Origin of the sequence: Pseudomonas sp. Q11, from assembly GCF_024494355.1 — a bacterium.
GTDB classification, from domain to species: domain Bacteria; phylum Pseudomonadota; class Gammaproteobacteria; order Pseudomonadales; family Pseudomonadaceae; genus Aquipseudomonas; species Aquipseudomonas hefeiensis.
Genome location: NZ_JAKNQY010000001.1, coordinates 229,663 through 285,026 on the forward strand (window position 1 = coordinate 229,663; position 55,364 = coordinate 285,026).

General features: G+C 60.0%; 50 protein-coding genes and 2 pseudogenes (1 of these 52 running past the window's edge). 19 read left to right on the top strand and 33 right to left on the bottom strand.

The window, feature by feature from the left end; all coding sequences use genetic code 11:
- On the bottom strand, positions 1-549 hold the beginning of the coding sequence (locus MA884_RS00990) for a DUF4010 domain-containing protein (RefSeq protein WP_256228525.1). The gene continues 696 nt to the left of window position 1, outside the view; only the first 549 of its 1,245 coding nucleotides appear in the window; it begins with the start codon at positions 547-549; its stop codon lies beyond the left edge, outside the window.
- Between the two features lie 236 nt (positions 550-785).
- Between MA884_RS00990 and MA884_RS00995 the strand changes: the two genes are divergently transcribed.
- The 3 genes from MA884_RS00995 (at position 786) to MA884_RS01005 (ending at position 5,028) form a co-directional block, all read left to right on the top strand.
- Positions 786-1,709 (top strand): universal stress protein, encoded by a 924-nt coding sequence (locus MA884_RS00995; protein ID WP_256228527.1) that lies wholly within the window; start codon positions 786-788, stop codon positions 1,707-1,709.
- Positions 1,710-1,754: 45 nt separating this feature from the next.
- Positions 1,755-4,532 carry a cation-transporting P-type ATPase gene (locus MA884_RS01000; protein WP_256228529.1) on the top strand — a complete coding sequence of 926 codons (2,778 nt, stop codon included), beginning with the start codon at positions 1,755-1,757 and terminating at the stop codon, positions 4,530-4,532.
- Positions 4,533-4,593: 61 nt separating this feature from the next.
- Positions 4,594-5,028: a universal stress protein gene (locus tag MA884_RS01005; protein WP_256228530.1), complete on the top strand. Its 435-nt coding sequence runs from the start codon at positions 4,594-4,596 to the stop codon at positions 5,026-5,028.
- A gap of 109 nt (positions 5,029-5,137) precedes the next feature.
- On the opposite strand, the gene MA884_RS01010 is transcribed toward MA884_RS01005, so the two are convergent.
- Complete coding sequence (locus MA884_RS01010) at positions 5,138-6,463, bottom strand: sigma-54-dependent Fis family transcriptional regulator (protein ID WP_256228531.1); 1,326 nt, start codon at positions 6,461-6,463, stop codon at positions 5,138-5,140.
- Positions 6,464-6,688: 225 nt separating this feature from the next.
- On the opposite strand from MA884_RS01010, the gene MA884_RS01015 reads away from it, so the two are divergent.
- The 5 genes from MA884_RS01015 to MA884_RS01035 are packed head-to-tail and all read left to right on the top strand — an operon-like array spanning position 6,689 to position 11,011.
- Entirely contained in the window at positions 6,689-7,567 is an 879-nt protein-coding gene (locus MA884_RS01015; protein WP_256228532.1) for an MBL fold metallo-hydrolase, read from the top strand.
- Between the two features lie 41 nt (positions 7,568-7,608).
- Positions 7,609-9,279, top strand: coding sequence for a bifunctional protein tyrosine phosphatase family protein/NAD(P)/FAD-dependent oxidoreductase (locus tag MA884_RS01020; RefSeq protein ID WP_256228534.1), 1,671 nt, complete (start codon positions 7,609-7,611; stop codon positions 9,277-9,279).
- A 28-nt stretch (positions 9,280-9,307) separates the two neighbouring features.
- Positions 9,308-10,111, top strand: coding sequence for a sulfite exporter TauE/SafE family protein (locus MA884_RS01025; protein ID WP_256228535.1), 804 nt, complete (start codon positions 9,308-9,310; stop codon positions 10,109-10,111).
- Between the two features lie 43 nt (positions 10,112-10,154).
- Entirely contained in the window at positions 10,155-10,589 is a 435-nt protein-coding gene (locus MA884_RS01030; protein WP_256228537.1) for a YeeE/YedE family protein, read from the top strand.
- Between the two features lie 2 nt (positions 10,590-10,591).
- On the top strand, positions 10,592-11,011 hold the full coding sequence (locus tag MA884_RS01035; protein ID WP_256228538.1) for a DUF6691 family protein: 420 nt from the start codon (positions 10,592-10,594) through the stop codon (positions 11,009-11,011).
- 84 nt (positions 11,012-11,095) lie between these two features.
- Here MA884_RS01035 and MA884_RS01040 read toward each other — a convergent pair whose 3' ends face one another.
- The 12 genes and pseudogenes from MA884_RS01040 to MA884_RS01095 all read right to left on the bottom strand — a co-directional run bounded on the left by MA884_RS01040 (position 11,096) and on the right by MA884_RS01095 (position 21,414).
- Positions 11,096-12,463, bottom strand: a complete 1,368-nt coding sequence (locus MA884_RS01040; RefSeq protein WP_256228539.1) for an ATP-binding protein — start codon at positions 12,461-12,463, stop codon at positions 11,096-11,098.
- On the bottom strand, positions 12,460-13,122 hold the full coding sequence (locus tag MA884_RS01045; RefSeq protein WP_047225655.1) for a response regulator: 663 nt from the start codon (positions 13,120-13,122) through the stop codon (positions 12,460-12,462). Before MA884_RS01045 ends, MA884_RS01040 begins: the two co-directional genes overlap by 4 nt.
- 11 nt (positions 13,123-13,133) lie before the next feature.
- On the bottom strand, positions 13,134-13,778 hold the full coding sequence (locus tag MA884_RS01050; RefSeq protein WP_256228540.1) for a tetratricopeptide repeat protein: 645 nt from the start codon (positions 13,776-13,778) through the stop codon (positions 13,134-13,136).
- Positions 13,775-14,583: pseudogene (locus MA884_RS01055) on the bottom strand (SDR family oxidoreductase). The gene MA884_RS01050 and the pseudogene MA884_RS01055 overlap by 4 nt, the downstream one beginning before the upstream one ends.
- Positions 14,570-15,244: a TenA family transcriptional regulator gene (locus MA884_RS01060; RefSeq protein WP_256228541.1), complete on the bottom strand. Its 675-nt coding sequence runs from the start codon at positions 15,242-15,244 to the stop codon at positions 14,570-14,572. The pseudogene MA884_RS01055 and the gene MA884_RS01060 overlap by 14 nt, the downstream one beginning before the upstream one ends.
- The gene (locus MA884_RS01065) at positions 15,241-16,722 is read right to left on the bottom strand and encodes an AMP-binding protein (RefSeq protein ID WP_256228542.1); all 1,482 of its coding nucleotides are present in this window, start codon (positions 16,720-16,722) and stop codon (positions 15,241-15,243) included. The genes MA884_RS01060 and MA884_RS01065 overlap by 4 nt, the downstream gene beginning before the upstream one ends.
- Entirely contained in the window at positions 16,712-17,389 is a 678-nt protein-coding gene (locus tag MA884_RS01070) for a thermostable hemolysin (protein WP_256228543.1), read from the bottom strand. Before MA884_RS01070 ends, MA884_RS01065 begins: the two co-directional genes overlap by 11 nt.
- Positions 17,390-17,458: 69 nt before the next feature.
- Entirely contained in the window at positions 17,459-18,688 is a 1,230-nt protein-coding gene (gene arsJ / locus MA884_RS01075) for an organoarsenical effux MFS transporter ArsJ (protein WP_256228545.1), read from the bottom strand.
- Between the two features lie 9 nt (positions 18,689-18,697).
- On the bottom strand, positions 18,698-19,702 hold the full coding sequence (locus tag MA884_RS01080; RefSeq protein ID WP_256228546.1) for an ArsJ-associated glyceraldehyde-3-phosphate dehydrogenase: 1,005 nt from the start codon (positions 19,700-19,702) through the stop codon (positions 18,698-18,700).
- Between the two features lie 67 nt (positions 19,703-19,769).
- Positions 19,770-20,486, bottom strand: a complete 717-nt coding sequence (arsH, locus tag MA884_RS01085; protein WP_256228547.1) for an arsenical resistance protein ArsH — start codon at positions 20,484-20,486, stop codon at positions 19,770-19,772.
- 58 nt (positions 20,487-20,544) lie between these two features.
- Complete coding sequence (locus tag MA884_RS01090) at positions 20,545-21,015, bottom strand: arsenate reductase ArsC (RefSeq protein WP_256228548.1); 471 nt, start codon at positions 21,013-21,015, stop codon at positions 20,545-20,547.
- 27 nt (positions 21,016-21,042) lie between these two features.
- Positions 21,043-21,414, bottom strand: coding sequence for a metalloregulator ArsR/SmtB family transcription factor (locus tag MA884_RS01095; protein WP_256228549.1), 372 nt, complete (start codon positions 21,412-21,414; stop codon positions 21,043-21,045).
- A gap of 287 nt (positions 21,415-21,701) precedes the next feature.
- Here MA884_RS01095 and arsB point away from each other — a divergent pair, with 287 nt between their 5' ends.
- From arsB to MA884_RS01120, 5 genes are all read left to right on the top strand, one after another.
- The gene (arsB, locus tag MA884_RS01100; RefSeq protein ID WP_256228550.1) at positions 21,702-22,760 is read left to right on the top strand and encodes an ACR3 family arsenite efflux transporter; all 1,059 of its coding nucleotides are present in this window, start codon (positions 21,702-21,704) and stop codon (positions 22,758-22,760) included.
- Between the two features lie 110 nt (positions 22,761-22,870).
- Complete coding sequence (locus MA884_RS01105; protein ID WP_256228551.1) at positions 22,871-23,218, top strand: helix-turn-helix transcriptional regulator; 348 nt, start codon at positions 22,871-22,873, stop codon at positions 23,216-23,218.
- A 36-nt stretch (positions 23,219-23,254) separates the two neighbouring features.
- The gene (locus tag MA884_RS01110; protein ID WP_256228552.1) at positions 23,255-24,340 is read left to right on the top strand and encodes an NAD(P)/FAD-dependent oxidoreductase; all 1,086 of its coding nucleotides are present in this window, start codon (positions 23,255-23,257) and stop codon (positions 24,338-24,340) included.
- 330 nt (positions 24,341-24,670) lie between these two features.
- A complete protein-coding gene (locus tag MA884_RS01115; protein ID WP_256228553.1) occupies positions 24,671-26,158 on the top strand; it encodes a SulP family inorganic anion transporter in 1,488 nt (495 codons plus the stop codon).
- 11 nt (positions 26,159-26,169) lie between these two features.
- On the top strand, positions 26,170-27,021 hold the full coding sequence (locus tag MA884_RS01120) for a universal stress protein (protein ID WP_256228554.1): 852 nt from the start codon (positions 26,170-26,172) through the stop codon (positions 27,019-27,021).
- Between the two features lie 108 nt (positions 27,022-27,129).
- Here MA884_RS01120 and nhaA read toward each other — a convergent pair whose 3' ends face one another.
- Entirely contained in the window at positions 27,130-28,323 is a 1,194-nt protein-coding gene (gene nhaA, locus MA884_RS01125) for a Na+/H+ antiporter NhaA (RefSeq protein WP_256228555.1), read from the bottom strand.
- Between the two features lie 266 nt (positions 28,324-28,589).
- Here nhaA and MA884_RS01130 point away from each other — a divergent pair, with 266 nt between their 5' ends.
- Positions 28,590-30,305: an amidase gene (locus MA884_RS01130; protein ID WP_256228759.1), complete on the top strand. Its 1,716-nt coding sequence runs from the start codon at positions 28,590-28,592 to the stop codon at positions 30,303-30,305.
- Positions 30,306-30,332: 27 nt separating this feature from the next.
- Here the strand turns inward: MA884_RS01130 and MA884_RS01135 are convergent, their stop codons facing one another.
- Entirely contained in the window at positions 30,333-31,187 is an 855-nt protein-coding gene (locus tag MA884_RS01135; RefSeq protein WP_256228556.1) for a LysR family transcriptional regulator, read from the bottom strand.
- Between the two features lie 75 nt (positions 31,188-31,262).
- On the opposite strand from MA884_RS01135, the gene MA884_RS01140 reads away from it, so the two are divergent.
- Positions 31,263-32,219 (top strand): DMT family transporter, encoded by a 957-nt coding sequence (locus tag MA884_RS01140; protein ID WP_256228557.1) that lies wholly within the window; start codon positions 31,263-31,265, stop codon positions 32,217-32,219.
- Between the two features lie 46 nt (positions 32,220-32,265).
- On the opposite strand, the gene MA884_RS01145 is transcribed toward MA884_RS01140, so the two are convergent.
- Positions 32,266-33,174: a LysR substrate-binding domain-containing protein gene (locus MA884_RS01145; protein WP_256228761.1), complete on the bottom strand. Its 909-nt coding sequence runs from the start codon at positions 33,172-33,174 to the stop codon at positions 32,266-32,268.
- Between the two features lie 92 nt (positions 33,175-33,266).
- On the opposite strand from MA884_RS01145, the gene MA884_RS01150 reads away from it, so the two are divergent.
- Entirely contained in the window at positions 33,267-34,259 is a 993-nt protein-coding gene (locus tag MA884_RS01150; protein ID WP_256228558.1) for a DMT family transporter, read from the top strand.
- A gap of 67 nt (positions 34,260-34,326) precedes the next feature.
- Positions 34,327-34,725, top strand: a complete 399-nt coding sequence (locus MA884_RS01155) for a VOC family protein (protein ID WP_256228559.1) — start codon at positions 34,327-34,329, stop codon at positions 34,723-34,725.
- Positions 34,726-34,801: 76 nt separating this feature from the next.
- On the opposite strand, the gene MA884_RS01160 is transcribed toward MA884_RS01155, so the two are convergent.
- The 11 genes and pseudogenes from MA884_RS01160 to MA884_RS01205 form a co-directional block, all read right to left on the bottom strand.
- A complete protein-coding gene (locus MA884_RS01160; RefSeq protein ID WP_256228562.1) occupies positions 34,802-35,581 on the bottom strand; it encodes an EAL domain-containing protein in 780 nt (259 codons plus the stop codon).
- Positions 35,582-35,676: 95 nt separating this feature from the next.
- Positions 35,677-36,171 carry a methyl-accepting chemotaxis protein gene (locus tag MA884_RS27915; RefSeq protein WP_371134715.1) on the bottom strand — a complete coding sequence of 165 codons (495 nt, stop codon included), beginning with the start codon at positions 36,169-36,171 and terminating at the stop codon, positions 35,677-35,679.
- A gap of 93 nt (positions 36,172-36,264) precedes the next feature.
- Positions 36,265-37,032, bottom strand: a pseudogene (locus MA884_RS27920) (PAS domain-containing protein); the annotation flags it as partial.
- A 168-nt stretch (positions 37,033-37,200) separates the two neighbouring features.
- Positions 37,201-38,493: a sorbosone dehydrogenase family protein gene (locus MA884_RS01170; RefSeq protein WP_256228565.1), complete on the bottom strand. Its 1,293-nt coding sequence runs from the start codon at positions 38,491-38,493 to the stop codon at positions 37,201-37,203.
- Positions 38,490-38,915 carry a DUF2231 domain-containing protein gene (locus MA884_RS01175; protein ID WP_256228567.1) on the bottom strand — a complete coding sequence of 142 codons (426 nt, stop codon included), beginning with the start codon at positions 38,913-38,915 and terminating at the stop codon, positions 38,490-38,492. Before MA884_RS01175 ends, MA884_RS01170 begins: the two co-directional genes overlap by 4 nt.
- Before the next feature lie 158 nt (positions 38,916-39,073).
- Positions 39,074-39,838 carry an amino acid ABC transporter ATP-binding protein gene (locus MA884_RS01180; RefSeq protein WP_305518209.1) on the bottom strand — a complete coding sequence of 255 codons (765 nt, stop codon included), beginning with the start codon at positions 39,836-39,838 and terminating at the stop codon, positions 39,074-39,076.
- A 33-nt stretch (positions 39,839-39,871) separates the two neighbouring features.
- Positions 39,872-40,612 (bottom strand): amino acid ABC transporter ATP-binding protein, encoded by a 741-nt coding sequence (locus MA884_RS01185; RefSeq protein WP_305518211.1) that lies wholly within the window; start codon positions 40,610-40,612, stop codon positions 39,872-39,874.
- Positions 40,609-42,111: an argininosuccinate lyase gene (gene argH / locus MA884_RS01190; protein WP_256228568.1), complete on the bottom strand. Its 1,503-nt coding sequence runs from the start codon at positions 42,109-42,111 to the stop codon at positions 40,609-40,611. The genes MA884_RS01185 and argH overlap by 4 nt, the downstream gene beginning before the upstream one ends.
- The gene (locus tag MA884_RS01195; protein ID WP_256228570.1) at positions 42,081-42,800 is read right to left on the bottom strand and encodes an amino acid ABC transporter permease; all 720 of its coding nucleotides are present in this window, start codon (positions 42,798-42,800) and stop codon (positions 42,081-42,083) included. Before MA884_RS01195 ends, argH begins: the two co-directional genes overlap by 31 nt.
- 7 nt (positions 42,801-42,807) lie before the next feature.
- Positions 42,808-43,470, bottom strand: coding sequence for an amino acid ABC transporter permease (locus MA884_RS01200; RefSeq protein WP_256228571.1), 663 nt, complete (start codon positions 43,468-43,470; stop codon positions 42,808-42,810).
- 13 nt (positions 43,471-43,483) lie between these two features.
- Entirely contained in the window at positions 43,484-44,329 is an 846-nt protein-coding gene (locus MA884_RS01205; RefSeq protein ID WP_256228572.1) for a transporter substrate-binding domain-containing protein, read from the bottom strand.
- A gap of 240 nt (positions 44,330-44,569) precedes the next feature.
- Between MA884_RS01205 and MA884_RS01210 the strand changes: the two genes are divergently transcribed.
- Entirely contained in the window at positions 44,570-45,472 is a 903-nt protein-coding gene (locus tag MA884_RS01210; protein ID WP_256228573.1) for a LysR substrate-binding domain-containing protein, read from the top strand.
- A gap of 76 nt (positions 45,473-45,548) precedes the next feature.
- On the opposite strand, the gene MA884_RS01215 is transcribed toward MA884_RS01210, so the two are convergent.
- The 5 genes from MA884_RS01215 to MA884_RS01235 form a co-directional block, all read right to left on the bottom strand.
- Positions 45,549-47,906: an RND family transporter gene (locus tag MA884_RS01215; RefSeq protein WP_256228765.1), complete on the bottom strand. Its 2,358-nt coding sequence runs from the start codon at positions 47,904-47,906 to the stop codon at positions 45,549-45,551.
- A gap of 120 nt (positions 47,907-48,026) precedes the next feature.
- On the bottom strand, positions 48,027-49,106 hold the full coding sequence (locus MA884_RS01220) for a YCF48-related protein (RefSeq protein ID WP_256228574.1): 1,080 nt from the start codon (positions 49,104-49,106) through the stop codon (positions 48,027-48,029).
- Positions 49,107-49,192: 86 nt separating this feature from the next.
- Entirely contained in the window at positions 49,193-50,554 is a 1,362-nt protein-coding gene (locus MA884_RS01225) for a DUF1329 domain-containing protein (RefSeq protein WP_256228575.1), read from the bottom strand.
- Positions 50,555-50,572: 18 nt separating this feature from the next.
- A complete protein-coding gene (locus tag MA884_RS01230) occupies positions 50,573-52,219 on the bottom strand; it encodes a DUF1302 domain-containing protein (protein ID WP_256228576.1) in 1,647 nt (548 codons plus the stop codon).
- 94 nt (positions 52,220-52,313) lie between these two features.
- On the bottom strand, positions 52,314-53,081 hold the full coding sequence (locus MA884_RS01235) for a coniferyl-alcohol dehydrogenase (RefSeq protein ID WP_256228577.1): 768 nt from the start codon (positions 53,079-53,081) through the stop codon (positions 52,314-52,316).
- A gap of 276 nt (positions 53,082-53,357) precedes the next feature.
- Between MA884_RS01235 and MA884_RS01240 the strand changes: the two genes are divergently transcribed.
- Positions 53,358-55,187: a sigma-54-dependent Fis family transcriptional regulator gene (locus tag MA884_RS01240; protein ID WP_256228578.1), complete on the top strand. Its 1,830-nt coding sequence runs from the start codon at positions 53,358-53,360 to the stop codon at positions 55,185-55,187.
- Positions 55,188-55,364 lie beyond the last annotated feature (177 nt).

Consider the following 55,364-nt stretch of genomic DNA (forward strand, 5'->3'; position numbering starts at 1 on the left):
GCCCACCGCCATCAACATGACCGTCAACATACAGATGGTGCGCAGGTTGATCGCATCGTAAGGTCCGAGAAAACGATCCGGCACCAGCGGCAACACAACCAGCGCGGCGATCAACAGCACCAGCCCGTCGCGCATCTCGGAAGCGGTCAATTGATCCCGGGCAAAATGGTGCAACGCCTGGCGACTGGCGAGCAGGCCGGCCATCACCACGCCAATCGCGATCGCGAGGGCCGGGGCGGTCATGCAGAGCGCCCCCAACGCCAGCGCCGCGAATAACGCCACTTCGCTGGTGATACCGGGGTCCTGGTCGAGGTTTCGCCAATACGCCGCCGTGACCAATGCCCCCAGCGCAAGCGCCACGAATCCCAGCAGCAAAACCCCGCCAGCCTGGACCGTGACGTACCCCAGCAACGAGGTAATGGCAAAGGTCCGCAGACCGGCGAAGTCGCGCCGGGCGCCCTCGCCCTTGCGTCGCTCGCGTTCGAGCCCGATCAACAGACCGATTCCGAGCGCAGCGGCGGCATTGGCAAAGCCCAGGGTTTCGCTCATAGCCTCGGTTCTATACTGAGTGTTCCGGTTGTACCTGAGTCCAGGGTAGCCCCTGGGAGGGTTTCATGATCAAACATAGCGCTATTGCCAGGCGCCGTGCGCATTGATGCCACGCTTCTGGCGTGAGCTTGATGTAAATCAAGTGACCGATGCCCGATACGATCATGATCAAACCCTGACTCCACGCGGCGTGAAGGCCGTCGGGTACCCATACGTCCATGCTCGGGAGGTTTGTCATGTCCACGCAATCACGCTTGATGTTGGTCGTCTCGCCGCTGATGGAACACAGTCCGGCTTTCGACCGGGCAGCGGCGCTGGCCAAGGCCGAAGGCGCCGCGCTGCATATCGTTGCCTTCGATTACCTCGAAGGCCTGGCGACCGCCAACCTGGTCAATGAGCAAGCCCTGGAGCAGATGCGCCTGGGTTACGTTGAACGCCATCGCCACTGGCTGGAGGAGCAGGCCCGGCCACTGCGCAAGCTGGGCATCGAAGTTACGACCGAAGTGGCATGGGTCGAGCGCCCGCTGCAGGAGATTCTGGTCCATCTCAAGGAGCAGCCGATGGATGCCCTGATCAAGACGGTAGAGCATGAATCCTGGTTCTCGCGCCTGATGTTCACCCCACTGGATGTGCATCTGCTTCGCGAGAGCGAAGTACCGCTGCATTTCGTCAACAAGGTCACTCACGCCCGTCCGCGCAAAATTCTGGCGGCCATTGACCCCTTTCATCTCGACGGCCGCTACGAAGGCCTCAACGACCGGATCCTGAGCGAAGCCAACAAACTGGCCGCTTCCTGCGATGCGAGCCTGGAAGTCATCTACGCTTATGACTTGTCGTCCATCACCGCCTCCGAATACGGTTTCGGCAGCGGCTCGATGTTCTTTTCCTCCACCCTGGCCCGACAACTCTTCGAATCCCAGGGCGAAGCCTTCGATACGCTGGCCGAGCGCAACGGCATCGCGCCGGACCAACGACGCATGATCATGGGCGACCCGGCCAAGGTGCTGGCCAGCTACGCGGCATCCCATGAGATTGATGTCATTGTCATGGGTCGCGTGCGCTACACAGGCCTGGACAAGCTGATCGGTAGCACCGTGGAAGGCCTGCTGTACAAGATGCCGTGCAGCTTGTGGGTGATTGCGCCGCAGCAGGTCGGTTGAAGGCATGAACGCCAACAGTGTAATGAGCACAGGGAAAGCTGCCTGATGAACCGACCGAGCCACGCATCAACCGGGCAGGATCCGATTCCCACAGATGCCGAGGCTTGGTACACGCTGCCTGCGCAGCAAGTGCTCACGCGGCTGGAGGTCGATGAGCGAACCGGGCTGAACGACACCGAAGTTCAAGCCCGGCTTACGCGCACAGGCTTCAATCGCCTGCCGGAATCGGCCCGGCGACCCGCGTGGCTACGTTTTATGTTGCAGTTCCACAACATCCTGATTTATGTGCTGCTGGGCTCTGCGGTGATCACCGCGTTGCTGCAACACCTGTGGGATACGGTGGTCATCCTGGCGGTGGTGGTGGCTAACGCCATTATTGGCTACGTCCAGGAAGGCAAAGCGGAAAAAGCCATGGACGCGATCCGGCAGATGCTCGCGCCCCGCGCCGCCGTGATTCGTGCCGGTGAACGTTTGAGCATCGCGGGTGAAGCGCTGGTACCCGGCGATATCGTCTTGTTGGAGGCCGGCGATAAAGTCCCCGCGGACCTTCGCTTGCTGCACGCCAACAGGCTGCAGATTCAGGAAGCCATCCTGACCGGTGAATCCGCCGCCGTGGAAAAGCGCGTTGAGCCGGTGCGCATGGGAGCTGCCCTGGGGGATCGTGCCTGCATGGCCTTCAGCGGAACCCTGGTGACCTGTGGGCAGGCCACCGGGGTCGTGGTCGCGACCGCAACTGCCGCAGAGATCGGGCGCATCAGCAATCTGTTGTCGGAAGTCGAGACACTGACCACGCCATTGGTCCAGCAAATGAACGTCTTCGCGCGCTGGCTGACAATATTGATTCTGTTAGTGGGCGCTCTGTTACTGGTTTACGGTCATTTTGTCGGCCATTACGCCTTCAACGAGATCTTCATGGTGGTGGTGGGCATGTCGGTCGCCGCCATACCCGAAGGACTGCCCGCCGTACTGACCATTACCCTGGCGGTCGGGGTTCGCGCGATGGCCCATCGCAACGCCATCGTGCGCCGCTTGCCCGCCATCGAAACCCTGGGCTCGGTTTCGGTCATCTGCACGGACAAGACCGGCACCCTCACCCGCAACGAAATGATGGTCGCGTCGGTGGTCACCTGTGATCTCACGTTCACGGTCGACGGCGCCGGTTATCAACCGTCGGGAAACATGAACCTGGCCGACCAGTTGATCGACACCTCCAACCACCCCACGTTAGCCGAACTGGGACGCGCCGCCTCGCTCTGCAATGACGCGGTGTTGAAGCAACACAAAGCCACATGGAAGGTCGAGGGCGATCCCATGGAAGGCGCACTGCTGGCGTTTTCCGTGAAGGCCGGGATCGATGGCGAAGAAGAGCGACGCACTTGGCCCCGCACCGATGCCATTCCGTTTGACGCCAAACACCGCTTCATGGCGACGCTGCATCACAACCATGAGCGACAAGCCTCAATCTATGTAAAAGGCGCGCCGGAGCAGATCCTGGCCATGTGCGCGCAGCAGCGTGGCAGTAGCGGCGCCACGGAGCCGCTCAATCCTGACTACTGGCACCAACAGGCAAACACCATTGCCAGCAAAGGTCAGCGCGTGCTGGCGTTTGCCAGCCGACCCGTGCCGTCCGAGCACGTCGTGTTGGAATTTGGCGACGTGCAGGGTTCGCTGACGCTGCTTGGCATGACCGGCATGATCGACCCACCTCGCCCTGAAACGATCCAGGCCGTCCAGCAATGCCAGGCCGCCGGCATTGCAGTGAAAATGATCACCGGCGATCACTCCGGCACCGCCGCCGCCATCGGCGCGCAAATCGGCCTGCAAAATCCTGACAAGGTGCTGACGGGCGTCGACCTGGACGCGATGGACGACGGCACGCTCAAAGAGGCGCTCAAAGAGGTAAATATCTTCGCCCGCACCAGCCCCGAACATAAGCTGCGGCTGGTGATGCTGCTGCAGTCGAACGGCATGACCGTGGCCATGACCGGCGACGGGGTCAACGACGCACCAGCGCTCAAACGCGCCGACGCCGGCATCGCCATGGGTGACAAAGGCAGTGAAGCGGCAAAAGAGGCGGCGGACCTGGTACTGGCCGATGACAACTTCGCCTCCATCGTGGCTGCCGTACGTGAAGGCCGGACCGTCTACGACAACATCAAGAAAGTGCTGAGCTGGACGTTGCCCACCAACGCCGGCGAAACCATGACCATCATTGTCGCGCTGCTGTTTGGCTTCACCCTGCCGGTGACACCGATTCAGATCTTGTGGATCAACCTGATTACCGCGATCACGCTGGGTATCGCCCTGGCGTTCGAGCCGACCGAAGAAAACACCATGCGCAGGCCACCACGCTCAAGGCACGAGCCGTTGATAAGCGGTGCGTTGATCTGGCACATGGTGCTGGTTTCGATCCTGTTTCTTTGCGGCGTCTACGGGATTTTTACCTACGCGCTCGACCGGGGCTACCCGGTGGAGTTGGCCCGCACCATCGCTGTCAACACATTGGTAGTGATGGAAATATTCCACCTGTTCTTCATTCGCAATCTTTATGGCACGTCACTGACCTGGAAGGCTGTCAGAGGTACAAAGGTCGTGTGGCTGACCGTCGCGGTGGTAACCTTCGCTCAGTTCGCCATCACCTACGCGCCGCCCCTGCAAAGGGTGTTTGCCACTCAAGCGATTCCCTTTATGGATGGGCTATTGATTATCGCAGTGGGCATCGCGCTCTTTGCGATCATCGAAACTGAAAAACAGATTCGGCTACGGTTAACCGACCCCAAGGGCGCTACGCTCATAGTGGGACAGGACCCGAAGTCACCCTGACGCTGCGGATGGCAAGGTGTTCGACCAGCCGCTGAATGTTACTGAAAGAGGATCCGGAAAAATGCACAAAGTATTGGTTGCTGTCGATGGTTCAGAGCACTCCGAACGTGTCGTGCATTACCTCATTGGACTGATCCAGAACGGCGGACTGCTGGGAGGCAGCGTGGAGGTACATCTGGTGAATGTGCAGTCATTTTTACCTACGCGTATCGCGCAAACCATGAGCAAAGATGAACTCGATCGTTATTACGACGGCAAGAGTGCCGAGGATGCACAAAAGGCAATCGCCCTTCTGAGGCAGCACGGCATCGCGTTCACTTTCCATACGCTACACGGCGACGCAGCCAGCAGAATCGTGGCGTGTTCCAAAACCTTGGGATGCGACAGCATCATCCTGGGTTCGCACGGTAATGGCTTCCTGGAAGGAATTTTCCTGGGGTCTGTCGCGGCCAAAGTGATCCAGCTGTCCAGTATCCCGATTACCTTGGTCAAATAACCAAAAAAGACTTGCAGTTGATGGCGCATCAGGGGGCCTGGAGCATCAGCGTCGCCAGGCGACCATGGTCCATAACACCCAACACATGGGTGTCTGTCATAGCGGCTGATCAAGCCAACCCCTGCTCTTTCAACCGCCGGTACAAAGTACGTTCGCTGATACCCAAGTGCCGGGCCAGCTCACTGCGGGTCCCTTTGAACGCAGACAGGATCTGGGCCAGCGAGTGGTCCTCAGAAACAGCCGGGTTAGCCAGTCGTTGGGCTATCGCAGCGGGGGCCTGGGGTAAATGCACGGAGTGAATGACCCCGTCATCGGCAAACAGGCTAGCTCTTTCCAGCACATTGCGAAGCTCACGGATATTGCCCGGCCAGGAGTATCGCTGCAGTTGCATCAAGGCATCGGCGTCGATGGTCAGCCGGCGCTTGCCCGTACCGGAACGTTGCAATAACGAATTCACCAGCAGCGCGATGTCCTCCACGCGATTGCGCAGAGGCGGTAAATGAATGGGAAATACGCTGATGCGGTAGTACAGGTCTTGCCTGAACTCACCCAGGGCCATCATCTGTTCCAAGGGCTTATGGGTGGCGGCAACCAACCGAAAATCTGCATGCAAGGTTTCCACGCCGCCAACACGGCGATAGGTGCCCGACTCAATCAGCCTGAGCAGTTTCACCTGCATGGCCAAGGGAACGTCGCCGATTTCATCAAGAAACAGCGTACCGCCTTGGGCCGTTTCGACCAGACCCTGCTTGCGCAGGGTGGCACCGGTGAACGCGCCTTTCTCGTGGCCGAACAGTTCGCTCTCGAACAGCGTTTCAGTCAACCCGGAACAGTCCACCACCACAAAGGGCCCGTTGGCCCGCTCGCTGGTTTCATGGACCGCGCGCGCAAACAGCTCCTTCCCCGTACCGGACTCCCCCAACAGCAGCACCGGCAACATGGACGGCGCGACCCGCTGCAGTTCAGACAGTGCACGGTTGAACGCAGGTGAGCTGCCCACCAGGCCCTCGTTGCTGGGCCGCGCCGAGGCGCTGCGTACCAGGGTAAGGCGCTCCACATAAGCGGTGATGTCGCCATGGTCATTGAGGATCGGCCGCAGTTCCACGTCGACATGTTCAGGCCCGCGTGGGGTGTGGTGAATGTGCAGGACCCGATCCGGGCCGCGCATCTCCCTGGCCTTCTTCATCGGGCAGTTCTCCCCCGCCTGATCGCAAGGAACATCGTAATGATGGGAAATCCGATAGCACTTATGACCAATAAACGGTTTATCGGCACTGCCGAACTGGCGCCGATAGGCGGTGTTCGCCGCCAGAATGTTGTAGTCCGGGTCCAGCACGATCATCGGCTGTGGCTCGTGCTCGAGAAACGAAACCAGTGACTGCACCTGATCCGGTGCGGGGATCGAATTGTTCGGGGTCGGCAGGATAGTGCTCATCGAAGTTCCTGTGGATTCATCCGGACGCAGTGACACTGCCACTATGCCAACAAACACTGCCAATGGCAGTTGTTTATTCATGCGCGTGAAAAGCCGGCTTCCAACCTACGAAAATAAACACAGTTAATTCAAAGGGATACTTAGGAATTTTCACTCAATCGGCCCATGGCAAACTTATTGCTATGTCAGTTGAACCTGTCGGCAACAAGATTAAGGAAACCGATCATGACCGCTACACTGAACGTCGAAGGATTTTTTGATCCCGATACTCATACTGTCAGTTATATCGTGCTTGATCAGGCGACCCGCCACTGCGCACTCGTGGACAGCGTACTGGATTACGATCCCAAGTCCGGCCACACCATGACGCGGTCTGCCGACAGGTTGATCGCCAGGGTGGCCGAGCTGGACGCCAAGGTTCAGTGGATTCTTGAAACCCATGTCCACGCCGACCACCTCACGGCAGCGCCATACCTGAAAGAAAAGCTGGGAGGCAAGATCGGCATCGGCAGTCGCATCACCACCGTGCAGCAAGCCTTTGGCACGCTGTTCAATACCGGTGACGACATGGCCCAGGATGGAAGTCAGTTCGATCAACTGTTCGTCAATGAATACACGTTCTCCATCGGCTCGCTGCAATGCCGTGCGATGCATACGCCAGGCCATACACCCGCCTGCATGACGTACGTCGTCAGCGACGCCAGGCAAATGGTGGCATTTGTCGGCGACACCCTGTTCATGCCCGACTACGGTACGGCGCGCTGTGATTTTCCAGGCGGCGATGCCCGCACCCTGTTTCGGTCCATCAACAAGGTGCTGAGCCTGCCGGCCGATACGGTGCTGTACATGTGCCACGACTACCAGCCCGAAGGCCGCGAGGTACTGTTCGCCAGTACCGTTGCCGAGCAGCGCGCCGACAATATCCATGTGCGTAATGGCATCAGTGAAGAAGAGTTCGTGGCCATGCGCACCAAGCGTGACAGCACGTTGGAAATGCCGACGCTGATCCTGCCATCGGTTCAGATCAACATGCGCGCAGGACACTTCCCCGAGCCTGAATCGAATGGCACACGCTATTTGAAGATTCCGCTCAACGTGCTCTGACGTCCCCTCCCCTATAAGAAAATCCCATCACGGAGACCACCATGGACATCCGCCACCTTGCGCCAGGCTTAGCGGTATCAGAGCAGATTTTTTCCCATCAATTGACGGAACTGAAAAACACCGGCTTTCGCGCCATTGTCTGTAATCGCCCGGACGGCGAAGGCGGCGATCAACCCTTGTTTGCCGAAATCAAGCGCGCGGCTGAGGCGATGGGCATTGAAGCTCACTATCTTCCCGCGGAATCGGGCAAGGTCACCGACGAACAAGGCGTTGCCTTCGGCCTGCTATTTGAATCGCTGCCAAAACCGGTGTTGGCGTATTGCCGCTCGGGCATGCGCTCGACAACCCTGTGGGCGCTGTCACAAGCGAGCCTGCTGCCACTGCCGCAGATCGTCGAAACAGCCAAAGATGCCGGGTTTGACATGAAAGGCGTTATCCGCCGGATTGCGAACAAGGGGCAGACCCCGATCGAAGTGGCCGAGGCCGAACATGTCGTGGTCATTATCGGCGGCGGCGCAGCGGGCATTGCGGCGGCATCCAGTTTATTGGCCAGGGAACCGGGGCTCGACATCGCCATCATTGACCCGGCAGATGTGCATTATTACCAGCCAGGCTGGACGTTGGTCGGTTGCGGTGTCTTTGATGCCCCCCGGACCGCCCACACGATGGGCTCGACCATTCCTCGCGGTGTGCACTGGATCAAAGCTGCCGTGGCCGCTTTTGAACCCGAGCGAAATGCGCTCATTCTCGATGGGTGCAGAGTCGTCAAGTATCAACAACTGATCGTATGCCCTGGCCTGAAACTCAACTGGAATGCCATTGAAGGTCTGCCGCAGACATTGGGTCGCAACGGCGTCACATCAAACTATCTGTATCATCTCGCCCCCTATACCTGGGAGTGCGTGCAGCAACTGCGCAGTGGCCGGGCCATTTTCACGCAACCACCCATGCCGATCAAATGTGCCGGGGCGCCGCAAAAAGCCATGTATCTCTCTGCCGACCACTGGCGGCGTGAAGGGGTACTCGGCAACATCAAGATCGATTTCTGCAGTGCCGCAGCGGTGCTGTTCGGCGTGCCCGATTATGTTCCGGCCCTGATGGAGTACATCCGCGCCTACGGCATCGACCTGAACTTCGGCAGCACGCTGACGAGCGTTGACGGCCCCACGCGAACCGCCACCTTCAGTTGCGCCAAGCCCGATGGCACACGCCAGCTTGTCACACGCGACTTCGACCTGCTGCATGTGGTGCCCCCACAGATTGCACCGGACTTTATCCGTGTCAGCCCCCTCGCCGATGCCGCTGGCTGGATTGATGTCGACCCCGACACGCTGCGCCATAAAACCTGGGCGAATATTCACGCACTGGGCGACGCCACCAACTCCAGCAACGCCAAAACCGCCGCGGCCGCTCGCAAGCAGGCGCCCGTGGTCGCCCATAACGTGCTGGCGGCCATGGGTAAAACCAAGGGCAACGCCCACTACGACGGTTACGGCTCCTGCCCGCTGACAGTCGAACGGGGCAAGATCGTCCTGGCGGAGTTCACCTATGGCGGCACCGTCGCCCCCAGTTTCCCGTCCTGGCTGATTGACGGTACCCGGCCATCGAGGCTGGCTTGGCTGCTCAAGGAGCGGATTCTCCCTCCGTTGTATTGGAAGGGCATGCTCAAGGGACATGAGTGGCTGGCTAAACCGGAGTTGGCGGATCTATGAAACCAGACCTCAAGGCAAGGAGAGAGGGATGATCATGGTCTTGTTGCTCGGCCTCACCGTGGGTGTGATTCTGGCGCTGACCGGCGCTGGCGGAGGAATCCTGGCGGTTCCCCTGCTGGTCTTCGGCGCCGGCCTGAGCATGGCCGAAGCCGGACCCATCGGCTTGCTGGCGGTGGGTTTGGCCGCGTCCCTGGGTGCGGTGATGGGCCTTAGAAACGGCACCGTACGCTATAAGGCTGCGTTGCTGACCGCAGGCGCGGGGATCATCTGCTCTCCATTGGGGATCTGGCTGGCTCAGCGCACGCCCAACCGTCCCTTGGCGGTCCTGTTTGCCCTTCTATTGCTGTACGTGGCCTTCCGGGCCTTTCAAAAATCATTGCCCTCGCACGCCGATTCCAAAACCACGTCGATGCTCAAACCCCCGCCCTGTGTACTGGACGAAAAACGCGGCAAGCTCCATTGGACCGCCCCCTGCGCATGGGCGCTTGCGGTCTCCGGCATGGTCGCCGGCGCGCTGTCCGGTTTGCTGGGTGTGGGCGGCGGCTTTGTCATGGTTCCGGCGCTCCAGCGCTACACCAATCTGACCACCCAGTCGGTGCTCGCCACTTCGCTGACGGTCATAGCCCTGATTTCAATTTCCGGTGTGCTGGCGAGCTCGGCAGCGGGTCATTTGCAATGGGCGATTGCCGTGCCCTTTACCCTTGGCGCGCTGTTGGGAATGACCGGCGGGCGCCTGCTCGCCGCCCGGCTGCCAGAGCCGTATCTGCAAAAAGGCTTTGCCATTCTGGCCGCGTTGGTGGCTCTGGCATTGGTTGTAAAGGCCTTTGTTTAATCGCCTGGAGGAGTCTCAACGTGGTTTGTAGCGGAGAAATTTCATGAACATTGACTGGCTCAATTTCACGCCTTGGTCATCCCTTGCCGGCGGTGCGTTGATTGGTGTGGCTGCCAGCCTTTTCGTTGTCGCCAATGGACGTATCGCCGGCATCAGCGGTTTGCTCGGCAGCCTGCTGCAGCGAGGTAGCGAGGGGGTGAGTGAGAAAGCCCTGTTTCTATTGGGACTGCTCGTTGCGCCGCTGGTATGGGGCCTGTTCACCGCGTTGCCGCAGATTGAGTTTCAGAGCGGCTGGCTCGGCCTCACCGCCGCCGGTCTGTTGGTGGGCATCGGCACCCGCTACGGGTCGGGCTGTACCAGCGGCCATGGCGTATGTGGCCTGTCGCGCCTGTCACCGCGTTCGATGATCGCCACGGCATGTTTCATGTTCAGCGGTTTCGCCACGGTCTTTGTCCTGCGTCATGTACTGGGAGGTTGAACATGCTCAAACTGACTGCATTCATGGCCGGTCTGGTGTTCGGCTTCGGTCTGCTCCTGGCGGGCATGGCCAATCCGAGCAAAGTCTTGGCGTTCCTGGATGTGACTGGTACCTGGGACCCCTCCCTGGCGCTGGTCATGCTCGCCGCGATTGCTGTCGCGATCGGCCCGCTGACCTGGGCCCGCCGCAAGGCCCGTTCGGTGCTGGGAAACCCGATGCAATTACCGGTCAAGCGTGAGCTGGACCCTCGCCTGATCGGCGGCAGCCTGCTGTTTGGCATCGGCTGGGGGATAGCCGGTATCTGTCCGGGGCCCGCCGTGGCGATCCTGCTCACCGGGCATTGGCAAATCATCGTATTCATGGCGGCCATGCTGGCTGGCATGTTGTTGTTCACGGCGCTGGAGCGTCAACGTGGCCATTAAGCCAGATACGTTTGAGCCAAACCCGCGTCCTGGAGGTTCTCCTTCCCACGTCGATCCAGGGTTCACCATCAGACCCGAGCCAGGTTAAAGGCGGCCCATCTGCAACGTGGCGCGCAAGCCTCCCTCAGGGCGATTCTCCAACCGGACCTGCCCGCCAAGCCGATTGGCGATGGTCCGCACGATCGTCAAGCCCAACCCGGCGCCCTGGTCGTTCCCGCGACTGTAGAAGCGTTCGAAAAGCCGGTCCCGTTCGGCCTCGTCTATGCCTGGCCCCTGATCCTCGACCGCCAGCTCGTAATGATCTCCCTTCCTGGCCAGCCGCACCGTGATCAAGCCATTGGGGGGAGAAAAGTTGGCCGCATTGGTCATCAGGTTGTTCAAGGCAATATCGATGGACACCGGATCAATCCTCACCGGGCCAATGTCATCACTGACGTCCAGGACCAGCTCCAGTCCCTTGCTGAGCAACCAGGGGGTCATCTGAACCAGACTTTCACGCACTGTGGCGGGCAGATCGATAACGGCGGGCACAGGCACGCCGGCTTGCGGTTCAAGACGTGCCATGGTGAGCAATTGATTGACCAGGCGCGTGGTGCGATCCACCCCGACGATCAGGTGTTGCAGGGACTCACGACGATTCTGCTCATTCCCCGCCTCCATCAGGTTCTGTGCATGAACCCTGAGCACCGCCAGGGGGGTTCGCATTTCATGGGCTGCGTCGGCAATAAAACGCCGTTCACGGCCCATCAACTCCTGAATCTGCGCCAATACCCGATTGAGTGCCGCTTGCATCGGCTCCAGTTCGCTGGGCAGCGGCACCAACTGCAGAGGCTCCAGTGAGCCCGGATGCCGCGCGCGCAACTTGGCGGCCATGTCGACCAGAGGCTTGAGCCCCCAGCCGATGGCCAACCAGATCACGGCGGCAAGAATCAGGCTGCCGATCAGATTGGGCACAACCGTGTGACGGACAATACGATCGACCAGATCGGCCCGCACATCGTCACGCTCTCCTACCCAGATCTTCAGGCCATATTGCGCGTCGTCCAATACGAACGCCCGCCATGTCTGGTCCTTTTGGTCTATCACGTCGCTAAAGCCTGGAGCAGTCGGCGGTGCGCTGAACGTCGGTGCGCTAGAGGTGTGAACCAGCAACGCACCGTTTGAATCCCAGACCTGGAAGGCAATTTTGCTTTCATAGGGATGACCATCGACTTTGGGAACCGCCGACGCCAATGCCGAATTGAAAGCCTGATACAACTGCGCATGTTCCTGGGTGGCCATGGGCATGCGCATCACACCCTGCAACAGCCGGGCGTTCTGGGCCAATTGAGCATCGTAGACTTCAGCGATTTCGTGGTTGCTGTCATGCAGATTGAACACAGTGATGATCAGCAGGCCAACGAACAAAAGCCCCAGGATCAGCGTGAGGGTGCGACGCCGGATCGAAGTCATCGGCGCTCCTCCACCAGATACCCGACGCCACGAATGGTACGGATCAAGTCGGTGGAAAATTTCTTGCGCAGGTGGTGAATATGCACTTCCAGGGTGTTGCTCTCGGCCTCCTCGTTCCAGCCGTAAAGCAATTGCATCAGGTGATCGCGCGTCATGACCCGGCCCGGCGGCGACAACAACTCATGGAGCAACTGGTACTCCTTGGGCGTCAACGCCACCGGGTTGCCCTGATAGCTGACCTGCTGGGTGCCCGGATTGAGGCTGATGCCGGCGTGCTCGATCAGCGCCTGGGCGCGACCGGCGCTGCGGCGCAACAAGGCCCGCAACCGGGCCTTGAGCTCCGCCAGATCGAAGGGTTTGATCAGGTAGTCGTCGGCCCCGGCATCAAGCCCGGCGATGCGATCTTCGGTAGCATCTCGGGCGGTGAGGATCAGCACCGGCAGGTTGGAACCGCTGTCACGCAAGCGACGCAACACCTGCAGGCCGTCCATCCGTGGCAGGCCCAGGTCAAGCACAGCCAGGTCAAAGGTTTCACTGAGCAGTGCGTGCAAGGCGCTGCTCCCGTCCTTCAACCAGTCAACGGTATAGCCTTCGCGGCTCAGGGCCTGATGGATGCCCTCGCCCAGGGCCACGTCATCCTCGATCAGTAATAAGCGCACGCACACTCCCCTCAGCCAAGTTTTTTGTTCACATCCACCAGCAGCGCTTCGATCTCTTTACGGCGTCCGGCATCGGCGGTTTCCCGGCCCGGCCGTGGCGCTGCCTGCAGGGCCTTTTGCAGGGCAATCCGGGCCTCAGCGTAGCGCTTCTGACGGTAGAGGTGATCGCCCCAGAAGTACAGACTGTCAATGCCGCTCGGGTTCAGTTGCAACGCCTGCTGGAGTAATTGCTCGGCCTTGTCCGAGTCGCCAAACCCCAGGGGCCAGCCGGGAACCCGGTCATAGAGTGCGCCGAGACTGGTGTAGGCCGAGCCTTGCAAGGCTTTTGGATCCAGAGCCAGGGCCTGTTCCAGGTCGGCCTTGGCGTCCTTGACCTTGCCCAGCGCACCGAGCCCGCCTGCGGCCCCTGCCCAACTGCTTTTGACAATGCCCGACCAGATCCAGGCCTCGGCCACTGATTGGCGTTGCTGTTTGAACGCCGAAGCCTGGGCAGCGAGTTTTTCAAAGGCATCGGCACGCTGCCCCTCTGGCAGGTCATATTGGATATGCGCCCAGCTTTGCTGGATACCCGTGAGACGCTGCTGGTCGGCGTCATCCAAGGCCCAGGCACTTTGAGCCAGGGCGCCGAACAGCAAACAGATCAGAATTTTTTTCATGGTTTGAGGTGCTCGTTCTCGGGTTTATCGCTTAGACGGCGAACCAGTGGCAGTTGCTTGCGCAGGCCACGATCCACCAGGTTGGGCAGCAGGCTGTTGAGGCCGACGAAAAAACGTTCGGGCCAGCCCAGATACAGCTCGCGGCGGTCGCCGGTAATGGCGTGTATGACCGCCGACGCCACCGCGTGCGGGTCATCGACGTTGGCCTTGAGCGCCTGGTTGAGTGCTTGGGCGGCCGGGCTGTTCATCGACGTACGCGTGGCCCGGGGCGCCACATAGAGCACGCCGACACGGGTGTCCGCCAACTCCCGGCGCAGTGCTTCGGAGAACCCGCGCAGGGCGAACTTGCTGGCGCAGTAACTGGCGTAGCCTGGGTAGCCGATCGAGCCGTAGGTCGACCCGACATTCACCACCATGGCGCTGTCGGCCTGTTTGAGCAGTGGCAGCAACAGTTTGCTCAGACAGATCGGCGCGCTGATGTTCAGCGCCAGCATGGCATCGATCTCACTGTCATCGAGTTGTTCGAGCATGGCAAAGTGGTTAACACCGGCGGCATTGATCAGCAGGTTGATGCCGCCCAGGGCCTCGGCTGAGACCAGCACCTTGCGCCGATCACCTGGCACAGTCAGGTCTGCGCCAACCAGTACAACTGCTGCGGGTAGCGCTCGATCAATGGTTCCAGCGCTTCGCGATGCCTGGCCACGGCCAGCACCCGAGCGCCACTGGCGCATAGGGCTTGGGCGATGGCCAGGCCAATTCCGCCACTGGCACCGGTCAAGACGATCCGGGCGTCACACAGGCGCATGTTGTTGCCCCTCGTCACGGGGCAGGCCCCGGAACATCTCGGTGTAGAGCGTGTACACCACTTTGGATGCGTGGATCACCGCCGCCTGGTCGGCAGGGTCGTCCAGCTTGTTCATCAGGCTGCGATAGGTCTGCATGTGCTCGATATCCAGCGAGCCGTGGGAACTGAGGTAGCTGAAAGCGGTGGGCGGCAGTTCCAGCTGTTCACGAATGGCGTCGGCGGCATGGGTCGCCAGCGCGATACTGGTGCCCTCGAGCACATTGACCATGCCGAACAGCCCCACCGGGTTGCCCCGGGCGATCAGGTCATACAGGTAACTGACCATCAGCTCGATAGGCAGCGACGGCTGACCATTGCGTACCGCATCCTTGTCGCCCCCACACACGGCGATGTCATCCAGCACCCATTGCTCGTGACCGTATTCCTCGTCGATGTACTCGCACACGGCCTTGCGCAGCCATTCCAGGTGCGCTGGCAGGCGTGCACCGCAAGCCATCATCAACGGCACGGTGTGGCGCACATGGTAGTAGGCCTGGATCAGAAACTCCCGATAACTGGCCAGGCTGACCTGGCCATCGAGAGCGTCACGGATGACCGGCAGGTTAAACAGCGTCTGGCGTTGCTGATGGGTGGCTTCTTGCAAAGTGTCGAAAAAACTCATGACGGATATTCCTCAGACAGAACGGATTCGGTGAACAACCCGCGGTAATGCTCGACAATCGCTTCGCGGCGCGGGCGGCCGTTGGCGGTGAGCATGCCGTTGGCTGCGGTGAAGGGGTGCGCCAGTCGCGTCCAGTGATGGACCCGAGCGTAATCGGGCAGCGTCTCGTTGGCCTTGCTCACCGCCAGCTCCAACGCTTGATCAGAGCAGTCAGCGCAGGTGGGCCACAGCAATGCATGGTTGTGCGGCAACGCTTCGCCATAAACGAAGGCCTGGGCGATGGTGCCGCCCTGGGTGAGTTCGGCTTCGACCCATTCGGGATTCACGTTGCGACCGAAGCTGGTGACGAATTGGTGCTTCTTGCGGCCGCGCAGGTACAGGAACCCGTCAGCGTCGAATTCCCCCAAGTCGCCGCTGGGCCACCATTCGCTGGTAGGCAGGGGCTCCCCCAGATATCCGAGCAAGGTCGAGCCCTTGATCATGACTTCGCCGTCTTCGGCCAGACGAACCTGCACATGGGGCAACGGCTGACCGACACTGCCGGCGCGGTTGGCCTCCGGTCGGTTGAGACACACCACCGACGCGCATTCCGACAGCCCGTAGCCTTCAAATACCGGCACGCCAGCACGCTGGGCTCGCTGCAAAAGATCATGGGATACCCGCGCACCGCCCACCGCGGCGAACCGCAAAGCGTGCGGGTAGAACGCTTTCTGCTCGGCGGCCGTGACCAGCATCAGCAATAGTTGAGGAACCAGAATCAGACTCTGCGCCCGGCGCTCGGTCAGGCACGCCAACAGGCGCGCCGGGTCGGCGCCACTGGCGCCCTGAATGCCGAGGGTCTTCGGGCCAGGCAGGCTGAGCATCGCACCGGCATACAGCGCCGCGTAGCAACCGAGGTTCTCCAGAAGGACCGCCAGGGGCAGCAGCGCCAGATGATGCCTTGCGTTGACCGGCCGGCTGGCCTGCTCCAGCTCACGGGCGACCCGCAGCAGACTGTCGGCACTCAGGCAGACACCTTTTGGCGTGCCGGTGGTGCCAGAGGTAAACGTCAGCTTGGCGGTGCCCGCTGGCAAGCGGCTCGGTCCGGCGAAATCTTTCTGCCAGAACTCGCCGCTGTAGCGGTAACCGGCGGCCTGGAGTTCGGCTGCCAGTTCCGGCTCGGCAATCACCCGCTGAGCCTGGCTCTGCTCAAGACAATGCAAGCGTTGAGCCGGACTGAAAAAACCCGGCAGGATCACGCAGCTCAAACCTTCAAACAAAGCAGCCAGGTCCCAAAGCATGGCTTCGACACCGTTATCCAGCGCCAGGGCAACAACCTTTATCTGTTCATCGCGCAGGCGTTGCTGGCGGTACACCACTTCGGAATAAAGCGTGGCGTAGTCCAGCCGTAAGTTATCGCCCCACAGCGCCACGGCGTAACCCTTGCGTTGGGCATGCTCACGCAGGGTGAGTTTGAAGCGCTCCACTTCAGGCAACATGGCACGCCTCCCCATAGGTCTGTGAAAAACCCAGGCGGTCGAACAGACCGGCATCGCGCAGATGAACGAAGCCGGCGCGGATGTTGCCGACATGAACCCATGGCTGACTCTCGTAGTAACGGCCCCAAAGGTGACGGTCTTCCCCCAGGCGCTGCGGATCAGCCGGGCATAGCGTCACAGGCTTGAGGCCAAGGCGATGGAAACTGTTGACCAGGCCGCTATTGCCGGTGAACGCCACCCATTCCAGCCCGCCCATCGCCAACAGATAGGTGATCGCGATAATGCTCAGGCGAGCGCTGCCGGTGTCGCTGGCGGCCAGATTGCCGACTTCGACGATCCCGGCGCGTTCCACTGCGCAGTCTGCGTCGGCCTTGATCAAAGGCTCGATGGGATCGTCCAGGTAACGTTCGAGAAACAGCGCCCCCTGCGCGGCCAGACGCACCCCAGCCACGGCGCAAAGCCTGCCCCCGGCATCATCGAGCCCGAACAGTTCAGGCATGAAGTGACGAATCTCGGCGCCGTGGGCCTGGCGAAAACGCTGGTGGATGAAGGCTTCGAACTCATCCCGACGGGGCTCTCCCGGCAGAGCCCGATGCAAGTGGCGAACCGGCTGACCGGCAGTGCCGAACGCCAGCGGTAGATGGATGTTCCAGTCAGAATCGGGCATGGGTCAACGTTCTCCCTTGGGTATTGGGAGAAAGTATCTAGGCCGTTTCTTAACGAAGTCTGAAGGTGGTTAAAGATCGACTGCCGGATTGGCGTGACGAGGCAATCCAATGGAAATCAAAGCGGCGAGCAGCACGAATGCGCTGGATATCCATAAGCACGCCTGCAGCCCGTACACTTGATAAACCCAGCCAGAAAGCACCGTTCCGATCAGCCGCCCCATGGCGTTGGACATGTAGTAAAAACCCACGTCCAGCGACACGCCGTCTTCCTTGGCGTAAGACACGATCAAGTAGCTGTGCAACGAAGAGTTCACCGCGAACAGCGCACCAAAGACCATGAGCCCACCCAGCAGCACCGTCTGGGGTGCCAACCCGCTGTCGAGCCCTAGCGCAATGGCCGCGGGCAGGCCTGCCAATGCTATTGCCCACAGAAACGCCGCACGACCATCCGGCACGTGCCCACGTTTCTTGCCAGTAATGTTGGGCGCCAAAGACTGCACGATGCCGTAGCCGATCACCCAGGCCGCGAGGAAACCGCCGACCTTCCAGAAGTCCCAGCCGAAAACGCTGCTCAGGTAAACCGGCAGGGCCACCACGAACCAGACGTCGCGGGCACCGAACAGGAACATGCGTGCCGCCGACAGAATGTTGATCGCCCGGCTCTTGGACAGGATGTCACGGAACCTGGGTTTGGCTTTCGCTTTACCCAGATCCTTTTTCAACAGGATCAGGCTGGCGATCCAGATCAACCCCAGTGCGCCGGCCATCGCCAGCAGCGCACCTTTGAAACCGATGAGGGCCAGCAAGGCGCCCCCCAGGAAGAAACCAACGCCCTTGAGGGCATTCTTGGAGCCGGTGAGAATCGCCACCCATTTGTACAGTTGCCCCTGTTGACCATCGGGAACCAGCAGCTTGATCGAGCTTTTCGCGCTCATCTTGTTCAGGTCTTTGGCGATCCCGGACAGCGCCTGAGCGCCCATCACCCAAGGGATGGTCAACCAGGCCAAGGGAACTGTGAGCATCAACAGCGCCACGACCTGCATCCCCAGGCCGATATTCATGGTTCGGTTCAGACCTAGCCGGGCACCGAGGTAGCCGCCCACCAGGTTGGTGATCACGCCAAAGATTTCGTAGAACAAAAACAACGCGGCGATTTGCAGCGGGCTGTAGCCCAAGGCATGAAAATGCAGCACCACCAACATCCGCAAGGCGCCATCGGTGAGGGTGAAGGCCCAGTAATTGCCGGTGACGAGCAGGTACTGCCGCACTGGCGGAGCGAGGGCTGACAACGCTTTCATGACCGCTCCTCAGACTGCCCCACCGACCATCCGGGCCAGCTCCACGGTACGGTTGGCATAGCCCCATTCATTGTCGTACCAGGCGTAGAGTTTGACCTGGGTGTCATTGATGACCATGGTCGACAGCGCATCAATGATCGACGAGCGCGGGTCGGTTCGGTAATCGATGGACACCAATGGGCGCTCCTCAAAACCGAGGATGTCTTTGAGTTCGTTCTCGGAAGCGTCCTTGAGGAACTGATTCACCTCTTCGACGGTAGTGGCTCGCTCGACTTCGAAGACGCAATCGGTCAGCGAAGCGTTGGCCAGTGGCACGCGCACGGCGTGACCATTCAGGCGCCCGCGCAGCTCCGGGAAAATTTCCGCGATGGCCGTGGCCGAGCCGGTGCTGGTGGGAATCAGGCTCATGCCCGAAGCCCGCGCACGGCGCAGGTCCTTGTGGGGTTGATCGAGGATGCTCTGGGTGTTGGTCAAGTCGTGAATGGTCGTGATCGAACCGTGGCGAATGCCGAGCTTCTCGTGAATGACTTTCACCACCGGCGCCAGGCAGTTGGTGGTGCACGAAGCGGCGGTGACGATAGGATGCTCAGCCGGTTTGAACAGCTGATGATTGACGCCCATGACGACGTTCAATGCGCCCTTCTCCTTCACCGGAGCGCTGACCACCACACGCTTCACGCCCTGGTCGAGATAGCCCTGAAGCACGGCTACCGTCTTCATTTTTCCGCTGGCTTCGATTACCAGATCACAGCCCGACCAATCTGTATCGGCAATTGCTTTATTGGCCGTGACCTTGATCCGCTTGCCGTCGATGACGATGTTGTCGCCCTCGGAGCCAGCGTCTGCATTCCAGCGACCATGCACCGAATCGAAGTTCAACAGATGCGCATGGGTCGCGGCGTCACCCGCCGGGTCGTTGATCTGCACGAATTCGAACTCTGGCCAGCGCCAGGCGGCCCGCAATGCCAGGCGACCGATGCGTCCAAAACCGTTGATGCCCACTTTGATCGTCATGTTGTTGTGCTCTGTGGCTGGTGTCTGTGGAGTTCGATTGCCGGTCGAACCAGGCGATGGGCTTGACTCAGATGGAGCGCTGATTGACCCGTTTCATCAATTCCTGCGCCGACTCCTTGCGCTCGGAATAGCGGTCGACCAGATAGTCCTGGCGGTCGCGAAGCAACAGCGTGAACTTCACCAATTCCTCCATCACATCCACCACGCGGTCATAGAACGGCGAAGGCTTCATCCGTCCGTTGTCGTCAAACTCCATATAGGCCTTCGGCACGGAGGATTGGTTGGGAATGGTGAACATGCGCATCCAGCGTCCCAGCACCCGCAGTTGATTGACCACATTGAACGACTGCGAGCCACCGCACACTTGCATGACAGCGAGGGTTTTGCCCTGGGTCGGGCGTACCGCGCCCATGGCCAGCGGCACCCAATCAATCTGCGCCTTGAACACCGCGCTCATGGACCCGTGGCGTTCCGGCGAGCACCAGACCTGGCCTTCGGACCACTGCATCAGCTCACGCAGTTCCTGAACCTGGGGATGATCGACCGGCGCGTCATCCGGCAGCGGCAGACCTGACGGATTGAAAATCCGCGCTTCGGCGCCAAAGTGCTCCAACAGCCGGGCGGCCTCCTCTACCAACAGACGACTGAAGGAGCGCTCTCGGGTCGATCCATACAACAGCACAATGCGTGGTTTGTGACTGGAAGTCGTTTCGATACCGAGTTTGTCGGTCGATGGAAGATCAGCCAGTTCGATTTCGAGCTGGGGAATAGAGTCATCAAACATAGTCTTTGTCCTGTGTAACGATATTCTGGAAATCATCGAACCCGTGTCGTTCAAGTGGTTACAGCGTGCCGATCAGGGCTAGCTCGGCCTTGAGCTGTTCAGCATTCATTTGGGGCAGCGGCAATGCCAGGAAGGCTTCAAGGCGCGTTTTGATCTGCTCCAGCGTGGCTTCAAATGCAGCCTCGATCTCAGCGTGCGTTCCGTGGTACTCCGAGGGATCAGCCAGGCCCCAGTGGCCTTTTACCGCTGGGCCGAAAAATACTGGGCAGGCTTCGCCCGCTGCTTTATCGCACACCGTAATGACAAAGTCGGGGGCCAGTTTTTCATGGGCATCACAGGCCTTGCTGAACAGGCCATCGGTGCAAATACCTGCTTGTTCCAGTGTCCTCAGACTGAGCGGATGCACCTCGCCCTTGGGCTGGCTGCCGGCGCTGTAGGCCTTCATCCCTTCAGGCGCCAAATGGTTGAAGACCGCTTCACAGAGAATGCTGCGGCAGCTATTGGCGGTGCAGAGAAACAGGATTTTCATCAGACGATCTCGTAGTCGAGGGCAAAGTCAGGCGGTCTTGCTTTCACAACAAGCAATTGCCCGGTCAGGACGGCCAGCCATTTCATCCAGGCGCTTGGCATCAGGGCTTAACCAGTGCTTGTTGGTTTCGAGTACCACGGTCAGCACCTGAAGCACCCAGTCAGGAAGATTAGGGTGCAGGCGGTAGTAAACCCATTGACCTTGCCGACGGTCCGACAGCAAACCGCAGGTGCGCAACTGCGCCAAGTGCCTGGAGACTTTGGGCTGACTCTCGTTCAACGCACAGGTCAGCTCGCAGACGCACAGCTCCCCCTCTCGGGTGATCAGCAGCATCATGCGTACACGGTTGTCGTCAGCCAGGCATTTGAAAACAGTGGTCGGGGTCAGATGGTCAGCCATTTCAGTTCTCAGTGTTTGGTTTTCACCAGGGCAAACATCTTGAGGCAGTCATGAAGCCTCATCAAAATATACGGAAAACCGAATATATGACCATCCGAATATAAGGTAAAGCCTCCACTGTTTATTTTTCCCTGCCAAGCGGCGTCTACACTCAGACCGAGATAGAATCCTCTAGGGGGATAATCTCTAAACAAGATCGCACCGAGTTTAGAAATATCTGGTTTTTCCTATATACGATTCTGCATCCACAACCTGCGCGCGCTGACGCACAGAGAAGAGGTTTGACTATGAGCACCCGCCAGCCCATCGGCTTTTTCGAACGCTACCTGTCCGTTTGGGTCGCCCTTTGTATCGCCGCTGGCATTGGTCTGGGCAGTCTGTTCCCACGGCTGTTCCAGACCATGGCCGATTATGAATACGGTTCGGTCAATTTCATTGTCGCGGTCCTGATCTGGCTGATGGTCTATCCGATGATGGTGTCGGTAGACTTCTCCAGCCTCAAGCGCATTCACGAACGGCCCAAGGGGCTGATCATCACTTTGGTGGTCAACTGGTTGATCAAACCGTTCACCATGGCCGGGCTGGGGGTGTTGTTCTTTCACTATTTCTTTATCGACCTGATCGATCCCCGCGATGCAGGCCAGTACATCGCCGGTCTGATCCTGCTCGGTGCCGCGCCGTGTACCGCCATGGTGTTCGTCTGGTCGCAGCTGACACGTGGCGACGCCACCTACACCCTGGCGCAGGTGGCGCTGAATGACGTGATCATGATCTTCGCCTTCGCGCCGCTGGTCGCACTGTTGCTTGGCGTGACCGATATTGAGGTGCCTTGGGCAACCCTGATCCTCTCGGTCGGGCTGTATGTGTTGATCCCGCTGATTGCCGGGGTACTCACCCGGCTGAAGCTCAGCGCGTCGGTGCAAAACGCCGGCGAGGCCGAGTATGCGGTCACGCGCTTCAACGCTCGGGTAAAACCCCTGTCGATACTCGGCCTGCTGGGCACCGTGGTGCTGCTCTTCGGATTCCAGGGGCAGATCATTCTGGATAAACCGTTGCTGATTGGTTTGATTGCCGTGCCCTTGCTGATCCAGTCCTACGGCATTTTCGCCATTGCTTACGCGGCAGCGCGGCTATGGAAAGTCCCCTTTAACGTGGCGGCGCCCTGCGCCCTGATCGGCACCTCGAATTTCTTCGAGCTGGCGGTGGCGGTGGCGATTGGTTTGTTCGGCCTTAACTCCGGGGCGGCCCTGGTCACCGTGGTCGGGGTGCTGGTAGAAGTACCGGTGATGCTGTCACTGGTGGCCTTTGCCAACCGGACCCAGGGCTGGTTCCCGAATGAAGCGTAGAAATGACGCCAACCGCCTCATCAGCCGCTGTTTCAGAAGAACATCCTCTTGTTTAAGAGGGTATTGATCGACGCTTTACATGTGCACGCTTGCGCACATATAGTCCCTGCATGACATCACCGATAACCCGAACCCAAGCCATCGAGGCCGCCATCGAATCACTTGATGGCGCCTTCTTCAAAGCCCTGTGCGAACCAGCGCGAGTCGCGGTGCTGAAGCGCGTCATGCAGTTGACCCGAGCGGATGTCACCGAAATTGCGGCTCAGTTGCCGCAAGAACGCTCGGTAGTCTCCCGTCACCTCCAGGTATTGCTTGATGCCGGCATCGTTCGTGCCTCGAAGGTTGGCCGGCAGGTGTTCTACGAGGTGGATGGCCCAGCCATTATCCAGCGCCTGGAAGACATCCTGCGCCACACCAAAAGCATCACCGCCTTATGCTGCCCTGATAGATCGAACTGATTTTATTTATCCAAATCCGTGTATAGGTGCGCACATATGAACAAAATAGAGCAGCTAGTCGATGTCGTTGTCATTGGCGCTGGCCAGGCAGGACTGGCCACCGGTTGGCACTTGAAACGCCAGGGGCTGAGTTTCCTTATCCTCGACGAGCAACTGCAACCGGGCGGAAACTGGCGTAACTACTATGACAGCCTCGAACTGTTCTCGCCTGCTGCCTACTCCTCTCTACCGGGAATGCCATTTCCCGCAGCTCCAGGTCACTACTCTACTCGCGATGAAGTGGTGCGCTACCTCGAGGAATATGCCGAATTCTTCCAGCTACCGATCCGCCAAGGGGTTCGAGCCACGCGAGTAGATCAGGTCAATGAAGGGTTCAGAATAACCGCGACCAACGGACAACACTTTCTGGCAAGAGCACTGGTCGTGGCATCCGGCGCCTTCAGCCGTCCCTACACACCTGATATTCAGGGACTTGAGAGCTTCAACGGCACTCAGCTTCACAGTGCTGAATATCGACATGCGGAGCCCTTCAGGGCAAAACGCATCGTCGTGGTCGGCGCTGCGAACTCCGCGGTGCAGATCGCTTACGATTTGGCCAACGTGGCCAGCGTTACGCTGGCCACACGCGAAGCCATTCGGTTCGCGCCCCAACGGATATTGGGGGCAGATTTTCATACCTGGTTGAAATGGACAGGTCTGGGAAAAACCCGCTGGCTGAACGACCAAAGCACACCAGTACTGGATGACGGCACTTACCGTAAGGCGTTGAAAGCCGGGTATTTCAATCAGGCCGCCATGTTCACCCAGGTCACCTCAACCGGCATTATCTGGAGCGACGGGCAGTACGAAGCCGTTGATACCCTGGTGTTTGCCACAGGATTTCGTCCGAACCTGCCGTTTCTTGAAGGCCTGCCGGTGCTGGACGAAAAAGGCCATGTGGCGCAGCGCAACGGACGCGCCATGCATATTCCCGGCTTGTACTTCGTAGGCCTTCCCAAGCAACGCAATTTTGCCTCTGCAACCTTAAGAGGCGTCGGGCCAGATGCCGGGCACCTGCTGCCACACTTGCTTGACCATCTTCGCAACCCGGATGCCGCTCGCGCACTCTTGGCGCAAAACTGAACCTCTTGCGCCGCGGCTCTATATCCTGGGGGAAATTGGACTCCCCCTGCCGATTGTGCATGAGCGACGCTGGCGGGTATGATCACGGCTTCGATTTACGATCCATCGAAGGAAATACCTTGCCCTGCTCCAACTGGCTGCCTACGCCGCCTTAGCGCTACGCCTCCTCGCAACACCTTGCTTCCGCCGGTTTCGCTCGCGGATGTGCACTGCTGCATGCCCGGTCCTACACCTTAAGCACACAGCAAAATAATCCATACAACTTGAATTCGTATCGACGTGCTCACCCTTCAACGGGTGTGCGTGCGGTGCATTGCCCTGGATATCCTGATGCTGCAATCACTCAAACAAACATGGTTTTCCAACGTCCGTGCAGACGTGCTGGCAGGTCTGGTGGTCGCCTTGGCGCTGGTCCCGGAAGCCATTGCCTTCTCTATCATTGCTGGCGTCGACCCCAAGGTCGGTCTGTATGCCTCCTTTTGTATCTGCGCCGTCATTGCCTTCGTGGGTGGCCGTCCGGGCATGATCTCGGCGGCGACCGGCGCCATGGCGCTGCTGATGGTCACCCTGGTTAAAGAACACGGTCTTCAATACCTGCTGGCGGCCACCCTGCTCTGCGGGGTACTGCAAATCCTCGCGGGTTATCTGAAGCTCGGCTCACTGATGCGCTTTGTTTCGCGTTCGGTCGTTACCGGTTTTGTGAATGCGCTGGCGATCCTGATTTTCATGGCGCAATTGCCTGAACTCACCAACGTCACCTGGCACGTCTACGCGATGACCGCTGCGGGCCTGGGAATTATCTACCTGTTTCCGTATGTACCGAAAATCGGCAAGCTGATCCCCTCGCCGCTGGTGTGCATCCTGACCCTGACCGCCATTGCCATCTACCTGGGGCTGGATATCCGCACCGTGGGGGATATGGGTCAACTGCCGGACACATTGCCGGTTTTCCTGTGGCCTGAAGTGCCACTGAACTTCGAAACCCTGCGCATCATCTTTCCGTACTCGGCTGCCCTTGCCGTCGTGGGCCTGCTCGAGTCGATGATGACCGCCACCATCGTGGATGACTTGACCGATACCAGCAGCAACAAAAACCGCGAATGCAAGGGACAAGGTGTTGCCAACATCGCCGCCGGGATGTTGGGTGGCATGGCGGGCTGCGCCATGATTGGCCAGTCGATCATCAACGTGAAGTCCGGTGGCCGTACCCGCCTGTCCACCTTGTGTGCGGGTATTTTCCTGTTACTGATGGTGGTGTTCCTGGGGGAATCGCTTTCCAGAATCCCAATGGCGGCACTGGTTGCGGTGATGATCATGGTGTCCATCGGCACCTTCAGCTGGGACTCCCTGCGCAATCTCAAAGAACATCCCCTGTCGACCAACATCGTCATGGTCGCGACTGTCGTGGTGGTCGTGGCAACGCATAACCTGGCCTACGGGGTACTGGTGGGCGTGTTGCTGGCATCACTGTTTTTTGCCAACAAAGTCGGACATTACCTGGACATCAGAAGCAGTCTTGAAGAGCAAGACTCGCACCGCACCTACCGGGTTGTGGGTCAGGTGTTCTTCAGCTCTGCGGACAAATTCACCGATGTCTTCGACTTCAAGGAAGCACTCAGGAAAGTCACCATCGACCTGACCCAGGCGCATTTCTGGGACATTACTGCCGTTGCAGCGCTGGACAAGGTGGTTATCAAGTTCCGTCGTGAAGGCGCCGAGGTCGAGGTGCTGGGTTTGAATGAAGCCAGCGCCACCATCGTTGACCGCTTTGGCGTGCATGACAAACCTGACGCCATCGACAAACTCATGAGCCACTAAGGAGATCGACAATGACCCACGTAATGGCATGCATTGATAACTCACAATCCTCTGTGGCGGTCTGCGATTACGCAGTTTGGGCCTCGCAACGACTCGATGCGCCTCTCACCTTGCTGCACGTGCTGGATGAAGAGAAGTACCCGGCAGGCGCAGACCTGAGTGGAAGTATTGGCCTGGGCAGCCGAGAACACCTGCTGGAGGAACTGGCTACGCTGGATGCCCGGCGCGCCAGGCTGGCCCTGGAACAGGGACAGGACATGCTTGAAAAGGCCAGGGAGCGAACGGTCATTGGCGGGGCCGCCATTCCTGAGCTGAAACAGCGTCACGGACATTTGGTCGAAAGTCTGAACGATCTTCAGGACGACATTCGGCTGTTGGTCATCGGCAAAGTGGGTGAAGACAGCACGCGCAACGCACACAGCCTGGGCAGCCAAATCGAGGCGGTAGTACGGACCCTTCACCGGCCCATCCTGATCACCGCCAGTGGCTATAAAGAACCTGGAAAAGTGATGTTTGCCTTTGACGGCAGCCCCACAGCCTACAAAACCGTGCAAATGCTCGCAGCCAGCCCACTTTGCGAAGGTTTACCGCTGCACCTTGTCATGGTTGGCGCGGAATCTGAAAGCAATCGAGAGGCGCTGGAGAAAGCACGCAACATGCTGCTTTCTTCAGGTTTCGTCGTCCAGGCGCAGATCCGCCAAGGCGAGGTGGAGACGGCCCTGCACGCTTATCAGGCGGAGCACGGCATTGATCTGCTGGTCATGGGTGCCTACGGACACTCACGCATCAGGCAATTTCTGGTAGGCAGCACAACCACGACAATGCTTCGAACAGCTACCGTGCCTGTCCTGTTGCTCCGCTGATCTCACGCTATAAACCACAGCATCGCTGCTAACGCGACATACTGTGGTTGACCCAAACGAGATGAGCTGGATAACGCGGCATGGACAATGCCCCTGCCGCGCTTCACATCAGTTTTTCTTGGGGCCTACCTTCATCAGCAACATGACGCCGATGATGGCCGAGAGGGTGGAGCCCAGCAGCACACCGACCTTGACCTCATCGACCAGGTGCGGCGCATTGGGAAATGCCAGCGCACCGATGAACAGGCTCATGGTGAATCCGATCCCGCACAACAGCGCCACGCCGTACATCTGCGACCATCTGGCCCCTTCAGGCAGTTTGGCCAGGCCGAAACGGATGGCCAGCGCTGCCAGCCCGAATACCCCGAGCTGTTTGCCCAGCAACAGCCCCATCGCCACGCCCATCGGTACGGGATCAATCAGGTTCTTCGGCGAAATACCAGCCAGGGATACACCGGCGTTGGCGAAACCGAAGATGGGCACGACCGCATAAGCCACCCACGGATGCATCTTTTCTTCGAGGTAGAGCAGCGGCGACCACCCTCCTTCGTTGGAGTCCCCCAGCGGAATACACAGGGCAAGAATGACCCCGGCCAACGTCGCATGGATGCCCGATTGCAGCATGAAATACCAGAGCAGTGCACCGGCTATCACATAGGGAAACAGCCGTTTGACGCCGCACCGGTTGAGTACCACCAGCAGTGCCGTAACGCCCAGGGACGCCAGCAACATGTTCACCGACAAATCGCTGGTGTAGAAGATCGCGATGATGAGGACGGCCCCAAGGTCATCCAGGATCGCCAGCGCGGAGAGGAAGATTTTCAAGGAAATGGGCACACGCTTGCCAAGCAGCGACAGCACCCCCAAAGCAAACGCGATGTCAGTCGCGGTGGGAATCGCCCAGCCGCCCAAAGTCTGCGCATTGCCCCAGTTGATCGCCACGTAGATCAGGCCCGGCAACAGCATGCCGCCCAGCGCCGCAAATCCCGGCAGGGCCCGTTGACCCCAGCTCGACAACTGACCTTCAAGCATTTCACGCTTGATCTCAAGGCCGACCAGTAAAAAGAACAGAGCCATCAGGCCATCATTGATCCAGTGCCCCACCGAAAGCCCCAGGGCTTTGATGTGCAGCGTGGAGAAGTACACTTCTGACCAGGGCGAATTGGCCACGATCAGCGCGGCCAGGGCGGAAGCCATCAGGATCAGGCCACCGGCGGATTCAGCGGCGAAAAAACGGGAGAGGAAAGCCATGGCGGAAGGTGACTCACTTTTATTATTCAGGCGCAACGGTTCCGGACTCATAGGCACAGCGACTCCGCGCTGGCGGCCCGACCTGCGCTTGATTAAACCTGCCCTGCCGCGGTTTGCGGTGACACCCTTGGGCCGTATTCTATACAAAAGGTACTGCCCGAGGGTGGGCGGTTTTCTAATTAGGCCCTATGGCGGTTATCCCGTAGTAAAGTGCATGCCACCGACATGAGAACCCACTTTGAGATACCTGAAGTGTCCAAGATCCAGTTTGAATGGCCTCGCGCGTCACGCCCCCAGTCAGCCGCTACGGTAACAGCATGATCGAAATCACCGAAGTCTCCATCGCACAACTGCGCGCAGCACTCCAAGCCGGTCAGACGACCGCGGTCGAGCTCGTCCAGGCTTACCTTGCCAGGATCGATGCCTACGACGGCGCCGACACGTCCACCGCCCTCAACGCTGTGGTTGTGCGAAATCCAGATGCCCTGGAAGAAGCACAGGCGTCCGATGCCCGTCGCGCCAAGGGGCAAACCCTGGGTCCCCTTGATGGCATTCCCTATACCGCCAAGGACAGTTATCTGGTGAAGGGGCTCACAGCCGCTTCTGGCAGTCCGGCGTTCGCGAGCCTGATCGCTTATCGCGATGCGTTCACCATCGAACGGCTTCGCGCCGCCGGGGCGATTTGCCTGGGCAAGACCAATATGCCCCCGATGGCCAACGGCGGCATGCAGCGCGGGGTGTATGGCCGGGCTGAAAGCCCCTATAACGCGGACTACCTCACCGCGCCTTTCGCATCGGGCTCCTCGAACGGTGCAGGCACTGCCACCGCAGCCAGTTTCGCCGCGTTCGGCCTTGCCGAAGAAACCTGGTCGAGCGGCCGAGGCCCAGCCTCGAACAACGGGTTGTGCGCCTATACACCTTCGCGCGGCGTGATTTCGGTACGCGGCAACTGGCCGTTGACGCCAACGATGGACGTTGTCGTGCCCTATGCCAGGACGATGGCGGATCTTCTCGAAGTGCTCGACGTCGTGGTGGTGGATGATCCTGACACCCGGGGCGATCTGTGGCGCATGCAACCCTGGGTACCCCTTCCGCCTGTCGACTCGGTTCGCCCCATCTCATACCCAGGCCTTGCCGCCCACAAGGAGGCGCTCGCGGGGATCTGCTTCGGTGTTCCGCGCATGTACATCAACGCCGATTCCGAAGCGGGCACGGCTGAGGCTCCCGGCATTGGCGGGCCGACGGGGCAGCGAATCAACACCCGTGCCTCGGTGATGGCGCTGTGGGAAGACGCCCGCAAGACGCTCCAAGCCTGCGGCGCGCAAGTGGTTGAGGTCGATTTTCCGCTGGTGTCCAATTGCGAAGGTGATCGCCCGGGCGCACCGACCGTGTTTACCCGGGGCCTGGTGTCCAAGGAGTTCCTGCACCATGAGTTGTGGGACCTGTCGGCCTGGGCGTTCGATGATTTTCTGCGGGCCAACGGTGATCCAAAACTCGATCGCCTGGCCGATGTCGACGGGCCGCTGATATTCCCCCACGACCCGGGCACTCTGCCCAATCGCGAGGACGACCTTGCCGCCGGCATGGATGAATACGTCAGGATGGCCGAGCGCGGCATTACGCCGTGGGACCAGATCCCCACCCTGGCGGACGGACTGCAGGGCCTTGAACAGACACGTCGAATCGATCTTGAAGACTGGATGGATCGGCTTGGGCTCGATGCGGTGATATTCCCGGCAGTCGCCGACGTTGGCCCCGCAGATGCTGATATCAACCCGGCGTCCGCCGATATCGCCTGGAGCAACGGGGTCTGGGTCGCCAATGGCAACCTCGCCATCCGGCACCTGGGCGTGCCCACCGTGACTGTGCCGATGGGCGTGATGGCGGACATCGGCATGCCCGTGGGGCTGACGTTTGCCGGACGGGCCTATGACGATTCGACCCTGTTGCGCCTGGCTTCGGCGTTTGAGTCGGTGGGTTCCAAACGGATGATCCCGCCACGGACGCCGCCGTTGTCGGGCGATAAAAAATAAATATGGCGGGGTTGCGCCACCCTTTCATCAAAGCCGGAAGTATTGCTGCATGGCCCGGGAGAGCAGGCTCACCACCTCATTGGCATGTGAAGCCTGCGCTCGAATGAACACCACCTCGTGCTCCGGCACCAGGGGCAGATCATCGAGGATCTGCATCTTGTCCGTCACCCGGGCGCGGTCAATCAGGCTGATCGCCGAGCCCGCCTCCACACACGCCTTGACGGCCTGCGTGGAAGGGCTTTCCAGGACAATGCGCGATTTGCGAGCGCATTGCTTCAGCGCGTCCATCATGGCTTGTCGGTAAGGGCACTGCGCCGCATGCACGGCCAGTGGTAGCGGTTGCGTCGAGGCAATCACGCTATTGATCGGGCCAACCCAAACAGGCGTCGTGGAGGTTAGCAGCAGAGACTCTGCGCCCGGCTGCTCCTTCGGACGAGCAATCACCGCAGCCTGGAGTTTTTCACGTTGAACCTGGTCACGTAGCGCATAGCTCGGCCCCGTCCTGAGCTCCAATACCACGTTCGGCCAGGCGGCGGTGAATGTCGGGAGGATGTCGCGGATGACATGGTCCGCATATTCATCCGGCACACCCAAGGTGATGCGCCCCGCCAGGCGGGTTCCATGCAGGTCGGCCAGCACCCGGTCGTGGGTGCTGAGCAACTCTGTGGTGGACAGGAGCAAACGCTTGCCCAGTGCGGTCAGGGAAACCGCCTGATTGTCACGGTTGAGCAACCGTCCGCCGGCGACCGTTTCCAGCCGCTGAATGTGCACGCTCACCGCTGCCGGGCTTTTGTGCAGTTGCTCCGCCGCCGCGCTGAATTTCCCTATGCGCGCCACCGCATGAAAAGTCCGTATCAGTTCAATATCGAGTATGGCCGGCATAATTCAACCTTTGTGAACGACTTCTGCACTATATTTTGATTTATTAGATTACCCTGCTTTCGTAGCCTGTGGGGCATGAACCCGTACCGATCGATCTCATGCCCTTCCCTATCCAAACCTGAGTGGCACCAGGCGATACCCCTTGTCTTACTCGAGGCGGCGCTGGTGGTGACCTGGAGTTCAGGGTTCATCGGTGCGCGTTTCTCACTTGATTACGCGCCGCCGTTACTGGTGGTGTTCTGGCGCTGCGTGCTGGTCACACTCGTCCTGTTCCCGTTTGTCGCCAGGAAGCTGCGGCGAACCTCGCCTGGCGTGCTTCTGAAAAACGCAGGCATTGGCCTGCTGGCCATGGCGGGCTATCTGGCGGGTATCACTCAAGGCATTGCTTTGGGTGTGCCAACGGGACTTGCCGCCCTGTTCGCTGACTTGCTGCCCATTGGGCTGGCTCTGCTGGCCGCAGGCCTATTGAAGCAGCGACTGGCCTGGCGAGTCTGGGCAGGTCTGGTCACCGGCCTGGCCGGTGCCGCGCTGGTGACCCACGGCGCATTGGCCTGGGGCGATGCACCCTTGTGGGCTTATGCCCTGCCGCTGCTTGGCATGCTTTCACTCGCCATCGCGACATTGTGGCAAAAGTATCTCCCGCCATCGCAGTCCCTGGGACTACTGCCCAACCTATGGCTGCAATGCTGCGTTTCGGGCTTTGCATTCGCTCTCGTCGAAGGCGTACAAGGCAGCCTCGCGCCGATACCCAGCACAGGTTTTGCACTGAGTGTCCTGTGGACCGCGGGCTTGTCTACGATTGGCGGATATGGGCTCTACTGGCTGTGTCTGCGCCGCGCGACAGCCACGCGGGTCGCCAGCATCCTGTACCTCAGCCCACCCGTTACGATGCTGTGGGCCTGGGCCATGTTCAACGAGCCACTTTCCTGGCAGATGGTGTCGGGCATGGCGGTGTCCGGAATCGGTATCTGGCTGGTGGTGCGCACCGAAGCCCGGCAGGCGCGGCGGCCAGCGGCCGGCAGGGCCTCGTAACCGTAGTCACTCCATTGCAGCGGGACTCGACAGCGCTTCATAGCTGTCAGTCTTCACTTTCCAACTCACCCTCAAGCCACTCAATCAGTGCTCTGACCTCAACCCGATCGCCACCCTGCGAACTTCTGAAAACCGAGATCGCCTCAGGCAAGGGAACACTTTGCGCGCAAGGCCTCACCAGAGCCCCACGTTCAATCAACCTTGCGGCGGTGCGGCGCCATCCCAATGCAATTCCGTGCCCCTCGACTGCTGCTTGAAGCATCAAGGGATAGCTGTCAAATACAGTGCCTTGAAGATCACCCTCCGGTATTTGTCCGAACGCCTTTAGCCAACTCCCCCACTGCATCCATTGAGGCGGCGTGGTGCGATGGTGCAGAAGCGTGTAGCGGGCCAGCTCACTGACCTGCATGGGCGCTTGGACATTGAGGTAATGAGGACTGCACACCGGAAACACCTCATCGGTCGCGGTAAAGACCAGAACATGCGCACCACTGGGACGCCCAGTGCTTTGTAAGGCCACGTCAAAATGCTCATTGAACTCAGTCAGCGGCCGGGTTGAAGTGGCTACCTGGATTTCGATCTCAGGGTATTGCTGGTGGAATGACGAAAGGCGCGGCATCAGCCAGTAGAACGCTTCGCACAATTGGCACAGGAGCACGACACGGTGCTTGCCAGGCGTCTGACGAAGGGTGTCGGCGACATCGCTGATACTTCGCAAGGCGCTGCTCACCACACGCCCTAGCTCGCGTCCTTCCTGGGTTAGAAACACTGCGCGGTTGCGGCGACTGAAGAGCTTGAGCCCAAGGCTCTCTTCCAGTCCCCGTATCTGCCGACTGACCGCCGCTTGGGTAATGTGCAGTTCCTCGGCGGCCTTGGAAAAACTCTCCAGCCGGGCCGCTGCTTCAAAGGGCAACAAACTGGCAAGCGGCGGTAAAGACTTTCCAAGCGTATTCATAATCACCGGTAATGCATCCGAGGCTGAGAACTCGTTTGTAGCATAGCTTTGACGCTGTGCAACATGAGCTGAATGTTCCCGTGGATAGACCGATGCTCATGAGAGACTCAAACACCACCGCAGGCGTGGCCCTTGCCGTCATCGCCACTCTGAGTTGGGCCTTGAATTTCGTTGCGCCCTACGTCACCGGTGCCTATTCGATCTACGACTTGATGACTGTTCGGTTTCTGATCGCCGGTACGTTGGGTGCGGGTGTCTTGGTGTTTTATCGAGCCGAGCTTCGATCCCTGAGCCGCGAACAGCAGCTTCTTGGCGCAAGCCTGGGGATTATCGGATACCTCGGATATAGCACCTGCATTGCCGCCGGGGTGATTTATGGCGGGCCGGTACTGACCCCGGCGCTCATTGGTATGGTGCCGCTTCTGCAGGCCGTGCTCGGCAACGCCACCAGCAAAACCATCGCATGGCGCAAGCTCGCGATACCACTGGCACTGATGACAGGCGGCCTGTTGCTGTTGAACGTCGGCAGTCTCAATCACCCCCTAACTGGCGACAGTTCCTGGCGTAAGGGGCTGTTCTTCTCAATCAGTGCTGTTGTCCTGTGGCTCGCATTCGCCGCGTTGAATCAAAGGGCCGTGGCCAAACTTGCCGTCAACGCATCAGGGGCCTGGACCGGCCTGATGATGGCAGGCGCGGGGTTGGGCACCTTGATCGCCCTGCCTGCCGTACAGGCGCTTGATCTTCTGAAACTGCCGAGTCTGGGCTTCAGTATTTCTCTGGCTGGACATGTGTATGCCTGGGGGTTCTTTATCGCGCTGATGTCGTCTGTCGTCGGCGCCTGGGCGTGGAATGCCGCGTCCCGCCGCCTGCCCATGGTCCTTAGCGGGCAACTGATATCCCTGGAGTCGCTCTTCGCGACGGTACTGGGCCTGGCGTTTCATCAGCGGCTGCCCACACTTTGGGAAATCTCTGGCCTTGCCGGTGTTCTTATCGGTGTAGTTGTGGCTGTTCGTATCATCCTGACACCCAGGGAATCGATCGCCCGCGTCCAACACAATGAGTACATCGCCAGGCGCACCCGGTGATGCATCTTTCACTGATCATCGTTTCGCGCCAGACTCATTCGATTCCCTGACTGCAAGGATAGCCAGCATGATCTCTCACGTTTTCTTAGGCATAGGCGATTTCGACCGCGCGTTCGCTTTCCATTCAAAGATAATGGCCGGGCTGGGCCTTACGTTGAAGTTCTGCGACGCCACTAAAGGCTGGGCCGGTTGGGTTTGCGAGGGCTCGCCTCGGCCGATCTTCGTGATTGGAAAACCATTTGACGGCAACCCAAGCGCGCCCGGTAACGGTCAGATGGTGGCGCTGCTGGCACCCAGCCGGGAGCTTGTCGCACGCAGCCACGCAATGGCGCTGGCCCTGGGAGGAACGTGTGAGGGAGCGCCTGGATTGAGGCCCCATTACCACCCCGACTATTACGGCGCCTATTTTCGAGACCTCGACGGCAACAAGCTGTGTGTCTGCTGTCATGAGCCGGCATCGGATTAATCGACCGTCATAATGCGAGCCTTCGGCATGCGATCGCACAGACTGCCGGATTCGCACAACCGGCAGGCCCAGACCGCTAGTCAAAACTGCCAGGCGGGAGGCGACCGACCGCGGGTCTTGCGAACAGGTAGCCCTGCATCAGATCGATACCCAGGTCCAGGAGCGCTGCGCGTTCTCCACGCGTCTCAATACCCTCGGCTATGACGGTAATACCCAAGCGCTTGGCGACCAGGACAATGCCCTCGACAATCGCCTGCTTGACGGTGTCTTGATCAATCGTGCGGGTCAACGCCATATCAATCTTCAGCACTTGCGGCTGAAACATGGCCAGCAGATTGAGTCCTGAGTAACCGGAGCCGAAATCGTCAATGGCGGTGGTGAAACCCTGGCGCTCGTATTCCACGAAAATCGACTTGAGGTGGTCAGGATCTACCACCTTCTCGCCTTCCGTCACTTCGAACATGAGTCGGTTTGGCGGGAAGTTTGTATGACGCGCCGCTTCCAGGGTTGCCCGTATACAGGTCTCGGGCCTGTACACGGCATTGGGCAGAAAATTGATGCTGAGCAAGCAATCGGCAATGTCCAGAATGCCCAGCCTGGCGGCTTCCTCGATCGCCTTCACACGGCACGCCTGGTCGAACCGGTAGCGGTTACTGTCATTGACCAGCCCGAGAATGTAGCCTGCCGATTCGCCATTGACACCCCGCACCAACGCCTCATAGGCGAACGCAGTGCGCGTTCGCACATTGAAGATGGGTTGGAAGGCCATTGTGAAATCGAACCCCAGCGCCTCATGGTTGCGGCATTCGGCGCAACCAAGGGATTTGAAGGCTGGATCGGAGGAGTCTTGGGTCATGATCAGTATTCCGTTGCTTAACGGGGCATCCCCTGCACTTGCAAGGAACTGTAGTCGACTTCACTGGCCAACGGCGAGGCAACCTTCAATACGCATCAACCTACCCAGCCGATGGCCGTTTTCGGGATGACCTCGGACTCATCGAGCTTCGAAGCAAACATGCTCACCGCTTCGAGCGCGTCACTGGTGCCGGTTCTGATCTGCAAGATAACCGATCCCGCCTGATCAGCCAGGGTTACACCACGCAGGGCGCCCTCCTGGGTCACTGTCATGCTGGCGACGGCGTCACGGGTTTCCGAAAGAATCAGGCCAATCATCTCGGCAATCTCGGCCGTCGAACGGCTGGTGCGTCCGGCCAGTTGCCGGACCTCATCGGCGACAACCGCAAACCCCCTGCCTTGATCGCCGGCCCGCGCCGCTTCGATGGCCGCGTTAAGGGCAAGCAGATTGGTCTGGTCGGCAATGCCGCGAATGGTATTGACGATCGCCGTGATCTCTTCTGAACGAGCGCCCAACTGGCCGACCAATCGTGCAGAGGCCCCGATATTGTCAGCGATCTGGCGCATTTCCCTGGCCGTCTGCTGGATCACTTGCGAGCCCTGCTCGGCGACTTTCTCGGTCTCGGCAGAGATGTGGTAGGCACGGGAAGCACCGCGCGAATCCTCTTCGAATTTCTCGACCCGTTCGCTGATGTCACTGGCGAACTTGATGATTTTGCTCAGCTTGCCTTCGGCATCGTAGACCGGGTTGTAGCTGGCCTCCAGCCAAACGACCTTGCCGTGCTTGCCCAGACGCTTGAATTGACCACTGAAAAACTCACCGCTATTGAGGCGACGCCAGAAATCGCTGTATTCGGCGCTGCTCACCAACTCCGGCTCGCAGAACAGCCGGTGGTGCTTGCCTTTTAGCTCCGCCAGTGAGTAATTCATGACGCTGAGAAAGTTGTCGTTAGCGGTCAGGATGTTGCCGGTCAGATCGAATTCGATCACCGCCATAGCGCGATCAAGCGCGGCCAGCTTACCTTGGGTTTGCGCCTCGTTTGCCACCCGCGCAGTGACGTCGAGTGCATACTTGACCACTTTTACAACGCGGCCTTGCTCGTCCACCACAGGGTTATAGCTGGCCTCCAGCCAGACTGTCCGTCCCTGGCCATTGACTCGCTGAAAAGTGCCGGATACGAATTGACCGGCCCGCAGCCGGTCCCAGAACTGACGATACTCTGCACTGCTGACGAGCGCGGGCGTGCAGAAATCCCGATGAGACATACCGGCCAGTTGATCTGCCCGATGCCCCATCGTGTTCAAGAAGTTCTCGTTGGCACGCAATACCTTGCCATCGGGGCTGAACTCAACAACAGCCATCGACCGCTCCAGAGCGCCAATCAATCCTTTGTATGTTGCCAATTCAGCTGTCCTAGCTGTCAGTTCACTTTTCAGCGTTGAATTAAACATGACATACCCTCGATGAACCCTTCAATCGATCGGACCTTATTGAGGATATCGGCGAGTTAACAGAAGGCTAAATACGGCGTGAATAATTATGTTTTGACGCCAAATAAACCGCTTTAAGTCCTCGGCGACATCCTTGGCGCCGGCGACTTTACGCCTCTAAGCACGGGCTCATTGATTACGCGTCACCCTCCACACCGTATTTGCAAGATCGTCGGCAATGATCAGGGCTCCGCGCGGGTCGACCGTGACACCGACAGGCCGCCCACGAGTTTTGCCGTCGGAACCCCGAAAACCCGTAGCGAAGTCAACCGGCTCACCCGTCGGGCGACCGTTGCTGAAGGGTACGAAGATAACTTTGTAGCCCACCGGATTGTCACGGTTCCAACTGCCGTGCTCGCCAACGAATACGCCTTCGGCGTATTGCTCACCCATCGCAGGCAGGGAGAAATCGACACCCAGCGCGGCCACATGCGACCCCAGGCTGTAATCCGGTTTGACTGCGGCGGCCACCTTGTCCGGGTTCTGCGGCTGCGCGCGCGGATCGACGTTCTGGCCCCAATAGCTGTAGGGCCAGCCGTAGAACGCGCCCTCGCGCACCGAAGTGAGGTAATCGGGTACCAAGTCGGGGCCCAGTTCATCACGCTCGTTCACCACCGCCCACAACTGCCCGGACTCAGGCTGTATCGTCAACGCCGTCGGGTTACGCAGGCCGGTGGCGTAAGGCTTGTGGGCCCCCGTCTCGGCGTCGATCCGCCACACCATGGCCCGGTCAATTTCGACCTCCATGCCGCGCTCGGTAACGTTGCTGTTGGAACCGATGCCGACGTATAGGAAGCGCCCATCGGGACTGACCGTCAGGGCCTTGGTCCAATGGTGGTTGATCTCGGACGGCAGGTCAGTGACCTTGGTCGGCGGACCGCCGGCCTTGGTCTGGCCTTCTTCATAATCGAAGCGGACCAAGGCATCCTGATTGGCCACGTATAACTTGCCATCGGCAAAAGCCAGGCCGTACGGCGCATTGAGATTTTCGGCGAATACGGTCTTGAGTTCGTAGGTGCCGTCCCCATCGGCGTCACGCAGCAGGGTCAGGCGATTTCCGCCCTTGACCTGGGTGTTGCCCTGCGCCTTGATCATGCTGGCGATCACGTCCTTGGGCTTGAGCTTTGCTGCGTTACCCCCACGGCCTTCGGCCACTAGAATGTCTCCGTTGGGCAGGACGAGGGTCTGGCGCGGAATTCTCAAGTCGGTCGCGATGGCCGCGACCGTGTATCCCTGGGGTACCGTTGGCTTCTGCTCGCCCCACTGTGTCGGCTCGGCAATTTTCATGCTGGGCAACAGCCCGCGTTGGGGCTCCGGCAGTTTGGGGTCCGGGCCGCGTGCTTGGGTGGCGTCCCCTTCACCCCCACAGGCGCTGAGTAACAGCGCCATGCTCAAGGCAGTCAGTGCGATCGAATGCCTCATTGCACACCTCCCGAACGCAGGGTGAGCCCTGTCCACGCCGTGACACTGGCCAGCAGGGTCACGATGACAGACAGCACCAAACCCATGGGCATAGCAGCCCAAGCGTCCTTTGCATGCTCGAAGGCGTTGACCAGCCCCAACACCCAAGTGACCAGCAATAACAGCAGATACATCAAGGGGCGCCCTGCCTTGTGGTCCGCCCGAATCAGATTGATAAGGGCGAACAGCAACGCCAACCCGCCGAAAACCAGCCCACCGGCAATCAACCAGGAGGCGAAGTTGCTCCACTGGATCTGGTAGGTCTTGTAGTAGGCAATGTCACTCAGTAACGCTGCGAGAAACAGCGCAACGGTGCCGCCCAGCAAGATCGCGTGAAGCGGGCCTGGCGTGGCTCTGTAGTAGGGCTGAGCAGTAACGGTCATGGGGCCTCCTTATGGTTCAGCGACCCGGGACCGATGTTCATGACGGATAGATCGGCCGATCAGGGTCGTATTGATTACGCACAAGGAAAGGGATCGTGCCGTTAAAGCGTTAGTTCCCGATATTTCATGTCGCTATTGCTTAACCTGCTTTGAAGCGATCAATGCAGAATCTGGCTCAGGAACAGCTTGGTGCGGTCATTCTGCGGGTTGTCGAAGAATTCGTTCGGCGCGGCCTGCTCGACGATTTCCCCCTTGTCCATGAAGATCACGCGGTTGGCCACGGTGCGGGCAAAGCCCATTTCGTGGGTCACGCAAAGCATGGTCATGCCGTCTTCGGCCAGGCCGATCATGGTGTCCAGAACCTCTTTCACCATTTCCGGGTCAAGTGCCGAAGTCGGTTCGTCGAACAGCATGATTTTCGGTTTCATGCACAGGGCACGGGCGATGGCCACACGCTGCTGCTGGCCGCCGGAGAGCTGGCCCGGATATTTGTGCGCCTGCTCTGGAATGCGCACGCGCTCCAGGTAGTGCATGGCGATTTCCTCGGCCTTGCGCTTGGGCATCTTGCGTACCCACATCGGCGCCAGGGTGCAGTTCTGCAGGATGGTCAGGTGCGGGAACAGGTTGAAGTGCTGGAACACCATGCCGACTTCACGGCGGATCGCTTCGATCTGTTTCAGATCCGAAGTCAGCTCGCTGCGGTCCACGACGATGCTGCCTTGCTGGTGCTCTTCCAAGCGGTTCAGGCAACGAATAGTCGTTGATTTTCCGGAACCGGAAGGGCCGCACAGTACGATCCGCTCGCCCTGACGCACGCTCAGGTTAATGTCCTTGAGCACATGGAACTGACCGTACCACTTGTGTACGCCTTCCATGCGAATCATGGCGTCGGCGCCCGCAGGTTGATTGAAAATTTCACTCATCACAAAACTCCCATGCAGAAGACCCAGCTCGTCCTAGTGAAGAACCGCCTGTAAAAATTGTCGTGTCCGGGCTTCTTTGGGCTCGGTAAATATCTGTGACGGCGGCCCGGTCTCGACTATTCGTCCGTCATCGAAAAACACCACCCGATCCGCCACCTCACGAGCAAAACCCATTTCATGGGTCACGACGATCATGGTCATGCCTTCACCGGCCAGCCCTTTCATCACGTTCAGCACGTCACCAACGGTTTCCGGGTCCAGCGCCGAAGTGGGCTCATCAAACAGCAATAACTTGGGTTTCATGGCCAATGCGCGGACGATCGCCACCCGCTGTTGCTGCCCACCCGACAGTTCTGACGGATAGCCGTCGGCCTTGTGCCGTAGCCCTACACGCTCGAGCAGCGCCAACGCATGGCTCTGCGCTTGAGCCTTTGATGCGCGCTTGAGCTTGACCGGTGCCAGGATCATGTTCGCCATCACCGACATGTGGGGAAACAAGGTGTAATCCTGGAACACCATGCCCACCTCCTCGCGCAGCTTCGCCAGCGCCTTGCGATCCCCAGCCTTGACCGACTCACCGTTGCCAATCACCACCGTGCCTGCAGAAGGCGCTTCGAGGCTGTTCAGGCACCGGATGAACGTGGACTTTCCTGAACCGCTGGGGCCGATGATGACCACCACCTCGCCTTCGGCAACGTCCATATCCACACCCTTGACCACTTCGTGATCACCGAATTTTTTGTGCAGTCCGCGTACCGTCAGCATCGTACTCATAAGCCTGCCTGCGCCCGGGTGGCGGCTTGCAAACGGTCATGGGCCGCCGCCAGACGGTCACGACGGGCCTGATTGGCATCAAGCTCCTTGGCGATACGGTTATTGGCTCGAAGCAGGCTGGGTTTGAGTGACAACATCGATGGCCCGCCGGCGGAAGTCCGCGCCTGTACGTTGGCAGTCGGATCGAGGCAATCTCGCACTTTGTGGGCAGGCAAATTCAGCGCATGCCCCAGTTGCTCCATGGCACATGTGTCGAGCATGGTGGTATCGATCTGGTGCGCCAGCATTCCCGCATCCATGGCCATGCGCACAACCCCACCCACCACGTGATGGGCCTCGCGGAACGACAAATCGGCGTGCTGCACGATCAGGTCAGCCAGGCCGGTAGCGGTAGAAAAGTCCTCGCCGGCACGGCGCACCGCCAACTCGATGTTCGGCGTCGCGGTGCGCAACACTAGCTCCAACAGTTTCAGGCAGCGCAAGCTCTCTTCGGCAGCCTCCCAGAACCCACGGGTGCCCTCACGATTGCCGTCGCCGGTGTGGGAGAAATTACTGCCCTTGATACTGATGCTCGCCCCCATCAGTAAACCGACGATGTGCCCGCTGCGGCCCTTAAGGTACTCCAGCACCGTGGGATTTTTTTTCTGAGGCATGATGCTCGACGTGGCAGCCACGCTGTCGGGAAAGTCGATCAGGCTGAATTCGTGGGTGCTCCAGACGAAATAATCCTGGGCCACGCGACTCCAGAACACCGCCAATAAGCTCAGGTGCGACAGACTTTCCAGAATGAAGTCCCGCGAGCCGACCGCGTCCAGGGCGTTATCCAGATAACCGTCGAACCCTAGCAGTTCGGCGGTGCGCCCGCGATCAATGTTGAAGGGCGTACCGGCGAAGGCCGCCGCGCCCAGAGGGCTTTGGTTCATGGATTCCAGAGTCTGGGTCAGGCGCAGGCAATCGCGAGCCAGGGCCTGTTCCACCGCCGAAAGGTAATAGCCGTAGGTGATTGGCTGCGCGGGCTGCAGATGTGTATAGCCCGGCATTACCACATCGGCGAACACCTCGGCGTTATTGATAGCTGTCTGCCGGACCTGAAGCAACGCATCGATCAAATCCATCAGCACTTCACGGCAGCGCAACCGGTCCAGGGTGGCCAGGATGTCGTTGCGGCTGCGCCCGGTGTGCAGGCGACCGCCGATGTCGGTGCCGATCAGCCCGATCAGGTGTGCTTCGTAGTTGAAATAGGCATCTTCACGGGACGGATCAAGCGTCACCTCGCCAGGCCCGGCTTGCTCCATGTCGAGAACGCCCCGGGCCAAGACCGCAGCATGCTCGTCGCGGATCAGCCCTTGCTCGGCAAGCATCACGATGTGGGCTTTATTGATGTTGCCCAGGATGTCGAACCCCTCGGCAAAACCCTGCAGCCGCGGCCGATAGATGTACTCGTTGACTTGCGGGGCGGTGGCTTCCTTCAGGCGTCGGCTGACTTTGGATGTTTGCATGTTGGAACCTCTTTAGGAGTGGCACGCGTCACTGGGCGACCCAGTCGACGTTCGAGATAACGGCTGAGCCAGCTCAGCAGTGAACAGATGATGAAATACACCAGCAACACCAGGCCGTAGACGGTGAACGCAGGGCTCACGCCGCTCATGACAGTGTCGCGTTCGATGATGATCTGGCCGACCTTGAGAAACTCGCTGACACCCACCAGCGCCCCGAGTGACGTGGCCTGGACCAGCATGGTGAGCAGGCCGGTATAGGCAGGCAGGATGGCGCGCATCGACTGCGGTGCGATCACGTACAGATAGATCTGCCAGGGCCGTAGTCCCAGCGCCCAGGCGCTCTTCCATTGGTGCCGGGCCACCGACTCCAGGCCGCCGCGCACAATCTCGATGCCATTGGCGCTACCCCAAAGGGTCAGGCCAGTGGTCACCGCCGCGAATGGACTCAGATCCAGCCCCAGCATCGGCGCGCCGAAGAAGATGAAGAACACATTGACGATCAACGGAATCGAGCGAAACAGCTCGACATAAGCGTGAATCGTCCACCACAACAGACGGTTCTTCAGTGTCGCCAGTACGCCGAGAACAACGGAAATCAGCGTGGTGAACAGCAGCACCACCAGCGCCAGGCGCAGGGTCATCCACAGGCCTTTGCATACAAAGGCCCAGTTTTCGATTAGAAAATTCATTGAGGCCTCAGTGCTGGAAAGGTCGTTGCAAACGGGCCGAGAGCCTTCCTGTCAACAGCGCCAGAACCCCTACCAGCGCCAGGTAAATCACGCAGATCGCGCTGAACATTTCGATGGCGCGAAAATCCGTGGCGATGCGATCCACCGCTACGAAGGTCAGCTCGGCAAGACCAATGGCCTGCAGGTAGGAAGAGTTTTTGAGCAACGAAATCGAAGTATTCAACACCGCTGGAAGACTGGTTCGAAACGCAATAGGCAAGGCCACCAGACAAAAGTAGTGCGCCGGCTTGAGGCTCAGTGCAAGGCTCGCTTCACGCATGCCAGGCTCCACCGTGGCCAGCCCACCCCTCACGTTCTCGATCTGATAGGCCCCGGCCCAGAGCGACAGGCACAATACGCCGGACCAGAACAGCGACAGCCCCATACCGATGGCGGGAAGCCCGTAGAAAATGAAGAACAGCTGCACCAGGATCGGCGTGTTGCGGATCAATTCCACGTACACCACCATGACCTGAGCCAGCACCGGCACCTTCATCACCCGCGCTGCACCACCGAGCACACCGATGAGCAACGAGCAGGCAATGGCCAGTACCGATACTCGCAGCGTCATCAACACGCCCTCGAGCAGCGCCGGCCACTGGGCCAGCAGATAGTTGAAATCGAAATCCATGAGCGACGCCCGGTCAAAGGGCTTCGGCAGGCTTGGCCTGCTCGAAGACGCTTATGTAGTAGCCCTGGATGTTCTGCGGCACGAACTGCTGGATCCAGCCACGAAAGAGCTTCTCTTCGTGCATGCGCGCAACCGCGGCGCTCAGGTAGTCGCGCCATTGCTCATCGTTCTTGCGCACACCAATAGCGGCATCGGAAATCTGGAATGGCTCATTGAGCAGCCGCGCGTCTTTGTCATTGTCCGCCACCACGACAAGCGTCGCGGCATCATGGGTATAGGCATCGGCACGTCCCTGGCGGAAGGTCTGCAGGGCATCTGCCGCGCTGTTCATGCGCAGGGTCTTGACGTCCGGCATATGGTCTTCGAACCACTTGGCTTGCACCGAGCCCTTGAGGGTGGCGAGGGTCTTGCCCTTGAGGTCAGCGATCTTCTTGATCGAGCTATCCTTCTTCACCACCACATCACTGGCGCCCCACCGGTACGGGGTACTGAAGTCGATAACCCGAAGACGTTCGGGCGTGACGCCCAGCGTTGCGATCAGGAAATCGACCTTGCGACCCAGCAACTGCGGAACGCGGTTTTCAGCTGTGACGCAGGTGAACGACACTTTGTCTTTGGAACCCAACGCCCACAGCGCAACCTGCTTGGCCATCTCCACTTCGACCCCGGCGAATTGACCGCTGTTGTCCTGAAAACCATAGGGCGGTTGGTCGCAACGCACACCGGCGCGCAGTTGACCGGCCTCCTTGATTTCATCGGGAACCGCAGGGAGCACGACTGTTTGGGCCTGCGCCAGACCACCCAGCGCCAGGCACGAGAACGCCAACGTACTGCCAAGAATTTTGAATGAAAACGACATGATGCCTCCTGGTTTACATATCGGCATCGATCGGCGCTGAACGCTAAACGACACCATGAAATACAAGGGCAGAAATGAGATAAAGAGCGGCGTTTTTTTATGCTTATGACTGCCGTATGCTCGAACTGCATCGCGTCCCGCCTTCGCGTTCACGACGATGTAAAAGATTTATAAAGCCTCCAGCTCATGCAAACAAATGACAATTCGTCAGTCATTCATACCGAATTGATATGGGAAGCCATGAACTTCAAACAAGTCGAAGCCTTTCGCGCGGTCATGTTGAGCGGCTCGATGACCGCCGCGGCCGAGTCCCTGCACACCTCCCAGCCCAACATCAGCCGACTGGTAGCGCAACTGGAACGCAACGCGGGCTTCAAGCTGTTCGAACGGGTCGCCGGTCGTCTGTTACCCACCGCCGAAGGAGCCGCGTTGTTCGCCGATGTCGAGCGGGCCTTCATCGGCCTGCATAGCCTTGAGAGGTCCGCACAGAACATCCGGCTGGCAGGTACAGGACGATTGCGGATCGCTGCCGTTCCTTCGCTGTCATTGACCGTGTTGCCGCGGGTGGTCCAGCGCTTTCGCCAGGAAACCCCCGACGTCGCGATCTCGCTCCATACCAATGACTCACCGATGGTTGCGCATTGGGTCGCCTCGCAGTTCTGCGACCTGGGCCTGGCGTCGTATGTCGGTGAAGATATGCCGGGGGTGACAACCCAGGCGATTTGCGACGTGCCCGGCGTCTGTGTATTTCCCAAAGGTCATCGACTGAGCGCGTTGACCAGCGTCGGTCCGCAAGACCTCAAAGGCGAGGAGTTCATTTCGCTGTCGCAGAATGACGGTTCACGCGCTCGGGTCGATCGGGCGTTTCCCGAAGACAGGGGGCATCGAAAGCTGAACCTGGAAACGCCTTATGCCGCCACCGTTTGCTCGCTGGTGGCACTGGGTCTGGGCGTGAGCATCGTCAGCCCGATCGTGGCGTTGGAATACCTGCACACCGGTATCGAAACCCGCCCCTTTCGCCCACAGATACGCTTCTCGACCTACCTGCTGTTACCGGCAGACCGGCCGCAAAGCCTGCTTACACAGCGGTTCGGACAACTGATCCATGAAATGCTCGCCAACGCGGCGAAAGACTGGCAGTGACGGGCCGCCCGCCGCTGTCAGGCAAGCCGCATTGGCTTGCCTTGGTCAGGCCGCTCGGTTGCCAGCGCGCCGTCAGTCAACCCTCCCTGACCGGCTGCAACACGCCGGCAGCCTCAGGCTTTTTTGCGAACAGCCGTTGCGGCAACAGGAAGTACGCCAGTGCAGGCAACAGGATCAGCGCACCGAGCATATTCACCAGGAACATAAAGGCCAGCAGGATGCCCATGTCGGCCTGGAACTTGATCGGCGAGAAAGCCCAGGTCGCCACGGCGATAGCCAGGGTGATGCCGGTCAGCAGAACCACCTTGCCAGTGAAGAGCAGCGCGCGGTAATAGGCCTCGGACAGCGAGGCGCCGGCGCGCATGTGGGTCAGGATCACGCTCAGCACGTAAAGCGCGTAATCGACACCGATGCCCACCCCGAGGGCGATCACTGGCAAGGTGGCCACCTTCACGCCCATGCCCAGGCCAACCATCAGCGCCTCGCAGAGGATCGAGGTGAGCATCAGCGGCAGCACCGCGGCGAGCACCGCACGCCAGGAACGGAAGGTCACCCAGCAGAGCAGGATCACGGCACCGTAGACCCAGAACAGCATCTCGCGCATGGCCTTCTTCACCACAATGTTGGTGGCCGCCTCGATTCCGGCGCTCCCCGCGGCGAGCATGAACTTCACGTCCGGCAGTTGCTGCTGGGCGATAAAGGCTTCGCTGGTCTGCACCACCCGCTCCAGGGTGTCGGCCTTGTGGTCGGCCAGGTACACGTAAAGCGAGAGCAATGAACACCCCTGATTGAACAGCTCACGTGGCGCACGGGTCTGTACCGCGCCGAGAGCCCCGTCGTTGGGGATCAACTCGTACCACTTGAAGTTGCCCTCGTTATACCCGGCGGCGGCGATCTTGCTCAGGGCGGCCATGGAGTTGGTCGACTCGACACCTGGCAACTGCTCCAGTTGCCAGGCCAAGGCATCCACCGCCGCCAGGGTCGGATAGCGGGTGCACTGGTCTTCCGGGGTTTTGACCATGACCACGAAAATGTCTGAACTGGCCGCGTAGTTTTGCGTCATGAAGGCCGCATCGCGGTTGTAGCGCGAGTCTGGACGCAGCTCCGGGGCGCCGGGGTCCAGGTCACCGATTTTCAAGTGCAGGCTGACGGCGAAACCGCCGACCGCCAGCGCCAGGCCCACCAGGCAGGCCCCATAAGCCCAGGAGCGCCGGGTGAAGAGGTCGAGGAAACTCCAGAGCGGATGCTTGACGTTTGCTTTCAACTCGGCGGTTTCGGCCCGCAAACTGCGCTCGGCCGCCTTCGCGCCGACACCGATATAACTGAGCAGAATCGGCAGCAGGATCAGGTTGGTGAAAATCAGCACCGCCACGCCGATGCTGGCGGTAATCGCCAGGTCCTGGATCACGCGGATCTTGATCACCATCAGCACCGCGAAACCCACCGCATCACAGAGCAACGCGGTCATGCCGGCGGCAAACAAGCGGCGGAAGGTATAACGCGCGGCGACGACCCGGTGCGTACCGCGGCCGATGTCCTGCATGATGCCGTTCATCTTCTGCGCGCCATGGCTCATGCCGATGGCGAACACCAGGAAAGGCACCAGCGCCGAATAAGGATCCAGGTCGTAACCGAGGCTGGCGAGCAGGCCGACCTGCCAGAGCACCGCCACCAGGGAGCACAGCACCACCAATGCAGTGCTGCGGGCGCAACGGGTGTACCAGTAGAGCACCACGACCGTCACCAGCACGGCCACCACGAAAAACAGCATGACCTGCACCAGCCCGGCAATCAAATCGCCGATGATCTTGGTGAACCCGGTGATGTGAATCTGGATTCGATCGCTCTGGTATTTGTCGCGCAACGCTTCCAGTTGCCGGGAGAACTCGCCGGCATCCAGCGCCTTGCCGGTCACGGGATTGATTTCCAGCAGTGGCACGAATATCACGCTGGACTGGAAGTTGCCCGCCACCAGTTGGCCGATCTCGCCGGAGCGGGCGACGTTGGTGCGCACCTGCTCCAGGCTGGCCGCAGAACCGTCATAGGTGTCCGGGATCACCGTGCCGCCATCAAGCCCCTCCTCCGTCACCGCGGTCCAGCGCGTGGTCGGCGTCCAGAGCGACTTCATATAGGGCTTGTCGACGCCCGGCAGCAAATAGATCTCGTCGTTGAGCCTGGCGAGAACATCGAGGTAGTCCTTGTCGAAAATGCTGCCGTCCTTGACTGCCACGGCAATGCGCACTGAGTTACCCAGGCCGCTCAATTCGCTGCGTCGCTCAAGAAAATTGGCGACGTACGGGTGCGACGTCGGAATGGTTTTTTCGAAACTGGCATTGAGGCCGATCTTGCTGGCCTGGTAACCCAGCACCAGGGTGGCCAACAGGCAGAGCAGAATCACCCAGGGGCGATGATTGAAGATCGCCCGTTCGCCCATGTTTCCGGAACGCGGATCGAAATCCTCCAGACGGGCGATTACCACTTGCTGTTCGAGGGCGGGATTATGGTCGTTCACATCGGACTCCGAATACGGCCGCATAGGGCTCTGGCAAGTGTTTCAACGTTGCGCCGAGTAAAGGTCATGCTTGAGGCGGGTCACGCCACTGAGGCCGACACCAATCAAGCTGCCATCCGGGGCGGACACCAGACCGGCGATCGAGGTGCCGGTCGGGCCTTTCAAATGCCGCAAGCTGCGTCCCCGATCGAGGCTGAGCAGCAGATCGCCGGCCTGGCTGGCCAGGATCAACGCGCCATCTGGCGAGCGGGTGCCGGCTGACAAGGCCACCTCCAGACCGGTTTCGATGCGCCGCCAGTTGACGCCCTGGTCACCGGACCAATAAGCGTTGCCGCGCAGACCGAAGACCACCAGCTCTCCGGCGGCACTGCCCTGCACACCGAAAAAACTGCCGTCATAGGGTGAGTCGAGCGCCTGGAAAGTGCTCCCATTGTCAGCCGAACGCAGCAGCAGACCGCGTTCGCCAACGATGAACAGCGCACCGCCCGCCGGGCGAATGCCGTACAGGTTGAGGCCCTCGGGGTTATCCACCTGCTGCATCCACGGCTGCCAGCTGTCGCCACCGTCAGCAGTGCGCAAGATCAGACCATAGGCGCCGACCACATAGCCGTTGCGACGGTCGCTGAAATACAGGTCGAGAAAGGGTTTGTCCGGGCCATCGGCGACCAGCCACTCGGCATCCTTGAGCCGCTTGGCGTCATGGCCTTGTTGAGCCGAAACCAGCGCCAGCTGCGCCGCTGCGACGCCATCGAGTTGCTTGAGCCAGGTTTCGCCACCGTCGGTGCTGTGAAGAATCACGCCCATATGACCGACAGCCCAGCCCTGCTCGGCATCCACGAACTGCACCGCCGTCAGGCTGACGCTGACCGGCACACGGGCCTGACGCCAGCTCTGGCCGGAATCATCAGAGAGCAGGACGATGCCGCGTTCGCCAACCGCCACCAGCCGATCGCCCGCCCGGGTTACCGCCAGCAGCACCGCACGGGGTGCCTTGGCACTCTGCAAGGCCGACTGGTTGAGTAGTGCAATCCCCGGGCTGGCCGTCGCCCAGCCTGATACTGATAACACAGCCAGCAGCAAGGCCACCGGTAGCGCCCGCATGAGTGAAAAATTACCTTTCATGTCCGCTCCAACCGCCGCAAAAGAGTTATCCAACCGCTGATCGCACAACGCGCCGATGCCTGGGCTCCGGCGCCTTGCACAATCGCTTAGCGCATGCTGTCGCTGGCCATGGCGTCAGGGGTGAAGAACGCGGACGGCGGACGCGGATAGCTCTGGTACTGCACATCCAGGTCGTTGGCCGAGGAGTTCAGGAAGTAGGCGCCGGTCTCCAGGTTGTAGCTGCCCCACATCATTTGCGCGGTCAGCGCGGGCATTTCAGGCGCCAGCAGCGTGAGCGAATAGTTATGCCGCCCCAACTTGCCTTGCGCGTCATAGCCGTCGAGCAGCAGCACTTGCCAAGAGTCTTCGTCCACGTAATAGGTGCGCTTGGGCACCACATGACGTTTGCCATCCTTGAGTGTGGCGCTCACGACCCACACCCGATGCTTCTCCCACCGCACCAGATCCGGGTTGAGGAAGCCTGGCTTGAGCAACTCGTCGCTGCTCGCCGCTGCCGCGCGGTTGTTGTTGTAGGGCACCAGCAACTCTTTCTTGCCAACCAGCTTGAGGTCGTGGCGGTCGGTCGGACCGAAGATCATGAAGGCCTCGTCGAAGAAACCGACGCCCGAGGTGACGAAGTCCGGCGTGTCGTAGGCAACGTTCGGCGCACGACGCACCCGGCGCTGGCCGACCAGGTACTGCCAGGCGGCACGTTTGCCGGGATCCATGTCCCAATGCGTCATCAGGCCCTCGCCGGCCTTGGAGGATGGTTGTTCGGTGGCCAGTTTGCCGATCAGAAACTTGCCGGCGAAGGTCTCCAGGCTGCCTTCTTTGAAGTAGTACGGTTGCTGGTACCAGAAACGCGCGCGGGTGGCCTGGATTTTCTTGCCGCCTGCGGTCATCAGCCAGGTGTCAAAAGGCGAATAGAAGGTGTCGCCCCCCTGCCAGGACAGGCGGTAGTTCCACAGCACCTCGGCGCCGTTTTGCGGCAATGGAAAAGGAATCCCGCCATAGGCACCGCTGACCTTTTCGGTGGCCACCTCAAGGTTCGCGCGGGTAGCGTTTTTCAAGGTGTTGTCATACACCCACTGGGGCGCTGCGGCACTGCGCCGGGTGGGATAAACGTCCAGACGGTAAGCCGGATATTTCTGCAGCAGGGCTTTGGTGCCCTCGGCCAATTGGTCGGCGTACTGCGCCATGTTGGACGCGCTGACCGAGTACAGCGGCTTGTCGGCGGCGAACGGATCAGCGCGTTTATCGCCGTTCTTGTAGCCAGCCGGTGCCGTGGTGTAGCCACCTGTCCATTCAGGAATGCTGCCGTCTTTGTTGCCGGCGCGCTCGGCGCCAAGGGGGGTGAGGTCCGAGTTCAGCCGTGCGGCCTGCTCCGGGGAAACGGCCGCGTGCACCAGGCCGGCACTGAGCAAGGCAATGGCCAAGGCCGAAATACGCAAGGAAAGGTTGCTGTGCATAACGAATGAAACCTCTTATTAGAATGTGGTTTTCACGTACATGGCGACGAAGTCACGGTCGGCCAGCGATTGCCCGTAGCTGAAGTTGCCGTCCTCGCGCAGCCCCGCCTCCTTCTTGCCGAAGAAGTTCACGTAGTTGATGCCGAAGTCCCAGCGCTGCAGGTAAGTGGCTTTGACTCCGACACTCCAGTCGCCGGCGTGGGTATTGCCGAACCCGGCCTTGCTGACCGCTGAGGAGCGCCCATCGAGGACCACGCCAAAACCTACCGGCACGCTCAGGTCCAGACCGTCGGCCACCTGGAAATAAGCCGGTTCGGCCAACACGCGCAGCGCCGTGGCGTCCCGGGTGGTGTTGGCGTCCAATGCCGCACGGTTATCGGTGACGCTGAGGGTGCGGTTCCAGGCCAGTTCGGCGAGCACCGAACCACCATCCCAAAGCGGGCCAGGCGACAGCAGATAGATGGTCGAGAGGTTGACGTGGGCGGTCTTGCCCTTGGCGTAGAGCGCGTCGCCGTTGTTGTCCGCCGCCATGGCCGGTGTCACCACTTGCAGGTTGCTCACCAGCGGTGCGTCCCACCGTACCGAGGTTTCGCCGGCGAAATTGAACGGGCCATAGGCGGTGGAGAAACTGGCGCCCAGGGTTTTGATGTCTTCGGCGTAGACCTGGCGATAGGAACCCAGGATCGGCAGTCCGGTGGCGGCAGCCGCTGCACCGTCCAGGTAGGCATAGAGCGCGCTCGGCGCCTTGTCGTGGTACTTGGCGGCGTAGAAGCCGAGTTCCAGTTCAGTGCCTTCGGGCTTGTAGCGCAGTTGCATACCGCCTTGGCCGGAATTCCTGGCCTCGATATCGGAGGCATGCACGGTGGTGTTGCCAAACACCTGGGTCCAATCGCCGGAACCTTCGCCGATGCCATCGTTGTCACTCAGGTAGCTGCCTGCCCCTGGCAGGTTGGAACGTTCCCATTCGAACTGATAGTAAGCACCCACCGACAACTGCGGGTTGATCTGCAACTGCCCGGACACTTGATTGACCGGACGCAGGATTTCCTTGAACTGGGTGCCGGGGACGCTGAGCAGTTTGACGATATCGCTCGGCCCCTGGGCATTGGCGATGCCGTTGCCCCCGTAGAACAGGCTTTCGCCATAAATCAGGCTATGCCGGCCCAGCCGCACGGTGCCCTGGCTCGCCTCGCCGACATTGCCACGCACGAACACGAAAGCATCGAGCAGTTCGGCGTCGCGTCCGTGCAGTTCGCGGGTATCGTCGAGGAAGTGCCGTTGCTCGCTGCTGTCGGTGTTCTTGTTGTAGATATCGTCGTACCAGGCGGCCCCACTGAGGCGCAGGCCATAGTTTTCCCGGCTCAGGTCCATCTCACTGAACAAGTCCAGGCGGTTGGAGACCAGCCCGCTACTGAAATTCTTGTCGCCCTGACTCTGGATCGAGGGATACAGGCCGCCCGCCGTCGGCGCGTTGACCAGATTGTCGTCGGCACCTTGCAGACGCCAGGCCTGGCTGTACTTGAGGGTGTTATCCCAACGCAGGCGCCATTGACTGTCACCCAAGTCTATTTGCGCAGCCTGGGGTTGGGAGGCCCAGCCGGCCAGGCAAACCGAGAGTGCCAGGGCCGAACGCTTGAAGCCTGGATAGCATCGAGAATTGTGCATGTTGTTCCTCATTGTTCTTGTTGTTGGAAGCATGTTTTAAGAACTGGCCGTTCGCCCGGAGACGACCGGCGGTCACTCACCCAAGGCTCCTCGTTCAGATATAGGTGGATGCCAGGCCGCCATCGACCGGCAGGTTGACGCCATTGATCCAACGCGCTTCGTCGGCACACAGAAAGGCAATGGCCGCCGCCACTTCGTCGGCGTAGGCCGGGCGTTTCATACGATGAGCGTCAGCCTCGACGCGCTCTTGACCGAGCATGCTGACGAAATCACCCAGGATGGGCGTGAACACCGGGCCAGGCGCCACGCAGTTCATCCGCACCGAGGTCTGCAAGAACCAGGGTTGGGCCTGCTGGTAATTCCAGACGATCAAGGCTTCTTTGAAATACTGGTAGCAGCTCTGCCGGGGCACCGGATGTTCGGCCAGCCAGGCTTGTCCATGGGCAAAGCTTTGGGTACCGGCCAGGGCCTTGTGCAGGTCCAGGCGCTGCGGCCATTGCGCGCCAAGAATCGAAGCGACGTTGACGATGCTGCCCCCCGCAACGATGCGCGGCAGCACCGCCCCACAGAGATGGCGTACCCCCAGGTAATTGACCTGGGCAACCCGTTGCGGGTCGGCAGTACCGGGGACCCCTGCGATGTTGCACAAGCCGTCGAGCGCCGGCGGCAACTGCTGCACGGCCGCATCGATGGCATCCGGGTGACTGAGATCAGCCTGGATGAAATCGTCCAGGCTCAGGTGGGGCTCATTACGATCCATGCCGATAACGGTGGCACCGTGGGCACGCAGGGTCCGGGCAGTTTCGGCACCGATGCCCGAGGAGACCCCGGTCACGACTATCCTCTTATTGGTCAACTTCATACGGGCTTCCCGATTCGTGCTTGTGCTGCCTGCTCGCAGGCGGCGACAGCCAAGCCATATTGTTATTGCCGAATTAGTTAATCTCGGTAACTAGTTGTAGCAAGCGATATGCCATTTCCGGGCAATCACACGGCAACCGCTCAAGCACGCGGCATCCAGCGAATACAGGGGTATATGAGCTTCAGGCGGGGGGCTAATGCGGTTGAAAAAAGTGATGATTTCAGCAATTTCATGCTGCACTATGCAGATTATGATTACCCCGTTTAAGGATTTGTGATGGCGAACAAGCTGATTTCCCTGGCCGAACTCTCTCGCGCAACGCCAAGCAAACCCGTGCGGGGTGCCAGCGAGCAGCTGCCACCGGGGGCACCGCCTACCCTGCAGGATCTGACTGAATGCCTGATGTTCAGCCCGGGCGACGGGCGCATCTGGTTGAACGGCGCACGCATGCTGCTGATCCACAACAGCGGCATCGGCGCACTACGTCGAGAGCTGATTGAAAGCATGGGCCTGGCCCGCGCCCGAGGCATCATGCTGCGCACGGGTTACCATTGCGGGGCTCGGGACGCCGCCCTGATCAAGGAACGCTTCCCCGAGGCCGACATCCTGGCGCTGTTTGCCGCCGGCCCGATCATTCATGCGATCGAAGGCGCGGTGAAGGTCGAGCCGGTGCATTTCGAGTTCGACATGAACCTGGGCACCTATTACGGCGAATTCCTCTGGCACCACTCCAGCGAGGACGATGAGCACATCGCCCAATACGGCATCGGCACCGAACCGGCCTGCTGGATGCAGACCGGCTATGCCACCGGGTACACCTCGGCGATGGTCGGCCGGCTGATTCTCTACCGCGAGGTCGAATGCCGTTCCACCGGGTCCAGCATTTGCCGACTGATTGGAAAACCCGCGGAGGAATGGGACGACGCCGAAGCGGACCTGGCCGACCTCAACGCCGAGCCTTTCGTCAGCACTGGCGGGCGCAGCATGACGGCCCACCGTCGCAGCGATAAAGGCGCCCTGCCGGCAAGCTTGCTGGTTGATCCGACACCCGCACAAGACAGCGACATGGTGGGAATTTCCTCAGCCTTCAACGCCGCCTGCCACATGTTGCGACGGGTCGCGCCGACCCAGGCGACGGTGCTGTTCACCGGCGAGTCCGGGGTCGGCAAGGAAATGTTCGCCCGAATGCTGCACCGTATCAGCCCGCGTCACGATGCGCCCTTCGTCGCCATCAACTGTGCGGCCATCCCGGAAAACCTGATGGAGTCGGAGCTGTTCGGCGTCGAGCGTGGCGCCTACACCGGTGCCACTCAATCGCGCGCCGGACGCTTCGAGCGCGCCGATGGCGGCACCCTGTTCCTCGACGAGATCGCCACCCTCAGTCTGGTGGCCCAGGGCAAGCTGCTGCGCGCCTTGCAGGAGGGCGAAGTCGAGCGAGTCGGTGGCAGCCGCACGTTGAAGGTCGATGTGCGAGTGGTCGCCGCGACCAACGTCGACCTTCGTGCCGCCGCGCAACGTGGCGAGTTCCGAGAGGATCTGTTCTTTCGCCTGAATGTGTTCCCGATCCACCTGCCGCCGTTGCGCGAGCGCAAGGAAGACATCCCATTGTTGATGACCCACTTCCTGCATCGCTTCACCCAGCGCCATGGTCGGCAGATCAGCGGTTTCACTCCGCGTACGGCCGATACACTGCTGGCCTATGACTTTCCGGGCAATATCCGCGAGTTGCAGAACCTGGTGGAGCGCGGCGTGATCAGCGCCCCGGATGGCGGGGCAATCGACCTGGCGCACTTGTTTACCAGCGGCGAGCGCCTGGCCCAGCCCATGTTTTCCATCGGCACCCGTGGCCAACTGGCCGCCAGCCCCAACGATCCGCCATCGGCCCATACAACGACCGCCGCAGCCAGTACTACGGGCAGCGGTGCGAGTCTGGAAATGTTCGGCGGCAAGGATCCGAGCCGACTGTCATTGCAAGAGATTGAGGACACCATCATTGACCACTGCCTGGGCGAGGTGAAAGGCAATGTCTCTGAGGCTGCCCGCCGTCTCGGCCTGACCCGTGCCCAGTTGTCCTATCGTCTGTCGCGGCGCTCGACCGGCGAATAACGGCATCGCCGATCCGGGGAAAAGTGCGGGGGCAATTGTCTTGGATGGCTTATGTTGCTTTCGATTTCCCGGCCATCCAAACCTCCTCCGTGGGAGCAAAGCTTGCTCGCGATAGCGGTGGTTCCGCTCGCATCAATGTTGAATGTGCCTCAGTCATCGCGAGCAAGCTTTGCTCCC

Bases quoted from the DNA above. Each gene is read 5' to 3' on its own strand.
- MA884_RS00995 (WP_256228527.1), top strand. From the start codon at position 786: ATGTCCACGCAATCACGCTTGATGTTGGTCGTCTCGCCGCTGATGGAA.
- MA884_RS01000 (WP_256228529.1), top strand. From the start codon at position 1,755: ATGAACCGACCGAGCCACGCATCAACCGGGCAGGATCCGATTCCCACA.
- MA884_RS01005 (WP_256228530.1), top strand. From the start codon at position 4,594: ATGCACAAAGTATTGGTTGCTGTCGATGGTTCAGAGCACTCCGAACGT.
- MA884_RS01010 (WP_256228531.1), bottom strand. From the start codon at position 6,463: ATGAGCACTATCCTGCCGACCCCGAACAATTCGATCCCCGCACCGGAT.
- MA884_RS01015 (WP_256228532.1), top strand. From the start codon at position 6,689: ATGACCGCTACACTGAACGTCGAAGGATTTTTTGATCCCGATACTCAT.
- MA884_RS01020 (WP_256228534.1), top strand. From the start codon at position 7,609: ATGGACATCCGCCACCTTGCGCCAGGCTTAGCGGTATCAGAGCAGATT.
- MA884_RS01025 (WP_256228535.1), top strand. From the start codon at position 9,308: ATGATCATGGTCTTGTTGCTCGGCCTCACCGTGGGTGTGATTCTGGCG.
- MA884_RS01030 (WP_256228537.1), top strand. From the start codon at position 10,155: ATGAACATTGACTGGCTCAATTTCACGCCTTGGTCATCCCTTGCCGGC.
- MA884_RS01035 (WP_256228538.1), top strand. From the start codon at position 10,592: ATGCTCAAACTGACTGCATTCATGGCCGGTCTGGTGTTCGGCTTCGGT.
- MA884_RS01040 (WP_256228539.1), bottom strand. From the start codon at position 12,463: ATGACTTCGATCCGGCGTCGCACCCTCACGCTGATCCTGGGGCTTTTG.
- MA884_RS01050 (WP_256228540.1), bottom strand. From the start codon at position 13,778: ATGAAAAAAATTCTGATCTGTTTGCTGTTCGGCGCCCTGGCTCAAAGT.
- MA884_RS01060 (WP_256228541.1), bottom strand. From the start codon at position 15,244: ATGAGTTTTTTCGACACTTTGCAAGAAGCCACCCATCAGCAACGCCAG.
- MA884_RS01065 (WP_256228542.1), bottom strand. From the start codon at position 16,722: ATGTTGCCTGAAGTGGAGCGCTTCAAACTCACCCTGCGTGAGCATGCC.
- MA884_RS01070 (WP_256228543.1), bottom strand. From the start codon at position 17,389: ATGCCCGATTCTGACTGGAACATCCATCTACCGCTGGCGTTCGGCACT.
- arsJ (WP_256228545.1), bottom strand. From the start codon at position 18,688: ATGAAAGCGTTGTCAGCCCTCGCTCCGCCAGTGCGGCAGTACCTGCTC.
- MA884_RS01080 (WP_256228546.1), bottom strand. From the start codon at position 19,702: ATGACGATCAAAGTGGGCATCAACGGTTTTGGACGCATCGGTCGCCTG.
- arsH (WP_256228547.1), bottom strand. From the start codon at position 20,486: ATGTTTGATGACTCTATTCCCCAGCTCGAAATCGAACTGGCTGATCTT.
- MA884_RS01090 (WP_256228548.1), bottom strand. From the start codon at position 21,015: ATGAAAATCCTGTTTCTCTGCACCGCCAATAGCTGCCGCAGCATTCTC.
- MA884_RS01095 (WP_256228549.1), bottom strand. From the start codon at position 21,414: ATGGCTGACCATCTGACCCCGACCACTGTTTTCAAATGCCTGGCTGAC.
- arsB (WP_256228550.1), top strand. From the start codon at position 21,702: ATGAGCACCCGCCAGCCCATCGGCTTTTTCGAACGCTACCTGTCCGTT.
- MA884_RS01105 (WP_256228551.1), top strand. From the start codon at position 22,871: ATGACATCACCGATAACCCGAACCCAAGCCATCGAGGCCGCCATCGAA.
- MA884_RS01110 (WP_256228552.1), top strand. From the start codon at position 23,255: ATGAACAAAATAGAGCAGCTAGTCGATGTCGTTGTCATTGGCGCTGGC.
- MA884_RS01115 (WP_256228553.1), top strand. From the start codon at position 24,671: ATGCTGCAATCACTCAAACAAACATGGTTTTCCAACGTCCGTGCAGAC.
- MA884_RS01120 (WP_256228554.1), top strand. From the start codon at position 26,170: ATGACCCACGTAATGGCATGCATTGATAACTCACAATCCTCTGTGGCG.
- nhaA (WP_256228555.1), bottom strand. From the start codon at position 28,323: ATGAGTCCGGAACCGTTGCGCCTGAATAATAAAAGTGAGTCACCTTCC.
- MA884_RS01130 (WP_256228759.1), top strand. From the start codon at position 28,590: ATGATCGAAATCACCGAAGTCTCCATCGCACAACTGCGCGCAGCACTC.
- MA884_RS01135 (WP_256228556.1), bottom strand. From the start codon at position 31,187: ATGCCGGCCATACTCGATATTGAACTGATACGGACTTTTCATGCGGTG.
- MA884_RS01140 (WP_256228557.1), top strand. From the start codon at position 31,263: ATGAACCCGTACCGATCGATCTCATGCCCTTCCCTATCCAAACCTGAG.
- MA884_RS01145 (WP_256228761.1), bottom strand. From the start codon at position 33,174: ATGAATACGCTTGGAAAGTCTTTACCGCCGCTTGCCAGTTTGTTGCCC.
- MA884_RS01150 (WP_256228558.1), top strand. From the start codon at position 33,267: ATGCTCATGAGAGACTCAAACACCACCGCAGGCGTGGCCCTTGCCGTC.
- MA884_RS01155 (WP_256228559.1), top strand. From the start codon at position 34,327: ATGATCTCTCACGTTTTCTTAGGCATAGGCGATTTCGACCGCGCGTTC.
- MA884_RS01160 (WP_256228562.1), bottom strand. From the start codon at position 35,581: ATGACCCAAGACTCCTCCGATCCAGCCTTCAAATCCCTTGGTTGCGCC.
- MA884_RS01170 (WP_256228565.1), bottom strand. From the start codon at position 38,493: ATGAGGCATTCGATCGCACTGACTGCCTTGAGCATGGCGCTGTTACTC.
- MA884_RS01175 (WP_256228567.1), bottom strand. From the start codon at position 38,915: ATGACCGTTACTGCTCAGCCCTACTACAGAGCCACGCCAGGCCCGCTT.
- MA884_RS01180 (WP_305518209.1), bottom strand. From the start codon at position 39,838: ATGAGTGAAATTTTCAATCAACCTGCGGGCGCCGACGCCATGATTCGC.
- MA884_RS01185 (WP_305518211.1), bottom strand. From the start codon at position 40,612: ATGAGTACGATGCTGACGGTACGCGGACTGCACAAAAAATTCGGTGAT.
- argH (WP_256228568.1), bottom strand. From the start codon at position 42,111: ATGCAAACATCCAAAGTCAGCCGACGCCTGAAGGAAGCCACCGCCCCG.
- MA884_RS01195 (WP_256228570.1), bottom strand. From the start codon at position 42,800: ATGAATTTTCTAATCGAAAACTGGGCCTTTGTATGCAAAGGCCTGTGG.
- MA884_RS01200 (WP_256228571.1), bottom strand. From the start codon at position 43,470: ATGGATTTCGATTTCAACTATCTGCTGGCCCAGTGGCCGGCGCTGCTC.
- MA884_RS01205 (WP_256228572.1), bottom strand. From the start codon at position 44,329: ATGTCGTTTTCATTCAAAATTCTTGGCAGTACGTTGGCGTTCTCGTGC.
- MA884_RS01210 (WP_256228573.1), top strand. From the start codon at position 44,570: ATGAACTTCAAACAAGTCGAAGCCTTTCGCGCGGTCATGTTGAGCGGC.
- MA884_RS01215 (WP_256228765.1), bottom strand. From the start codon at position 47,906: ATGGGCGAACGGGCGATCTTCAATCATCGCCCCTGGGTGATTCTGCTC.
- MA884_RS01220 (WP_256228574.1), bottom strand. From the start codon at position 49,106: ATGAAAGGTAATTTTTCACTCATGCGGGCGCTACCGGTGGCCTTGCTG.
- MA884_RS01225 (WP_256228575.1), bottom strand. From the start codon at position 50,554: ATGCACAGCAACCTTTCCTTGCGTATTTCGGCCTTGGCCATTGCCTTG.
- MA884_RS01230 (WP_256228576.1), bottom strand. From the start codon at position 52,219: ATGCACAATTCTCGATGCTATCCAGGCTTCAAGCGTTCGGCCCTGGCA.
- MA884_RS01235 (WP_256228577.1), bottom strand. From the start codon at position 53,081: ATGAAGTTGACCAATAAGAGGATAGTCGTGACCGGGGTCTCCTCGGGC.
- MA884_RS01240 (WP_256228578.1), top strand. From the start codon at position 53,358: ATGGCGAACAAGCTGATTTCCCTGGCCGAACTCTCTCGCGCAACGCCA.